General features: G+C 45.3%; 50 protein-coding genes and 1 tRNA gene (1 of these 51 only partly in view). 28 read left to right on the forward strand and 23 right to left on the reverse strand.

Annotation, left to right across the window (positions count from 1 at the left end):
• Together WC882_03520 and WC882_03525 are read right to left on the reverse strand one after the other, a co-directional pair.
• Window positions 1–998, reverse strand: partial view of a hypothetical protein gene (locus tag WC882_03520; GenBank protein MFA5842711.1) — the 5' portion only. It extends 631 nt beyond the left edge of the window; only the first 998 of its 1629 coding nucleotides appear in the window; its start codon is at window positions 996–998; its stop codon lies beyond the left edge, outside the window.
• 65 nt (window positions 999–1063) lie between these two features.
• Window positions 1064–1822, reverse strand: coding sequence for an ion channel (locus WC882_03525; protein ID MFA5842712.1), 759 nt, complete (start codon window positions 1820–1822; stop codon window positions 1064–1066).
• 96 nt (window positions 1823–1918) lie between these two features.
• On the opposite strand from WC882_03525, the gene murI reads away from it, so the two are divergent.
• Both murI and WC882_03535 read left to right on the forward strand, forming a co-directional pair.
• Complete coding sequence (gene murI / locus WC882_03530) at window positions 1919–2740, forward strand: glutamate racemase (protein ID MFA5842713.1); 822 nt, start codon at window positions 1919–1921, stop codon at window positions 2738–2740.
• A 120-nt stretch (window positions 2741–2860) separates the two neighbouring features.
• On the forward strand, window positions 2861–4015 hold the full coding sequence (locus tag WC882_03535; protein MFA5842714.1) for a phosphatase PAP2 family protein: 1155 nt from the start codon (window positions 2861–2863) through the stop codon (window positions 4013–4015).
• Here WC882_03535 and WC882_03540 read toward each other — a convergent pair.
• The 7 genes from WC882_03540 to dnaB form a co-directional block, all read right to left on the reverse strand.
• Complete coding sequence (locus WC882_03540) at window positions 3996–5723, reverse strand: hypothetical protein (GenBank protein MFA5842715.1); 1728 nt, start codon at window positions 5721–5723, stop codon at window positions 3996–3998. The two genes, WC882_03535 and WC882_03540, sit on opposite strands and share 20 nt — an antisense overlap.
• A gap of 165 nt (window positions 5724–5888) precedes the next feature.
• On the reverse strand, window positions 5889–6659 hold the full coding sequence (locus tag WC882_03545; GenBank protein MFA5842716.1) for a helix-turn-helix domain-containing protein: 771 nt from the start codon (window positions 6657–6659) through the stop codon (window positions 5889–5891).
• Window positions 6660–6718: 59 nt separating this feature from the next.
• Window positions 6719–8524 carry a glutamine-hydrolyzing GMP synthase gene (guaA, locus tag WC882_03550; GenBank protein MFA5842717.1) on the reverse strand — a complete coding sequence of 602 codons (1806 nt, stop codon included), beginning with the start codon at window positions 8522–8524 and terminating at the stop codon, window positions 6719–6721.
• A gap of 44 nt (window positions 8525–8568) precedes the next feature.
• Window positions 8569–10323 (reverse strand): DUF4012 domain-containing protein, encoded by a 1755-nt coding sequence (locus tag WC882_03555; protein ID MFA5842718.1) that lies wholly within the window; start codon window positions 10321–10323, stop codon window positions 8569–8571.
• A gap of 145 nt (window positions 10324–10468) precedes the next feature.
• Entirely contained in the window at window positions 10469–11809 is a 1341-nt protein-coding gene (locus tag WC882_03560) for an O-antigen ligase family protein (protein MFA5842719.1), read from the reverse strand.
• Window positions 11810–11999: 190 nt separating this feature from the next.
• Window positions 12000–14345, reverse strand: coding sequence for a lysine--tRNA ligase (gene lysS / locus WC882_03565; protein ID MFA5842720.1), 2346 nt, complete (start codon window positions 14343–14345; stop codon window positions 12000–12002).
• Window positions 14346–14457: 112 nt separating this feature from the next.
• Window positions 14458–15837 (reverse strand): replicative DNA helicase, encoded by a 1380-nt coding sequence (gene dnaB, locus WC882_03570; GenBank protein ID MFA5842721.1) that lies wholly within the window; start codon window positions 15835–15837, stop codon window positions 14458–14460.
• A 131-nt stretch (window positions 15838–15968) separates the two neighbouring features.
• On the opposite strand from dnaB, the gene WC882_03575 reads away from it, so the two are divergent.
• The 6 genes from WC882_03575 to WC882_03600 all read left to right on the forward strand — a co-directional run bounded on the left by WC882_03575 (window position 15969) and on the right by WC882_03600 (window position 23814).
• The gene (locus tag WC882_03575) at window positions 15969–16385 is read left to right on the forward strand and encodes a YraN family protein (GenBank protein ID MFA5842722.1); all 417 of its coding nucleotides are present in this window, start codon (window positions 15969–15971) and stop codon (window positions 16383–16385) included.
• Window positions 16386–16398: 13 nt separating this feature from the next.
• Window positions 16399–17496: a hypothetical protein gene (locus WC882_03580; protein ID MFA5842723.1), complete on the forward strand. Its 1098-nt coding sequence runs from the start codon at window positions 16399–16401 to the stop codon at window positions 17494–17496.
• A 139-nt stretch (window positions 17497–17635) separates the two neighbouring features.
• Window positions 17636–19165, forward strand: a complete 1530-nt coding sequence (locus WC882_03585) for a YifB family Mg chelatase-like AAA ATPase (protein ID MFA5842724.1) — start codon at window positions 17636–17638, stop codon at window positions 19163–19165.
• Window positions 19166–19200: 35 nt separating this feature from the next.
• A complete protein-coding gene (carB, locus tag WC882_03590; GenBank protein ID MFA5842725.1) occupies window positions 19201–22407 on the forward strand; it encodes a carbamoyl-phosphate synthase (glutamine-hydrolyzing) large subunit in 3207 nt (1068 codons plus the stop codon).
• A gap of 72 nt (window positions 22408–22479) precedes the next feature.
• On the forward strand, window positions 22480–23373 hold the full coding sequence (pdxS, locus tag WC882_03595; protein ID MFA5842726.1) for a pyridoxal 5'-phosphate synthase lyase subunit PdxS: 894 nt from the start codon (window positions 22480–22482) through the stop codon (window positions 23371–23373).
• A 30-nt stretch (window positions 23374–23403) separates the two neighbouring features.
• The gene (locus WC882_03600) at window positions 23404–23814 is read left to right on the forward strand and encodes a DUF333 domain-containing protein (protein MFA5842727.1); all 411 of its coding nucleotides are present in this window, start codon (window positions 23404–23406) and stop codon (window positions 23812–23814) included.
• Between the two features lie 2 nt (window positions 23815–23816).
• Here WC882_03600 and typA read toward each other — a convergent pair whose 3' ends face one another.
• Complete coding sequence (typA, locus tag WC882_03605; GenBank protein MFA5842728.1) at window positions 23817–25619, reverse strand: translational GTPase TypA; 1803 nt, start codon at window positions 25617–25619, stop codon at window positions 23817–23819.
• Between the two features lie 156 nt (window positions 25620–25775).
• Between typA and pdxT the strand changes: the two genes are divergently transcribed.
• From pdxT to recR, 3 genes are read left to right on the forward strand one after another with little or no spacing between them, the layout of a single operon-like run.
• Window positions 25776–26375 carry a pyridoxal 5'-phosphate synthase glutaminase subunit PdxT gene (gene pdxT / locus WC882_03610; protein ID MFA5842729.1) on the forward strand — a complete coding sequence of 200 codons (600 nt, stop codon included), beginning with the start codon at window positions 25776–25778 and terminating at the stop codon, window positions 26373–26375.
• Entirely contained in the window at window positions 26376–26933 is a 558-nt protein-coding gene (gene folE, locus WC882_03615; GenBank protein ID MFA5842730.1) for a GTP cyclohydrolase I FolE, read from the forward strand.
• 4 nt (window positions 26934–26937) lie between these two features.
• Window positions 26938–27558 carry a recombination mediator RecR gene (gene recR, locus WC882_03620; protein ID MFA5842731.1) on the forward strand — a complete coding sequence of 207 codons (621 nt, stop codon included), beginning with the start codon at window positions 26938–26940 and terminating at the stop codon, window positions 27556–27558.
• A 211-nt stretch (window positions 27559–27769) separates the two neighbouring features.
• Here the strand turns inward: recR and WC882_03625 are convergent, their stop codons facing one another.
• Entirely contained in the window at window positions 27770–28918 is a 1149-nt protein-coding gene (locus tag WC882_03625; protein ID MFA5842732.1) for a PrsW family intramembrane metalloprotease, read from the reverse strand.
• A 127-nt stretch (window positions 28919–29045) separates the two neighbouring features.
• Here WC882_03625 and WC882_03630 point away from each other — a divergent pair, with 127 nt between their 5' ends.
• Window positions 29046–30572, forward strand: a complete 1527-nt coding sequence (locus WC882_03630) for a thrombospondin type 3 repeat-containing protein (GenBank protein MFA5842733.1) — start codon at window positions 29046–29048, stop codon at window positions 30570–30572.
• A 53-nt stretch (window positions 30573–30625) separates the two neighbouring features.
• Here the strand turns inward: WC882_03630 and ispE are convergent, their stop codons facing one another.
• The gene (gene ispE, locus WC882_03635; protein ID MFA5842734.1) at window positions 30626–31414 is read right to left on the reverse strand and encodes a 4-(cytidine 5'-diphospho)-2-C-methyl-D-erythritol kinase; all 789 of its coding nucleotides are present in this window, start codon (window positions 31412–31414) and stop codon (window positions 30626–30628) included.
• A gap of 6 nt (window positions 31415–31420) precedes the next feature.
• On the reverse strand, window positions 31421–32593 hold the full coding sequence (gene ispF / locus WC882_03640; GenBank protein MFA5842735.1) for a 2-C-methyl-D-erythritol 2,4-cyclodiphosphate synthase: 1173 nt from the start codon (window positions 32591–32593) through the stop codon (window positions 31421–31423).
• 65 nt (window positions 32594–32658) lie between these two features.
• Here ispF and WC882_03645 point away from each other — a divergent pair, with 65 nt between their 5' ends.
• Window positions 32659–33198 (forward strand): hypothetical protein, encoded by a 540-nt coding sequence (locus tag WC882_03645; GenBank protein MFA5842736.1) that lies wholly within the window; start codon window positions 32659–32661, stop codon window positions 33196–33198.
• A gap of 5 nt (window positions 33199–33203) precedes the next feature.
• Here the strand turns inward: WC882_03645 and WC882_03650 are convergent, their stop codons facing one another.
• Window positions 33204–34868: a hypothetical protein gene (locus tag WC882_03650; GenBank protein MFA5842737.1), complete on the reverse strand. Its 1665-nt coding sequence runs from the start codon at window positions 34866–34868 to the stop codon at window positions 33204–33206.
• A 128-nt stretch (window positions 34869–34996) separates the two neighbouring features.
• On the opposite strand from WC882_03650, the gene WC882_03655 reads away from it, so the two are divergent.
• Together WC882_03655 and WC882_03660 are read left to right on the forward strand one after the other, a co-directional pair.
• A complete protein-coding gene (locus WC882_03655) occupies window positions 34997–35773 on the forward strand; it encodes a helix-turn-helix domain-containing protein (GenBank protein ID MFA5842738.1) in 777 nt (258 codons plus the stop codon).
• Between the two features lie 9 nt (window positions 35774–35782).
• Window positions 35783–36484, forward strand: coding sequence for a class I SAM-dependent methyltransferase (locus tag WC882_03660; GenBank protein ID MFA5842739.1), 702 nt, complete (start codon window positions 35783–35785; stop codon window positions 36482–36484).
• Here the strand turns inward: WC882_03660 and WC882_03665 are convergent.
• Both WC882_03665 and ispG read right to left on the reverse strand, forming a co-directional pair.
• On the reverse strand, window positions 36468–37499 hold the full coding sequence (locus WC882_03665; protein MFA5842740.1) for a 1-deoxy-D-xylulose-5-phosphate reductoisomerase: 1032 nt from the start codon (window positions 37497–37499) through the stop codon (window positions 36468–36470). The genes WC882_03660 and WC882_03665 overlap by 17 nt on opposite strands.
• 27 nt (window positions 37500–37526) lie before the next feature.
• Window positions 37527–38669, reverse strand: a complete 1143-nt coding sequence (ispG, locus tag WC882_03670; GenBank protein MFA5842741.1) for a flavodoxin-dependent (E)-4-hydroxy-3-methylbut-2-enyl-diphosphate synthase — start codon at window positions 38667–38669, stop codon at window positions 37527–37529.
• A gap of 142 nt (window positions 38670–38811) precedes the next feature.
• On the opposite strand from ispG, the gene infC reads away from it, so the two are divergent.
• The 6 genes from infC (at window position 38812) to WC882_03700 (ending at window position 43266) form a co-directional block, all read left to right on the forward strand.
• Window positions 38812–39471, forward strand: a complete 660-nt coding sequence (gene infC / locus WC882_03675) for a translation initiation factor IF-3 (GenBank protein ID MFA5842742.1) — start codon at window positions 38812–38814, stop codon at window positions 39469–39471.
• A gap of 5 nt (window positions 39472–39476) precedes the next feature.
• Window positions 39477–39668 (forward strand): bL35 family ribosomal protein, encoded by a 192-nt coding sequence (locus WC882_03680; protein ID MFA5842743.1) that lies wholly within the window; start codon window positions 39477–39479, stop codon window positions 39666–39668.
• An 85-nt stretch (window positions 39669–39753) separates the two neighbouring features.
• On the forward strand, window positions 39754–40098 hold the full coding sequence (gene rplT, locus WC882_03685) for a 50S ribosomal protein L20 (protein ID MFA5842744.1): 345 nt from the start codon (window positions 39754–39756) through the stop codon (window positions 40096–40098).
• Window positions 40099–40150: 52 nt separating this feature from the next.
• Window positions 40151–41428 (forward strand): UDP-N-acetylmuramoyl-tripeptide--D-alanyl-D-alanine ligase, encoded by a 1278-nt coding sequence (gene murF / locus WC882_03690; GenBank protein MFA5842745.1) that lies wholly within the window; start codon window positions 40151–40153, stop codon window positions 41426–41428.
• Between the two features lie 18 nt (window positions 41429–41446).
• Window positions 41447–42397, forward strand: a complete 951-nt coding sequence (locus tag WC882_03695) for an AAA family ATPase (GenBank protein ID MFA5842746.1) — start codon at window positions 41447–41449, stop codon at window positions 42395–42397.
• A 56-nt stretch (window positions 42398–42453) separates the two neighbouring features.
• On the forward strand, window positions 42454–43266 hold the full coding sequence (locus tag WC882_03700; GenBank protein MFA5842747.1) for a tetratricopeptide repeat protein: 813 nt from the start codon (window positions 42454–42456) through the stop codon (window positions 43264–43266).
• 33 nt (window positions 43267–43299) lie between these two features.
• On the opposite strand, the gene WC882_03705 is transcribed toward WC882_03700, so the two are convergent.
• Window positions 43300–43386 (reverse strand) — tRNA-Leu (locus WC882_03705).
• A 34-nt stretch (window positions 43387–43420) separates the two neighbouring features.
• Between WC882_03705 and WC882_03710 the strand changes: the two genes are divergently transcribed.
• The 6 genes from WC882_03710 to WC882_03735 all read left to right on the forward strand — a co-directional run bounded on the left by WC882_03710 (window position 43421) and on the right by WC882_03735 (window position 48419).
• Entirely contained in the window at window positions 43421–43915 is a 495-nt protein-coding gene (locus WC882_03710) for a hypothetical protein (GenBank protein ID MFA5842748.1), read from the forward strand.
• Between the two features lie 205 nt (window positions 43916–44120).
• Window positions 44121–44318, forward strand: coding sequence for a hypothetical protein (locus WC882_03715; GenBank protein MFA5842749.1), 198 nt, complete (start codon window positions 44121–44123; stop codon window positions 44316–44318).
• 248 nt (window positions 44319–44566) lie between these two features.
• Window positions 44567–44752 (forward strand): hypothetical protein, encoded by a 186-nt coding sequence (locus tag WC882_03720; protein MFA5842750.1) that lies wholly within the window; start codon window positions 44567–44569, stop codon window positions 44750–44752.
• Window positions 44753–44857: 105 nt separating this feature from the next.
• A complete protein-coding gene (locus tag WC882_03725; GenBank protein ID MFA5842751.1) occupies window positions 44858–45340 on the forward strand; it encodes a hypothetical protein in 483 nt (160 codons plus the stop codon).
• A 231-nt stretch (window positions 45341–45571) separates the two neighbouring features.
• The gene (locus WC882_03730; GenBank protein MFA5842752.1) at window positions 45572–45994 is read left to right on the forward strand and encodes a hypothetical protein; all 423 of its coding nucleotides are present in this window, start codon (window positions 45572–45574) and stop codon (window positions 45992–45994) included.
• Between the two features lie 70 nt (window positions 45995–46064).
• A complete protein-coding gene (locus WC882_03735) occupies window positions 46065–48419 on the forward strand; it encodes a hypothetical protein (GenBank protein MFA5842753.1) in 2355 nt (784 codons plus the stop codon).
• 224 nt (window positions 48420–48643) lie between these two features.
• On the opposite strand, the gene WC882_03740 is transcribed toward WC882_03735, so the two are convergent.
• Window positions 48644–49090 carry a hypothetical protein gene (locus WC882_03740; protein MFA5842754.1) on the reverse strand — a complete coding sequence of 149 codons (447 nt, stop codon included), beginning with the start codon at window positions 49088–49090 and terminating at the stop codon, window positions 48644–48646.
• A 231-nt stretch (window positions 49091–49321) separates the two neighbouring features.
• On the opposite strand from WC882_03740, the gene WC882_03745 reads away from it, so the two are divergent.
• Entirely contained in the window at window positions 49322–49465 is a 144-nt protein-coding gene (locus WC882_03745) for a hypothetical protein (protein ID MFA5842755.1), read from the forward strand.
• Window positions 49466–49647: 182 nt separating this feature from the next.
• Here WC882_03745 and WC882_03750 read toward each other — a convergent pair whose 3' ends face one another.
• The 5 genes from WC882_03750 to WC882_03770 all read right to left on the reverse strand — a co-directional run bounded on the left by WC882_03750 (window position 49648) and on the right by WC882_03770 (window position 57615).
• Window positions 49648–51873 carry a hypothetical protein gene (locus WC882_03750; GenBank protein ID MFA5842756.1) on the reverse strand — a complete coding sequence of 742 codons (2226 nt, stop codon included), beginning with the start codon at window positions 51871–51873 and terminating at the stop codon, window positions 49648–49650.
• An 859-nt stretch (window positions 51874–52732) separates the two neighbouring features.
• A complete protein-coding gene (locus WC882_03755; protein ID MFA5842757.1) occupies window positions 52733–53614 on the reverse strand; it encodes a tetratricopeptide repeat protein in 882 nt (293 codons plus the stop codon).
• Between the two features lie 75 nt (window positions 53615–53689).
• The gene (locus tag WC882_03760; protein MFA5842758.1) at window positions 53690–55588 is read right to left on the reverse strand and encodes a VanW family protein; all 1899 of its coding nucleotides are present in this window, start codon (window positions 55586–55588) and stop codon (window positions 53690–53692) included.
• 5 nt (window positions 55589–55593) lie between these two features.
• A complete protein-coding gene (locus tag WC882_03765) occupies window positions 55594–56025 on the reverse strand; it encodes a YtxH domain-containing protein (GenBank protein MFA5842759.1) in 432 nt (143 codons plus the stop codon).
• Between the two features lie 45 nt (window positions 56026–56070).
• Window positions 56071–57615: an HD domain-containing protein gene (locus WC882_03770; protein ID MFA5842760.1), complete on the reverse strand. Its 1545-nt coding sequence runs from the start codon at window positions 57613–57615 to the stop codon at window positions 56071–56073.
• Window positions 57616–57671: the final 56 nt, after the last annotated feature.

Genomic DNA, 57671 nt, shown 5'->3' on the forward strand with positions numbered 1-57671 from the left:
CTTTGAGCAAAGTCAAACTCGGCTTTTACTGCTTCGAAAAAGGGGCCCCAGTCTTTCCTGGCCCCAACAGGAATTGCAGTCGTAATTTCCCAACACTCAGGATTTTTTTGGGTTTTTTGAATACTTGCACACGTGGTTTCCAGGTACGAGGAGTTCTTTGATCCCCATCTAAGAGCTAATATTAGGTTACCCGATCTATTTTCATTCAAAATATCGTACCCGTCCGTCTCATATTTTTCGAAAAATTGGAGTCTAAAAACCTTAAAAGCGGCCCCTAGATAACGCTTCAAATCATCAATTTCTAATTCGTGCGGATTTACTCCATCCGGGAAAATACATGTATCTGCGACAACGGGATTTTCTGCCAATGGAGATCGCGTATAGTCTGGCCTGAAACGCTCTCTTTCTTTATCTTTTACATCTTCTCCTGGAGCGTCCCTTCTCTTAGATTCTTCCACTAAAAATGTTTCAATGGCTTGGCACACCGGCCTTAATTGTGCCCGGATTTCTTCGTCAGCTGCAAGCCAAGAAGCTCGATGGTTTGTCCGGTAACGCCCTTGCAGATTTTGACCCAATTCAAAAATATAATACGAATGATTGATGGTTGTGGGGATGCAGGCGCAGTGCCAATTGACTCCTTGCCCACTAGGTTCTCTGTAATTTATGTATAAACAAGCCATCCCATCAAACTGCCCAGGTTCAACAAAAAATCCAGGATGGACCCGACTCCATTGGGTCACAACGGATTCGACAAGAGTTTTTATTTCGTCCATCCATTGTGCTGGGGATGAATCAGTGTGTGAAGGATTATGGATGTTGGGCTCAGCCTCTTCCCTAGGGGCAAGAATAGTCGCTATCTTTTCCCCCGCTTCAGCTTCCCTGTTTGGACATTCGACGGCACTATCGTGATCGTCTCCTCGCACACTGACAGCAGGCAATATTCTTCTAAAAGAACCATTCCCCACGGGACCGAATCCTCCTCCGTCCGTCAGTACCATTTTTGGCTTTCGTTAAACGTTTTAGGCTATTTTTATAGCCCCGGATTTTAACTCTGTCAAATTTCCTAGATCCTCTTCTGAATCAGATTCACAAAAACTCCCAACATAGTGAAGCCGAAAAAGACTTCCACGGAAACACAAACTTTCCCCATAACGGTTTGCGGCACAATGTCTCCCAAGCCGAGCGTGGTTGCGGTCACAATTGAAAAATAAATGTAATCGTACCAGTGCGCGTTTTCCTGGATGAGGCGCATGGACGGATCCGTGATCCTATGATCGAGAAGCCAATACATCGTGGACATGAACAAAGCGAACCCCGCGGCCGTGAATCCCCATCGCACAAAACTGTGTCCATACATCGAGGTGGTTTCCAAAATTGAATATCCAAGCCATTGAAAAATTTCTTTTTTAAACCAATAACGGTGCTTTCGATACTTCATTTTACATTCACTTACGGTCCATTCTTCTTCATAAAAATTCTTATTTCTAAAAATCACTTCCAACGAAGAATAACTCCGTTCCATCAGTCTAAAAAAATCTTCCATTTCATCCTTGGCAAATTTTTTATCATTTTTTTTGTATTCCTTGAGTTGGGCCTTAAACGCTTCATCCATTTTTCCCAAATACTCGCGGCACTCATCCGTGTCGTACATAAGACTCGGGTTCAACACGATGCGGAGTAAATAATAATAACAAATTCCGCGTTCCACGTAGTCGGTTTTTTCCACCTCTTTCAACCGTTTTTTGAACACGTTTTTGATCTTATCAAAACGGTCGTAAGCCGAGTGTCCTTCAATGAATTTGACCGCATCTTGGAATTCCATAACAATAAGCGTAAATTTACTCTTGTTATTTTACCATATTTTTAAGATTAAAACAACCTTCTGGTACGGACCTTTCAGATTAGGTATAATCCAATCATGATTGGTGTTTTTGATTCCGGCTTCGGCGGGTTGACGGTACTCAAGGAACTTTTAAAAAAGTTGCCGCAATATGAGTATCTTTATCTGGGGGACAATGCGCGAGCGCCGTATGGCGAGCATTCGCCTGAGGCGATTTTGCAATTTTCTCGAGAGGCGGTTGATTTTTTATTTGGGAAAGGGTGCCGGCTCATTCTAGTGGCGTGCAATACCGTTTCTGCGGTGGCGCTTCGAACCTTGCAAGAAGATTATTTGAGAGCCCCTGAAGTTACGGATAAAAAAATACTGGGCGTAATTTTTCCGTTGGCGGAAAAAGTGGCTGAAATTTCAAAAACCGGGCGCGTGGGAGTGGTGGGAACACGGGCAACCGTGGATTCCGAAGCGTATGTGCATGAATTCAAAAAACTTCGACCCAATCTTAAAATTCACCAAAAAGCATGCCCATTGTTGGTGCCGCTGATTGAAGAAGGATGGCAGGATAAACCTGAAGCGCGCATGATTTTAAAAAAATATTTGATTTCGTTAAAAACGTGCAATTTAGACACGCTCATTTTGGGGTGTACGCATTATCCGCTTATGCAACGCGATTTTGCTCGTATTATGGGAAAAAATGTAAATGTCCTTAACACCGGTGCCACGGTGGCGGAGAGCTTAATGGATTATCTTGCGCGTCATCCCGAGATTGAAAAGCTTCTTAAAAAGAGCGTAAAAGGCAAAGAAAAACGACTCTATTTTACGACCGGAGAATCCGAGCGATTTCAAGAATTTGGGGCGCGATTTTTGGGTCAGGCGATGCAAAAAGTGGATAAAATTGTTTTATAAGGAAGGGCAGGGCACCTTTCCGAGGAACATTTAGGAGAATTTTTAAGCCTCCGAAGGAGTGCGAAAAAATTCGACATGTGACGAGGAGGGGTGTCCTGCCCTCCATAAAATTCCTTCCCCATGAAATTCCGCACTTGGCTCATTGTTCTCTCTTGGCTTTCCCTCATTTTTGGGGCGTTTTTTTATGATCACGACCTTTTGTTTTGGGTTCAAGAACATCGGCTTGTTTGGCTTGATCCTTTCATGATTTTCCTGAGTGATTTTGGACTCTTGTTTGGGATTATTTTATTCATGGTCGCGTTGTTTGAAAAACATTTACGCAAACAATTCATCCTGATTTCACTGGCATTCGCAACTGCGCTTGAGGCAAGTTTTTTATTAAAAATGATTTTCATGACTCCTCGGCCGTACGAAACTTGGGCCACTTCGCCGCTCGAAATTTCTACGGTTTTTTCTTTCCCGAGCATGCATGCCACTTTTATTTTTGCCGCTTTGCCGTTTTTTCAAAAAGGAAATTTGCGACCTTATCGATTTTTATGGATCATTTTTGCCACCTTGGTGGCCTTCTCCCGCGTGTACATTGGCGTGCATTATGTGAGCGATGTGCTGGCCGGCGCAGGGCTTGGGTATGCGATCGGGCAAGGGCTTTTCTATCTGGAAGATCGGTTTTCATTTGCTGAATGGGTGAGCAAACATTTCGTAGATCGGTTTGAAGTAAGGAGGCAATGGATTCATGCTTTATCCGGATTGACGCTCGCATTTTTGATTTATATTGATTTATTGAATGTGAATTTAATGTTGTTGGGGTGCGGAATTGGCGCGGTGTTATGTCTCGTCCAACGCTTTATTTCATTACCGTTCGTGACTCCGATTTTAAATTATTTTGAGCGACCGCATCATATGAAAGCGTTTCCGGGGAGAGGATTGTTTTTTATGGTCGTGGGCTCCTTTTTAGCGGTTTATTTTTTTGAGAAAAACATTGCCGTGGCCGCGGTTGTTATTTTGGCATTAGGAGATTCGATTACGAATATTTTTGGACGGTATTTTGGAGAAGTAAAGCTCCCGTACAATCGCAAAAAAACCATTGATGGCGTTTTGGTTGGGGTTGCGGCCGCAACATTGGGATCTTTCTTTTTTGTGCCCCTTCACGTGGCTTTGATCGCGAGTCTTGGCGCCATGTTTGTGGAAACATTGGATCTTAGAATCTTCATCGAAATTGACGACAATTTACTTATCCCGGTGGTGGCGGGAGGGATTATGACGATGATCATGTAAGGGCGCTCGGGAGAGGAAAATTTTTGTAAACATTTTCAAGGAAGAGGACACGAGAATCATGATCCGAGTGTCCGACTCCCATGTGAACAAAAATTCTTCCTTCCCGAGCACCTCAATAGACTTTTCCCAGATAACATTTTTCGCAAACAATTTTTGCGCCTAAATTCGACGGGTAAACAGTTTTAATCGAGTTGTGGCACACGGTACATTTCGCATCCAATAGCTGTTTTGGAGGTTGTAAGGCGGCGCGTTTTGCATAACGCTCATCCGGAGAAATTTGTGGAATCGGCAATCTGAATTTTTTATAAAACTCCAATTCTTGCGGAATAATTTTAAATTTTTTGCCTGTCATTTCTTCTTCGTCATGCCACCTATACCCTTGTTTCAAAGCCGCTTCTTTTGTTAAAGGATGGTCGAATTGCGCCACGCTAACGTTGTAAGGATACGAAGATAAAGTCCTTGGAAATGGCTTCCCATAGTCTCCGGTTTTTCGCATATATTCATTGATTTTCGGCAATAATTTTTCGTACTCTTCTTTGGAATATTGCTTATTCAAAATCACATATTGTTTTTGTTTAAGCCCGACGGAGCCAAAACAATTTTTGACTTGAATGCATTGATCCAAATACGCCACATCTCGAGCCGTCACGGTGTAGGAACAAAATTTGGCGTTGTACAATTCGTACGCGGTGTCGCATTCGAGAGCCAATTCGGACTTTTCATTCGCCATGTTGTCACAGCAATCTTTATCCTTATGGCAGTCGTAAACATGGGTGCAATCTTCGCATTCGGTCACGTAAAATCCATTCACTATATTTTTGGAATCATTGATGAAATCACCGGTTGAATTTTCCGTATTTCTGAGCCGCAAATTTTTATAAAAAACATTTTGCTTGAGCGCCTCAAAAGATTGAACAAAACGTTCTTGATCTCGCCCCAGTTTTTCAAGAAAAAAGGCTTTGGATTTTTCGTATTCCTCTTTGGTGTATTGCTTGTTTAAAATCATGTAACTTTTATTTCGAAGTTGCGCGGACAACAAACAATGGTGGCAATTTTTGCAATCGTATAAATAAAAACTTTCACTGCAGTCTTCGCACATCTGAGAAAAATGGAGATTATAGCCGTTTTTACATTCCACGCATTCCGAACAAAATTCGCTGTTTCGCACATTCAAACAATCCACGCAATGGTGAGAAGACATGACTCTCATGCAGTAATAAAGATGCTCGCTGTTGTACGATGAAAAGGTTAAATAACAGTTTTTCAAACCCACACTGTTGTTGGTGTAATCGCTGTTCTCGCAATTCACAAACATGCGCGCCCAGCGGGGAACGTCGCGCTGCAAAGCCTTGAATTGCTCAAAAAAGGGCTTATTGAAGTCAAAATCTCGACCATAGGTTGTGGCATCAAAAGCATCGGACCACCATTCGTCTTGGTCGATAATTTTAAAAGGGCTGGATTTTGGATACGTGGAAATGAGGGGTTTGCCGGAGAGGCAACTCACGTTATTGAAAAGTTTTCGTTCGTTTCGAAAGATCAAATGCCGTTGATGTCGGCACTCCGAACACGTGTTTGGGGCGGGAATATCAAATTTTTTATAAGCCTTTATTTCCGCTTCGCAGAGCGCAAAAGGCGAACCGCATAAATGGCAAGAAATAGATGAAATCATGGCTTCATCTTTGCATAAAAATAAATCTCGTCGATTCATAACGCCCCTGTTTTTAGGCCAAAATAAAAAACGCTAATCTTAAAATAGCGACAAAAACATTCCCAAGGTTTGGGAAAAGATAAGGCTGAATTCAGCGAATTACTAAAAATTCAACAGTGATTAAAATTCAATCGCTACTCAAAGTCACTTCGCTACGCTTCGTGACTAAACCAACAATGAAAAAATATAATCTTTATAAAAATCCGCCACGGTTTTTGAGTCGATCAATGTGCCTTCGGTTTGTCGGCGGTCTTCGGTTTTCCTCCAGAGATACACCAAATTATTTCCCTCAAAAGCATTGATCCATATGGGTTGATAATCTCGATGATTGGCGGTCTTCGAAATTCGATTTTCAAATTTGTCGTAGTCCGTTATTTCGCAAGTACAAGGCCCTCCTTTCATGATATATGAATAGGCGTTGCCTCCGTTTTTAAGTCTATTTTTGATGAATTTCTTTTCCACGGGGATCAAATTTCCGTCTTGGTTTAAGTCTTCCCAATTCCCAAACGAAAAATTTGATTGCCAGTCCATGCCCGAAAGATCCAGATATTTTTCAAAGGCTTTTTCGCCCTTAAATACTTCGATTTGAGGCACAGACAAAGGGTCTTTTGAGATGGTTTTTACAGAATTCAAAACTTTTAATTCATGGATGAGACGACGTGTGTTTTTCTGATCGTTTTCTAGTTTTTTTATTAAATTTTCGAGTGATAAGGCTTGAAGATTATTTTTCCATGACGTTGTATTCGATTGAATGAGACTCTTGTTTTTCAAAGATTCAAACGCGCGATAAGTCGTGGTTTTTGGGATACCGCAGGCCTTTATTGCATCCATAATCGAACACCCCTTATGCTCGAGGATGTAGGAATACAACAAAACTTCTTCGGTTTTTAATCCGGCTTTTGCGAGTAAACGGTGGAGATGAAGGTTAATATCCATGAAAAATTCCTGGGAAATAAAAGGATATTAATTTACAATATATCTTATTTTAAGTCAAGCTATTCCCATTCGATGGTTCCTGGCGGTTTGTTTGTAATGTCGTATAAAACCGCGGAAATGCCGGGTAAGGCTTGAATTTTTTGAGTTAAATCGTGGAGGAGAGTCTTGTCCATGGGATAAAAATTCGCAGTCATGGCCTCAGTGGAAGACACGGGGCGGAGCACAATCGTCTCGCCGGGGCGTTCGTTGATTTCGAGGGGAAGCAGGACGACCGGAAATTGCCAAATGTCGCGCAAAAGATTTTTTTCAAAAAGCATTTGATTTACGATTGCGTCGGCTTCTTGCAATACCGCAAGGCGCTCTTTGGTGATGAAATTAGGAAGTGACCGGACAGTGTCTACTCGACCTTGACCCAAAAACAAAAGCACGCGATTCAGATCCAGGAAGCGGTTGGTGAGCATCGGAGAAATGGCTTCCAGCTGCGACCATTCCGCTTGTCCGGACAACACGACCGGATGACGGTAGGACCGGACATCGCCCTGGACCCCCACGCTTTTTACCGGCAAAATTTTGGCTAGAAGAGGGGTGCTATTTTTCACTAAAAATGCATCGATTTCCTGCTCCAATTTTTCGGCATTTGCGAGCGGAGAGGGCTCTTTCACACACAAACATCGCACCCCCAACCCCGGGCCCGGGAACGGATGACGCCACACCATGTCCGGACTCAACCCGAGTTTTTCACCGACTTCACGCACTTCATCTTTGTATAAATCCTTAACCGGTTCGATCACGCGGCCTTGGCGAATGAGTTCTTCAATTTCCGGAACGCGATTGTGATGGGTTTTTATTTTGTCCGCGTGTTTGGTGCCTCCGCTTTCGATGGTGTCCGGGTAAATTGTGCCTTGGCCCAAAAGCCATTCGTCGGGATTTAAACCCAATTCTTTGGTCACATGGCGTTGCACTTCAAGAAATTTATCGCCAATGATGCGGCGTTTAACTTCGGGATCGTAAGCTTCCTTCAACGCCCCAATAAACTCGTTAGCGCCCTCATAAACGCGTAAATTTTTCACTCCGATTTTCTCCAATAATTGCTTCACACTCGCGCCCTCGTCCTTGCGCATGAGGCCGTGATCCACAAATAAACCGTACACGCGATCGTTGCCCAGGGCTTTTTCTAATAACAAAAACGTGACGGTCGAATCCACTCCGCCACTGATCAACAAAAACACTTTTTTGCCACGCGCTTGCGCTTGAATTTCCTTGATTTTTAACTCTAAAAATCGATCCATGCTCCACTCGCGCTTGGCTTCGCAAATATTCAAAAAATTATCGAGGATTTTCATGCCGTGCGGCGTGTGCGTCACCTCGGCGTGAAACTGAATACTCCATCGATTCTTTCCGAAATCCACCATCGGATATTGGCCATCGTCGGTCGAGGCGAGCGCTTTTGCGGTCTCGGGAATGGCAACCACTTCATCAAAATGACTCATCCAAACCGGCTCCTCGGCGTCGAGACCTTGGGTAAGCGGATTGTTTAAATCGTGCACGTGAAGGGTGGCTTTCCCATATTCTCCGACTTTTCCCGTTTGAACGCGTCCCCCTAAAAGGTGATTCATGACTTGATGGCCATAACAAATCCCGAGCACCGGAATGTTGAGGTCAAAAATCGCAGGATCACACTTGAGCCCACCCTCGGCATGAACGCTTTGCGGACCACCGGAAAGAATGATTCCCTTCATGGATTTGAGCTTTTCCGGGGGTACATCCGCAGGGAAAATCTCGGAATGCACCTTGAGCCGACGGATGCGGTCTGCAATGAGGTGCGCGTATTGACTGCCGAAATCGAGGATAGCGAGGGTGTCCATGCCTCTACTTTAAAGGAAAATTCGGAGAGTTTGAAGGGGGAAAATTACTGCACCACCGTCACGGTCCTCGGATTAGGCGTGATGTAATTGCCGTTCAAATCCTGAATGTTGCGCATTAAAACCTGATAATATTCGCCGACTTGCACTGTCACGCCCTTTAAATACAAACGCACATTTCCACCTTCCACAGTCACAAAATCAATCTCGGGAGAATCGGTCACGCTGAGCATAACCAGATTCAAATCTCGTACTTCGTAATTGGCCGGGTCTTGCGCGCTTTCCACGTCCACGGGCTCGGCAAAAATCAATTCAATGCTCGTACCGCCACTCATTTCATGCCAAAACAAACGCGGCCCGGATTCATCCGGCAACAACATGAGTTCGAGGGTTTTGTCTTCCGATAAATTTCCTTCAAAAAATGCCACATTTTCATGCGCCTCAAAATCAATCCCCTCAAGGCTTTGCCCCATGGGAGCCTTAAACGTCACACGATAGGGATCTTTGTCCGTGCCGGGCTGCTTGATGAGAAGCAATGACAATGGATTTTGCGCCAACCATTTCGGATTAAGTTGAAATGAATAGGTAAAAATCTGACTCTTTCTGGGTATTAACTCGATGGTATCTCTTAAACGAACGTAATTTACTTCGTCAAAAAGCTCAACCGATGAGGCGGGAGGCTCCAAGGTTGCATCGAGGACTGTCTCTACTTCTTCGACTGTCACACTCGGTGTTTCGTTCTGATCAAGCGTGACCCCCTTTGGCACATACACATCCAGAAAACCCTTGTACGATCCTGAAAGCGGGGGATTGTAGTCGCCGTAATGCGTGAGCGTAACTTCCAGCGCAGCTTCGTTTTTTTCAAGATCGATCGTGTATTCAACTTCACGCGTGATGTAACGATCGGATTTCATGCCGTCGTCGTTGGTGATTCGAATGGCTAAAAAATTCCCGATAAACTCAGGGGAAACAGGCTGAAAATTTCCATCCCAATTGAGACCGCGCACTTTTTCTGCCAAAGACTCATTTTCAAACGTTGCTAAAATTTCTTTTTGATTCAAATTGCGCGTCATAACTTCACTCAAACTGCGCCAACGCCAAAATTGTAAAACCATTTTTTTGGTCATCACTCGAGCGAATTCGTTGATCACGTCTTTTCGTTTTGCCAACGCTTCTTCATTGTGCCGATCAATGTCAGACACCGCATTTTCAAGAGTTTCGAATAAATTATCGTGCGTAAGGGTGTAACGATCCACGCGAATGGGTTCATACAATTTCACAATATCTTCCAACACGGAAAAGTTGATCGCGATCACGCCGTCGACTGTGGTGTCTGGATATTTTTCATAAAATCGATTTAAAATTTGAGTGGTGAGCTCGGGAAAATCCGGAGTGGCAGTGAGATCAAAATAAACACCCGGAGCTGCATTTTCAGATGGAAGACCGGTGAGGGGAGTGGAGGCTTCGGATAAAGGATCATAAGCATCCTCAAAGGTAATTTCCGAAGGGAATCCATTCTTAAATTCAATCAACGCATACGCTTTAATGCGACCGCCGGTGGGTTGGAGTTCGGCATTATTTTGAAAAAGCACAAGATAGGTTCGGTCCGTCCCGGGCCAACCCATGAGTTGAAACATATTGGGCATAAAAGTTCGCAAGGCGCCCAAGGCAGACACAAACCACAACAGGACAAATAAAACCGTGGCTGCAAAAATATGCAAAATCACTTTCCATTTGGACCAATGGGAGACGGGCCAAAAAGTGTGTTTGGCTTGGCGGAAAAGATAACGAGCGGAGAACATTGGAAAATTCTTAGGGTGATTTCATAAAGAAGCTTAATCTTGAATGTGTGGTTCGACAAGCTCACCACGACCAGACACCACGCACGGAGCGCAGCGAAGTGCGCTCCCCGCATTTCATCTCCACGAAGTGAGTGTCATAGTCCCCTTATGACAAGCGCTGACGATGGGTCTCTAAAATCACCAACCCAATGATCATCCAAAACAGCAAAGATATCTCCTCCAAACCGTACGGTGTATCCAACAACCCATGACCAAGAGGATAGGCAAGAATTAAGAAATATGGATTTCTTAAATGTTCGATAAAAATGCCCCACAGGGTTCGGAGATAGATAAAAAATAAGGCTAAAAATCCAAAAATTCCGAGTTCGCTCCAAAAATAAATCAACAAATTGTGAGGGTGCGGAGGGAGCTCCGCCTCCGGGATTGAGGTGCCAATGAACTCGAGCATGTGACGGCGGAAATAGCTCTGATAATTGCCGGGCCCAATTCCTTCCACGAGTCGTTCGGTGATGGCATTTGCGTTGAATTCGTAAATTTGCAAACGTCTTTCCAGTGAATTTTCTATCTTATAATGGCCGAGAAGAATTTGGAATTTAGGGGTTTTGTATTGTGTGGCAACGCCTACGGCACCCAAAAGAACCAATAAAATTAGGGCGATGATTTTTTTGCGGCGCGGCAAATTTATAAATACAAAATAGGCGAGTAAGGCAAACGCAATACCCATCCCTGTGTAGGATTTGGTAAGGAAAAGAATGGTTCCGCAAATTATAAAAGACAAAATATAAGGAATATTTTTAATCTTAAATTTCAAGCCATCGGCCTTGAATTGAGCATGAAATTCAATGGCCGAGAGCAACATCATGGGAGTAAAAAGATACGCCAGCCAATTCGCACTTTCAGCTTTTAGATCAAAGAAGGGATCGATGTAGGGCCATTCGAAACTTCCCAGGAAATTCACATTGTCTCCGGGAAAAATATCGGTGAAATATTCAAATAAACACACCATTCCAAAAATGGAAAAAGTGAGGAGTAAATATTTTTTAAAAGCTTGGATGGATTTTTCGGTACGCAAAGATGTGATCAGGATGCCAAAAAACGCAATCGGAGCAAAATAATTGATCGCAATTTGCCACCAAAACGTTTTGATTTGAGGTTCAACGGGCGCGAAAAAATGCGCAGCCACTGCCACCCCGGCAAAAACTAAAATGATCGGCAGAAAAATCCATTCTCGCTTTTTAGTGAAGCCAACGGTGCGTAAAAACAGGGCATTGATGCCATAAAGTACCACGAGCGCGACGTAATAAAAATCGAGCGCACTCCAAAAATCAAACATGTGAATCGGCTGAATCGGTCGCAAAACATTTAACGCGCCCCAAAAATAATTATGGAAACGGTAATCGATGAGCCCCGCGAGCAACGCGAGCGGGCCCAAATAAATCATCCATTTTAGGAGTACGTAGCCGTTTCTTTGGAGGAATTTCCACATAGAGAAGTCTTTAAGCTGGCTGGTTACAGGCGGGGAGTACTTCCCATCGAGGTACCGGAGGTTCGTTCGTCTGAAATGACGAACGCCCTCCTATACTCTCGCCCTTTTCCCTCGTTTTACGAGGGGCCCAAGGGCTGCGAGAATTACCTCGACGGAAAATCTCCCCGCCCTTAAAGCTTCCTTAATAATATTACGAATTGACCTTAGCTTCCACAATAACCCTCTCGCTCATCGTGCCGCCACAATATTTTTTGAGCAGGGTTTCGAGCTCGACGAGACAAGCTTCGACCTCTTCCATGGAGCTTGCGTCGTTTCCATCGACATCCAAGAAAAGGTTTACCGTTTTTTCAGTAACTTTTGTTTTTTCGCAGTCGCGATAATTCCAGTCGCGAGTCACGGTGTAGTCCGTGGCGTCGAACCAACACAATTCACCAGGCATGATCGGGGCGCTACGTTCATCGCCAATGCCTTGGAATTTTTCTCCGCCTTTTGCGAAATCGAGCGAAAGGGGAAGAGTGCATTGATCGACGTTTAACAGCGCGGTAGCGAGCTGATATTTGACGGAAATCATGTTCGCGATGTCCACGGCCACGTTGATGTTGGGCAAAACCTTTCCCGCTGCCAAACGGCTCATTAAAGCCACTGGGGCAGGTTTGTTGTTTGAAGGTTTTACGCCAAAACCGCGATAAATATCATTGAAGGCTTGGAGTTTTGGGGACTTGTTTTTGAGGGTTTTAAAATCGAGTCCTTTCCATAATTCCTCTCTTAATTTTTCCAAATCCGGATGATTTTTAGCGATTTTTACGCCTTTTAAAATCCCACAACCGACTTTGATTTCCGGAAATCGTTCACGCACTTCTTTGGTCAAAATAATATATTGGGTTTTTAAATCCATAACTTCCACTTTGACGCGCGGTGGGAGTGCAGCGGCATTTTCAAAACGCTGAATCACAAAAGATCGATCCAGGGCCTCCAAAAACCAACCCGCCTGCGGGCCGGATTCTTTTCCGAGCAAGGTTTTGTAAATCGCCCCAAATGCGTCACGTGCCTCGAGCGTTGAAGCTTTTCGGAGTTCGTGAATGGCGGTGTGAAGGGCTTCTCCTTTAAGGACGGCATTGCCACGCAAAACCGCCACAATTTCCTTTAAAAATTGTTTTTGATCCTCACTCAAATCGTGCGCCAAGTCCGGCATGGCTTGTTGGATTTCAAATCGAGCACTATCTCCGGCGAATTCCTTAAGCCACATTTTTGCGTATTCACTGCGCTCCAAGGCCTCTTCACGATCTGCCTCGTGCAAGGGATTCCCTTTCAATTGTTCCACTTCTTTCATCACATCCAAATGCGGAATTTGCACAATAAAAGCCAGGCGCGAAAACCGCGGCAAGAATCGTTTCTCAACTTTTTTTGAATCGAGTTGTGCGAAATGAAACGCTCGACCCAGGTCTGAATTTCCTTCTTTCCCCCCAAAATAAATTTCCGCACATTCGTCGTGATTGTCGTATAACCGTGCGATGGTGTCGCCATCCATATTGAAATCAATGGGCTGATTGGGTCGTGATCGCACCATCAAAAAGCGCAATAACTCGGGGGGAATCATGGCTGAAACCGCTTTTGCTGTGGCGCCCAAACCCTTGGAGGCGCTCATTTTGGCACCGCCAAATAAAATGAATTCATAGGGGACATTGAAGGGGACTTTAGCTCCAAGCACTTCTTGGCAAATCGCTTCAGCCACATCATGGGATCCGCCTGCGGCATTGTGGTCTTTGCCTGCGGCTTCGACATCTACGGGCATGCTGGCCCATTTGACCGCCCATTCCACTTTCCATGGAAGCTTTCCTCGACCATCCCATGGCGCCACTTTGCCTTCGTACCCACATCCTTGAGCCCATTTTACTTTATCTTTTTCGCATCGATATGTGGCTTCCTTCCCATCAAAACCAACGACCGTGGTGCACCCGACTTTTCCGCATTTTTCACACACAATTTGGAGAGGGAACCATTCTTCGGCCTTTTCCGAACCGCTGATGCGTTTGTAAATTTCACGTATTTTGTCCGGGTGCGCGCAGACTTTTTCAATCCATTCGTTGTAGCGACCGGATTTGTAGATTTCACTTGCCGACACCAATTTCGTATAATTTTTCTCATTGAATCCGAGATTGTGAATCACTCCAATAAATTCATCGCCCCAAGTTTGTGCAAAATTGTGCTCCGGGGTTGCTTCACCTGTTGGCCGTCCGAGTTCATCCGGAGCCGGGACATCCTTGAGGGGTTTGCCCATATAGGGACGGTAGGCGTCCTGATCCAGATAAACCGGAAGCCCATCCATGGGATCTGCGTCATTGATTTCATAAAAAAACGTGGCTTTTCTCCCCATTTGATTCAGCGCTTCGGCAAGTACGCCATGTAAAACCACGCCGCGAAGCGAGCCCACATGCACGCGTCCGGAAGCGGTTTTTTCATCTCGAATCAGGATTTCTTTTTTATCCGGAAAGGCTTGAGCGATTTGTTCAGCAATCTCGTCGACCCAAAAAGACATGAAGGAAATTTTAAATGATGAATTTTAAATTTTAAATTGAAATGCGTAAAAAAGACTCAGTAAAACACAAAGCGAATTCTAGAGCAGAATGAGCTGAATATGAAGTGAATTGTTATCGTTCCATGGGCACTCCTTCCATCATTTCTTCGGATTCATGGGCGCGATCGATGTCATAAAAACGCATTTGTTCCTTTTTGAACATAAGTTCCACGCGGCCGGTCGGGCCGTTGCGGTGTTTGCGAATGAACACATCCGTGAGGCCGGCGCGCTCGGTGTCTTCTTCATAATAATCTTCGCGATAAAGCATGAGAACCACATCGGAATCTTGTTCGATGCTTCCGGATTCTCTCAAATCCGACAATTGCGGGATCTTGCTGGGACGATTTTCCACAGCACGAGACAACTGCGACAAGGCGATGATCGGGACATTCAATTCGCGAGCCAGGGTTTTGAGAGAACGTGAAATTTCCGAAATTTCCTGAACACGATTGGTGATGCTCCCTCCCACACCGGAAATACTCATGAGTTGGAGGTAGTCGATGATGAGCAAATCGAGGCCGTGTTCCATTTGAAGGCGGCGGGCTTTGGCTCTGAGCTCCATGATGGATCCGCTCACCGAGTCGTCGATGAAAATTTTGGCGGAATTGAGTTCATCCATGATGGAACCGATGCGTGCGAAATCTTCCTCGTCGAGTTTGCCGGTGCGAAGCTTCCATGAATCCACGGAAAGCAACGAGCAGAAAAGGCGTTCCACCAGTTGTTCTTTGGACATTTCAAGAGAAATTACGCCCACACTTTTGCCGGCCTTGGCCACGTTTTGTGCAATATTCAAGGCAAAACTGGTTTTACCCATGGCCGGACGAGCCGCCACGATCACAAGATCCGAGCGTTGCAACCCGGACAACAAATTATCCAAACTGCGAAAACCGCATGGGATCCCACGGTATTTTTCTTTACCTTTGGCGTCGTGAAGATCGGCGATGCGCTCGTAAGTTACGGCGAGAACATCTTTGATATGAACAAATTTATCTTTGAGAAAATTTTGAGAAATATTGAAAAGAGATTTTTCCGCTTCTTCCAGGAGGGAATCAATCTCTTGAGTTTCTTCAAACCCGAGGCCCGCAATGGTGTGTCCGGCCTTGATGAGTTTTCGTAAAATTGATTTTTGCTGAACAATGGTCGCGTATTGGATGACGTGCGTGGAAGTGATGACCGTGTGCGTGAGTTCGGCGAGATAAGAACGACCGCCAATTTTTTCCAATTCCTCTTTTTCTTCAAGATGATTTGCGAGAGTGATAAGATCGATAGGGCTACGTTTGTGGAAAAGCTCAAGAACCGCACGATAAATCATCGCGTTTTGCTCATAATAAAAATCCTCATGGCGAAGCATGTCGGCGATGCGAATGATGGCATCCTTGTCGATCAAAAGAGATCCGAGAACGGATTTTTCAGCTTCAAGGCTGTGAGGGGGAACGGTTGCGAGGGGGTCCATGTGGAAAATTCTAAATTGGGGATGCGGGATTAGGGGTTCTCAGTTTTGCACAAGTCAGACGAATTGAGAAGGGCATTTTTGTTCATCTTTTTTTAATAAAAAGGTCATCTTGTGGCGCGTAATATGAGGGCATGGAAAACACCATCCAAAAGAATGATTTTCGCCAACGCTTTGGTGATTTGGGGGAAAATTTAGCGGCCCATTATCTGGTTGCCTGCGGGTATCGCATCTTAAAATTGCACTTTCGTGTGCGAATCGGAGAAGTTGATTTGATCGCGCAAAAAGGACGAACTCTGGTTTTCGTGGAAGTGAAAGCGCGCGCGTCTCCCCTGTTTGGAGATGCGGTGGAGGCCGTGAATTTTCAAAAAATTCATCGATTGATTGCAGTGGCGGAAGCGTACCTATCTCGCTATAATTGGAAAGGTGAATTTCGCTTGGATGTGATTGGGTTGGAATTTTCTTCATCTCGTTTCGGAGATGAAAGGAGATTGATTTCCTTGGAACATCTTTGCGATGTTACTCACTGAGCACAGCGAAGCGAGCTTTAACTCCCCCCCTCCCATGAATTTCAATTTGAATTTTCATCAAAAATCCTTACTTATCGGTACGGTTACGGTTGCATTGTGTGTGGCTGTGTTTCTTTGGATTGTGATCTTTAATAAAGGCACGGTCGTATTTTCCGGAGAACCATCCTACACGATTACGATCACAGGAAATCCGATCAAAGGATTGAAAACGATTGAATGTTCCACGAACTCTTGTGCCGTTTCTTTGCCCTCCGGGCTTTACTCCGCAACGCTTAAAAAAGACGGTTATTTTGAAATGACTGCGGATTTTAATGTCATACGAGGCGGGACAACTCCCTTAACCGCAACTTTTGAATTTATCCCGACGGTAACAGAAATGACTGCGAATGAAACGGGAATGATTTCTCTCCCCGAGATTGAGAATTTAAGTGCCCGTTTTTCTCTGGCTATGGATGAAACTTACAAAAAACAACGTCTCGATTATACGGACCCAGCCACTCAGGAAACCGTGACGTGGGCGTATTTTGATCGTCCGCTTGAGAATGCGCTCATTGCAGCTCCTGCATCGTTGGATCGTGCTTTGGTGGTGGATCGTGCTCAAGCCGAGAATATGCTTTATCTTGTGGATCATTTCACCTCTCAACGGACGTATGTGGGAGCACTCCAAAATGTAGAAAATGCTTTATGGAGCTTTTTGCCCAATTTAGTGTTGGTACGAACGGTGTCAACCAATGGAGAAGTGGGTCTTTGGCTGGTGGATACGGATAAGCCTTCGCTCTCCGAACTGCCTCTTTCATTGAGTTTTGAAAAAGTGATTTGGGATGATTCCAATCGAATTATTTTTGCCACGCAACAAAACGTTGAGGCCCTCGAAAGCGCGGCATACGACACTCCGCTTGATGCTCTAAAAGCGCTCTTGAATGGCGACTTGACCGAGGACCAAAATGCGGTGTTTTTTATCGGAGAATACGACCCAAACACCACTATTTATCGCACGCTTTACAAAGCTCCCGAATCCTTAGGGTTGAATTATGACAATATACGGATGGTCTATGTTTCGGATGCTTCGAACGCAACGACTGCAAAAATTTATTTTACGGATGGGGTGAAGGCATATGAGGTGGTGAGGTAATAAGATGCTCAGAGGGGGGGGATAAGGTGTTTCGCGTTCGCGAAACTTTTTATTTATATGGTGACAGATTGCGTTGAAACCTGTCATTGTTCATCTTTTTTTAATAAAACGTTCATGGGCCGCATGGTAGCGTTGGGCCATGCCTTCTCGAATTTATTCCTGCGCCCTGTCGGGCATCGAAGCGTATGAAGTGGAAATTGAAGTCGACATTCTTCAAGGATTGTCGCTGTTCACCGTCGTGGGCTTGGGAGATACGGCCGTACAAGAAGCCAAAGAACGCGTGCGATCCGCGCTTATGAACAGCGGAGCCGAGTTCCCGCGACAACGAAAAGTGGTGAATTTGGCACCTGCGGACACAAAAAAGTGTGGGCCCGCCTTTGATCTCCCGATTGCCGTGGGTTTATTGGTTGAATCCGAGCAAATCCCGCGAGAATCCTCGTGCGACGCATTATTCATGGGCGAATTAGCGCTTGATGGCACGGTGCGACATACAAATGGAATTTTGGCAGCGGCGCTGTTTGCCAAAGAACGCGGTTTTAAGGCTTTATTTGTCCCGGAAATCGATGCCAAAGAAGCCCATTTGGTTTCCGATCTTATGATTTTCCCGGTTCAAAATTTGGCGCAGCTCATCTCACATTTAAGAAAAGAAGCCCTCATTGAGCCGCTCCTAATGTCTCAGGAATTACTCACAAAAAAGAACGGAGATTTACCGCTCGGTCTTTCGTTATTTTCTCATATTCGCGGGAGTGATTTAGCCTTACGCAGTTTGGCGATCAGTGCGAGCGGAGGGCATCATTTACTAATGTCCGGGCCTCCGGGTGCCGGGAAAACGTTGCTCGCGCGTCATTTGCCGCTTCTTCTTCCGCCGCTTTCCGAAGAAGAATGTATTGAGCTCACTAAAATTTATTCAGCTGCGGGATTGCTGTCCCCCAAACGCCCCATTATTACGGATCGCCCGTTTCGGTCCGTGCATCATACCGCGTCCGTGGTGTCACTGGTGGGCGGGGGCTCTATCATTCGTCCCGGGGAAATTTCTTTGGCACATCGAGGCGTGCTTTTCCTCGATGAGATCCCGGAATTCCAGCGCTCGGTTCTTGAAACTTTGCGCCAACCGCTTGAAGAAAAACAAGTGACCATTTCCCGTTCCTCCGGCACCGCGACTTTCCCTTCCAATTTTATTTTTATCGCAGCTATGAATCCGTGTCCGTGTGGTTTTTGGGGAGACGACCAACGCAAATGTCGATGTTCAACGAGTGATCGCAAACATTATTCGCAACGCTTGTCCGGCCCATTGCTCGATCGAATCGATTTGTTTGTAGAAATGCGGCGACTCACGTTTGAAGAGATGCAATCCAAGCAACCACTGGATGGTCGAACACTTTATCTCCAAATTCTTCAAGCGCGAAAAATCCAACGTAAACGTTTTCAAGATCCGCTCATGCTGAACAGCCTTATGACTCCGGCGCAACTTCGAAAGTTTTGTGAAGTCGACGACTCGTGTTTGGAACTTTTAAAAGACGCGGTGGATCATCATTTTCTTTCTGCGCGCGGGTATTCGCGCGTGTTGAAAGTGGCCCGCACCTTGGCGGACATGGAGAAAAGTGAACTCATCCAGCAACCGCATCTTTTGGAGGCGCTGGGGTATCGAAAAAGAGAGGAAAATCCGTAGCATTTCTCCGCGATTTGTTTATAATCGCTTAAGATATGAAAAAACTTCCCAAAAAAGTACTTATTCTTGGCTCCGGTGCGCTTAAAATCGGGGAAGCCGGGGAGTTCGATTATTCCGGGTCGCAAGCCATTAAAGCGATGAAGGAAGAGGGGATTCGGACCGTGCTCATCAACCCCAATATTGCCACAAATCAAACCTCAAAAGGCCTTGCGGATACGGTTTATTTTTTGCCCGTGGATCCGACGTTTGTGGAAAAAGTGATTCAAAAAGAGCGGCCCGATGGGTTGCTTCTCGGTTTTGGAGGGCAAACCGCACTCAATTGTGGACTGGAACTTGAGCGACTCGGACTTTTAAAAAAATATAAAATTCAGGTTTTAGGCACGCCGGTTTCGGCGATTGAAAAAACCGAAGACCGTGAATTATTCAAACAAGAATTAAAAAAAATCGACGTAAAAGTGGCACCGAGTTTTTCGTGCATGTCGATCGAACAATCGTTGAAAGCAGCCCAAAAAATCGGTTATCCCGTGATCATTCGCGCCGCGTTTGCGCTCGGAGGAAAAGGGTCCGGGTTTGCGCTTAATGAAGAAGACCTCAAGCCCTTGCTCGAGTCTGCGTTTGCGTTCAGTCCGCAAGTTTTGGTGGAAAAAAATCTGCGCGGGTGGAAAGAAATCGAATACGAAGTGGTTCGCGACGCCTACGACAATTGCATCACGGTTTGCAACATGGAAAACATCGACCCCATGGGTATTCACACCGGCGAAAGCATTGTGGTGGCGCCGTCTCAAACGCTTTCCAATCACGATTATCATATGCTTCGCGAAATCGCGATTAAGACCATTCGTCATCTCGGGATTGTGGGGGAATGCAACATTCAATACGCGCTTGATCCGCATTCGGATGACTATTCCGTGATTGAAGTGAATGCACGTTTATCGCGTTCTTCCGCGCTTGCTTCCAAAGCCACTGGTTATCCGCTGGCACATGTGGCCGCAAAATTGGCATTGGGTTATTCGCTCATTGAGCTAAAAAATTCCGTGACCGGGACGACTACCGCGTGTTTTGAACCTGCTCTCGACTATCTCGCACTTAAAATTCCGCGCTGGGATTTGGATAAATTCCGTAAAGTGTCGAAAGAAATTACAACAGAAATGAAGTCGGTTGGAGAAATTATGGCCTTAGGACGGAGCTTTGAGGAAGTCATACAAAAGGGCTTACGCATGCTGCAAATTGGGCTTCATGGATTTGTAGCGAATGAAGGACTCGACTTTAAAGACAAAGACATTGAGGGCGCGATTCGTGTACCCACACCGCGTCGCATGTTGGCCATTGCCGAAGCATTACGACAAGGCTGGTCCACTCAAAAAATCAGCACGTTGTCCGGCATTGATTTTTGGTTTTTAGAAAAACTAGCCACGATCGTGAAGGTTTCCAAAGAGGTTGAAAAAACGCCAAAACTCTCACGAGAACTTTTATTAACTGCGAAAAAATCAGGTTTTTCCGACCACCAACTCGGAACGCTTTGCCAAAAAACCGAGATGGAGATGCGCGCTTTACGAACCGGATTTAATATTCGCCCTTGCGTCCGCCAAATCGACACACTTGCCGCGGAATATCCAGCCAAAACCAACTATCTTTACTGCACGTATCACGGCGAAAAAGACGACATCGATTTTCATTCCAAAAAGAAAAAAGCTTTGGTGTTGGGCTCCGGGGCATACTGCATCGGGTCATCGGTCGAATTCGATTGGTGTTGTGTGAATGCGATTCGCACTTGTGCCAAGGAGGGCTACGAAACGCTCATGCTCAACTACAATCCGGAAACCGTTTCCACGGATTACGACATTTGCGACAAACTTTATTTTGATGAACTTTCACTCGAACGCGTGTTGGATATTGTTGAAAAAGAAAAACCCAAGGGCGTGATGATTTCCATGGGCGGCCAAATCCCGAGCAATCTTGCGATGAAATTGTATCGGGTCAAAGTGCCGGTTTTTGGGACTTCGCCGATCGATATTGACCGTGCCGAAAGTCGCGATAAATTTTCAAAAATGCTCGACACGTTGGCGATCGACCAACCCAAGTGGCGCGCTTTTGCCGATGTGCAAGCCGCGTATGAGTTTGCGGATGACGTGGGTTATCCGGTACTGGTGCGTCCTTCGTACGTGCTTTCCGGGGCTGCCATGCGCGTGGCGCCCAACCGCGAAACACTCGAGCACTATCTTGTACAAGCCGCACGTATTTCCACCGAAGCGCCGGTGGTGATCAGTAAATTTGAGCTTGGCGCCAAGGAAATTGAAATCGATGCCGTGGCACATAAAGGTGAGCTCGTGATTTGGGCCATTGCGGAACATATTGAAAATGCGGGAGTTCATTCCGGAGATGCGACTATTGTTTTGCCTCCTCAAAAACTATACCTCGAGACCATCAAACGCATCCGACAAATCACTAAAGACATTGCAAAAAACCTCAACATCACCGGACCGTTTAATATCCAATTTTTAGCGAAAAATAATGCGATTAAAGTGATTGAATGCAATCTTCGCGCGAGTCGCAGTTTTCCTTTTTCTTCTAAAGTTACGGGACACAATTTTATTGAAATCGCGACGCGCGCCATGTTTGGAAAAGTAAAAACCCTCAAAGAACGTCTCAAAACTTATCACACGCTCGACATGGATCATGTGGGGGTAAAAGTGCCTCAATTTTCATTCTCTCGTTTAAAAGGCGCAGACCCGGTTTTGAGTGTTGAAATGGCGTCCACCGGAGAGGTGGCCTGTTTTGGAAAAGATCTCCATGAAGCATTTTTAAAAGCCATGATTTCCGTGGGATTTCGTCTTCCGCAAAAAAATATTTTGGTGAGTATTGGCCGCATTGAAGACAAAGCGGATTTATTGGCGTCACTCCAATCGTTGCATGATCAAGGATTTAAAATTTTTGCCACACACGGCACAAGCCAACTCCTGAATGACAACCAAATCCCCAACACCAAAGTGTATAAAATTGGAGAAAAAGAATCCCCCGGAATTTTAGAAATTCTTTCCAAACGAAAGGTCGATTTTGTGATCAATATCCCCAAAAAATACAGCCACGAAGAAACCTCAGCCGGGTATCATATGCGCCGATGCAGTATTGACCTCAATATTCCGCTTGTGACCAATGTCCAAATCGCCAAACTCGTGGTGGAATGCCTGGAACGCAAGACCCTCGATGATCTTGCGATTGAGCCGTGGGGGAGTTATGTATAACCCATTTACCGACCTCCCCTTTTCCTCTACAATCCCGGTGGATTTGATTCTATTTTTTGTTTTTAAAATTTTATGAAAAAACCTGTAAAAAAGACCTCCAATACTCCTTTACTCAAGCGCGGATTGGCTCAAATGCTCAAAGGTGGAGTGATTATGGATGTGGTGAATGCCGAACAAGCTAAAATCGCAGAAGATGCAGGTGCGGTGGCAGTGATGGCACTTGAACGCGTGCCTTCGGACATCCGAAAAGATGGTGGTGTGGCACGCATGTCAGACCCTAAAATGATCAAGGGAATTCTTGCTGCAGTCTCTATTCCCGTGATGGCCAAGGTGCGCATCGGGCATTTTGTGGAAGCTCAAATTCTCGAGGCATTGGGCGTGGATTACGTGGATGAAAGCGAAGTTCTCACTCCGGCGGATGAGGAATTCCATGTTGAAAAAAATCAATTTAAAATCCCGTTTGTGTGTGGCGCGACCAACCTCGGAGAAGCGCTTCGTCGCATCAATGAAGGAGCTGCTATGATTCGAACTAAAGGAGAGGCCGGAACCGGGAATGTGGTGGAAGCGGTTCGCCATTGGAGAACCATTGATCGTCAAATCAAAGCGCTCAAAGGCGCGAATGAAGCCGCATTAAAAAAGGCGGCTAAAGAAATGCGCGTTCCCGTGGAACTCGTGAAAGAAGTGGCTAAATTAGGAAAACTCCCGGTGGTCAATTTTGCGGCCGGAGGCATTGCCACTCCTGCAGATGCGGCCCTTATGATGCAATTGGGGTGCGATGGTGTTTTTGTGGGTTCCGGAATTTTTAAATCCTCAGATCCTGCCAAACGCGCCAAAGCCATCGTGGAAGCCACCACTCATTTTAATGACCCAAAAGTGGTTGCTAAAGTTTCTGAAAATTTAGGAAATGCGATGGAGAGCCAAGAAATTTCGAAATTAGAAAGTCGATACGCGGAAAGAGGTTGGTAAAAAAATATTAATAATTTTAACCCCTTCCCTATGAATTCTTTTCGTTTTCGTCCTGCATTTTTGAGTGGAATATTTTTTATTCTTTTATCCACTTTTATTTTAAGTGGATGCGCAAAAAATACGGATACGACGGCGGACAATACCGGGATAGCGAATCCCGCTTCAACCTACTGCGAAGACCAAGGGGGGACGCTGTCCATCCAAGAAAAATCGAATGGACAATATGGGGTTTGTTTTTTTGAAGAAAACCGTCAATGTGAAGAATGGGCTTTATTTCAAGGGGAATGCCCTGTGGGTGGAGTGAAAGTCACGGGCTGGATCACAGATCAACAAATTTACTGTGCTATCACGGGAGGCACCGTTGACATGAAAATCAATACCTGCAAAAAAGGAGAGACCGTGTGCGATTTAACGGATTATTATAATAACGCTTGTCTTTAAAGTTATTCTTTTTTCTCCGATTTTTTCCTTTGGTCCATTTTTAAAATCTTTTTGCGTAAGCGCACTCGAGTGGGTGTGATTTCCGCGTATTCATCCGGCCCAATATATTCAATGGCTTTTTCCAAAGTCATGGGCACGATGGGAACGAGATACAGCGCCTCATCGGTCCCGGAAGCGCGAACATTGGTGAGGTGCTTGTTTTTAATCGGATTCACGGTGAGATCCGTACCGTGGTTGTATTCGCCAATGATCATGCCCTCGTACACCTCGGTGGCGGCCACAATGAACAAAGGCCCGCGTTCTTGCAATTTCCACAATGAATACGCCATGGCGGTCCCGGTTTCTCCCGAGATCATCGATCCCACAGTGCGTTTCACGATTTTCCCCATATAAGGTTTGAACCGATCGAAGGAATGATACAACGTCCCTTCTCCTCGAGTTTGAACCAAAAATTGCGATCGAAAACCCAATAATCCGCGTGTTGGAATTTCGAATTCCATTTGCGTATTTCCATTTTCGGATTGCATATTCAACATGATCCCTTTTCGTTTGGATAATTTTTCAATCACCATCCCGGCCATTTCGTCCGGGACATTCACGATGGCCAATTCAAGAGGTTCCATTTGGACGCCATTTTCCTCATGCATAATCACTTCGGGTTGAGAAATTTGCAATTCAAAACCTTCCCTGCGCATGGTTTCAATCAAGACCGCGATGTGCATTTCTCCTCTGCCGTACACACGGATGGCATCGCTATCGCTTCGGAATTCAATGCGCAATCCCACGTTGGTTTGCAATTCTTTTTCCAATCGTTCGCGAATATGGCGACCCGTGACATAGGTGCCTTCCGTTCCGGCAAACGGTGAATCATTCACCCGAAATTCAACCGCCAAAGTCGGGGGATCCACTCGAATGGCGGGCAAGGGCTCTACACTGGGATCGTTGGTGATGGTTTCGCCCACATACACGTCCGGAATTCCGGCCAAAGCCACAATATCTCCGGCACTCACTTCCGGCACTTCTTTTCGTTCCATGCCTTCGAACGTGAATAATTTTGAGATTCTGCCTGTACGTTTTTCCCCCTTTGGAGTCATTACGGTGACAGGATCATTCAAACGCAAAACGCCTTCGTACACACGTCCCACCGCCAAGCGTCCCAAGAAATTATCATAAGCCAATGTGGCGGGTTGCATTCGGAAAGGCGCGTCTGTTTTTTGCTCCGCGGGTTTTACGTGCTCCAAAATAAAATCTAGAAGCGGATGAATATTCACTTTTTCATCCGTTAATTTACGGATGGCGACTCCTTGTTTTGCGTTCGTGTAAATGGAAGGAAAATCGAGTTGTTCATTGGATGCCCCCAGCTTGCCAAATAAATCAAAAGTCAAATCAATCACTTTGTCGGGACGGGCGGTGGGTTTGTCGATTTTGTTGATGATGACTAAAACTTTATGGCCCAATTCCAGAGATTTTCGTAGTACAAATTTGGTTTGCGGCATGGGGCCCTCATAGGCATCCACCACCAATAAAACCGCATCCACGGTTCTTAAAATACGTTCCACTTCCGACCCGAAATCCGCGTGCCCCGGGGTATCCACAATATTGATTTTTACGCCTTTATAGATGATAGAAGCGTTTTTGGCATAAATCGTAATCCCTCGTTCTCGCTCCTGATCATTGCTGTCCATGGCACATACTTCAATGCCTTTTCGAGCGTCAAAATGTTCGCTGGCCTTGAGAAGAGCGTCCACCAAAGTGGTTTTTCCATGATCGACGTGTGCGACAATGGCGATGTTGTAAATTTCCATAAAAATAAACTTATAAGATTCTCTGAAAGATATCCTTACTCTAAACGGAGATCTTTTACAACAAAAAGAAACTGTTTTCAACTAGGGGGCGCGAAGCTTTTTTTGAATCTTGTTGGTTTTCATGATAAAAAGGGGCCGCACTCTTTATTTTTCTTTATGAAATCTCATCCGCCCATTGTCGGGATTCTTGATCTGCAAGGCGATGTTATTGAACACCGCCGAGCTTTGGTTCAATGCGGAGCCACCGTTGTTTCCGTGAAAACCGCAAATGATTTGGCAAAAGTCCAAGCTCTGGTTCTTCCCGGAGGGGAGAGTACCGCCATCGGAAAATTACTCCATTGGAATGGATTGGCCGAACCCCTCAAACAACGTGTGCGAGCCGGCATGCCGGTGTACGCCACCTGCGCAGGATCTATTTTGCTTGCAAAAACAATCACCGGACGAGAAACCGCGGCCAATTTGAAGCTTATGGATATTACGGTGGAGCGTAATTTCTACGGGAGACAAATGGATAGCTTTGAAACCTTGATTGATGTTCGGTTGGGGAAAATTTCAAAAAAAATTCCTGCGATTTTTATTCGCGCTCCGCGTATCAAAAGTATTGGTAAGACGTGTAAAATCTTGGCATACTGCGATCGTGATATCGTTTTGGTTCAAGAGAAAAAAATGCTGGTTTCGACTTTTCATCCCGAACTCACCGATGATCGCACTATCCACCGTTATTTTTTAAGCCTTATCCCGTTACAAGCCCTTTAAATGGATACCAAACAACTCGAAAAACACATTCTGGCGATCTTAAAACTCATCGGAGAAAACCCCAAACGTGAGGGCCTTCTCGACACCCCAAAACGGGTGGCAAAAGCGTATGAAAAACTTTTTTCCGGATATGAAAAAAAACCAAAAGATATGGTAACGGTTTTTGAAAATGAAGGTTATGACGAGATGGTGATCGTGAAAGATATTGAATTTTATTCCACGTGTGAACATCATGTTTTGCCCTTCTTTGGAAAAGTGCATATCGGGTATATTCCGGATAAAAAAATCATCGGACTTTCCAAAATGCCGCGTTTGGTGGAAATGTTTTCGCGCCGACTTCAAAATCAAGAACGGCTTACCTCTCAAATTGCGGAAGGGCTTATGGACATCCTTCACCCCAAAGGAGTTGGCGTAGTGGTTGAAGCCAAGCATTTTTGTATGATGGCGCGCGGTGTTGAAAAACAAAATTCCATGATTTTAACGTCTGCGGTGCGAGGACTTTTTAAGAAAAATCTCAACACACGAACGGAGTTTTTAAGACTTATTGGCAAAGTGTAAAATTATGAATTCCATCCCCAAACCCATTCAAGACTTGATCCAAGCCTTTTCTCGACTGCCGGGCATTGGCCCCAAGACCGCGCAACGATTGGCAATGCATCTTTTAACCGCATCGGATGCGGTGGCCCGAGATCTTTCAAATGCATTAAAAGATTTAAAAACGTCCACCACGTTTTGTTCCACGTGTTTTCATTTGACTACGGAAAATCCGTGCTCCATTTGTTCGGATTCGTATCGCGACACATCGCTGTTGTGTGTGGTTGAAGAGCCGGTGGATCTTATTTCGATCGAAAAAGCCGGGAGTTACAAAGGGCTTTATCACGTGCTCCACGGGCATCTTTCTCCTATCGATGGCATTGGCCCGCAAAATCTAAAAATTCATGAACTTCTTTCACGACTCCAACCTTCAAATGGTTCGCAAAAAGCCACAATGATTCGTGAAGTGATTTTGGCCACCAACCCCACGATGGAAGGCGAATCCACGGCGCATTATTTACTGAGTCAAATTAAGCCGCTCGGGATCAAAGTTACTCGAATTGCGCGGGGACTTCCGTCCGGAGCGAACATTGAATATGCGGATGACGTTACTCTGACTCAGGCGATGGAGGGGAGAAAAGAATTCTAAAAACAAGCGGTCAGGAAGAATTTTTGTTCGCCAGACACGAACGAAGTGAGTGTCCTTAAGAAAAATGCTCCATTTTCAGCTATATATTGAATTTTCAATAATTCGCTGATATTCAATGATCTTCTCAAGCGCATTCCGCTGTGCTCCATGCGTATCCTTAAAAATGCTTACAAAAATTTCCCTTTCCCGCTTGTTTTAAAATATTTTAACTTTAAGCAATCATTGATGTTTTTAAAATCGCCGCCTTTGCTTCTTGATTTTTTTTGAGGCGCTCAAAAACGCTCATTTCCTCTTTTTCAACATCGTATTCTTCATCGGTAAAAAGTAAATGAATAGCCTTTTTCACGCGTTGAATTTTTTTATTATCCATGGCTTTTGCTCGAAATAGTTTCACCACATTATTGTCCGGATCTCGTTTCGCCAACCGATCGCAAATTTCAATCACTTCTTTATATTTTCCTTCATTCATCCACATGCCCATAAGTTCAACTACCACGTTTTCTTCGGCTTTTCCAATCGTGGAAGGACGCGCATTTTCTTCATCCGTGAAGACCAAATAAGTGGTGCGTTTTTTACTTAAATAAATCACCAAAATAAACCCGAAAATCACGATCATGGCCGCGTCAGCCATCTTATTCATTTGTAAAGAAAAATTGAATAAAGCATGTAGCCCCATTCCCAAAAACAACCCTTGAAATATTTTTTGTAAATTAAACATGTTTTTATTTTGCAAATTAAAATGACGTTGGGCCCATCCTAAAACCGGATGCTTTTTCCCGGACCAATGGTCCAACTCTAAAACCGGATTTCCAAATTTCCCAATCGCGTAATAATAACCGACAATCCCGGAAAACAGCATGTGCCCGGCCGTCGTGTACGTGGAACGAAAAATCACGGCCGCAAAAAGATCCTTCAATTGCCCCATGTGCGCAACGCTGTAAAAATACAAAATATTTTCGGTAAAAGCGAACCCTAGCGCAATGACAAAAATATAACGCATGGCATCATTCACGGATTTAATTTCCACTTTGGCCCAATGCAAATGGCGTAACATATTGAACTTGGTAACTTCTTCAAAGGCTCCGATCGCGACGTACGTGAAAAGAAAACCCAGATTGACGCTGGTCACACTTTGCTGCGCCAGGGCGTACACATCGAATTGGGGATAAAGGATCCAGAGGTATTGAATGGCAAGAATCGGTATTACGGAAAAAACGCCAAAGAAAAATACTTTTACAAGATTTTTCTGAGTGGCTCTATTTTTCCCGAACATTAATTTCATCCAGATGAGTACCGGGAGAAACGCCAACAAAATGGCGACGACAAGTTGTGGGATGGATAAAGCGCTGAAATCCGGCATGGGAGTTTATTTTTGTTTTTGAAACTAACACATTGACAAACTGTCGTAATTTATTGTATCATATCCTAATGCGATTTGCAATTTGTTCATTCTGACACTTTTCATTTTCATCCTTTAACCAAATAAAATGAAAAATAAAAAAGTTTGGATTGCTGTGGGCGTGCTTTCCCTCGCGCTCGGGGTTGGGTTGTATTCCTCGGGAACTATTTTCCAAGGCGCGTTTAAGCCCCTCCCTGCTTCTGATCGTGACGGCGATGGAATTCGTGGTTCTGCGGATCTTTGCCCTCTCCAAAACGCCACGGGGTATGATCTCAATCTCGATGGTTGCATCGATGACACGGATGGAGATTCCATTAAAGACAACGTTGACCTCTGCCCCACCGTTGCGGCTGTATCAGGTTATGACTTAGATAGTGATGGCTGCACCGATGATACCGATGGCGACACCATTACTGATGATCTTGATGCTTGCCCCACCGAAGATGCCACCGGGCATGACGCGGATAGTGATGGGTGTATTGACACTGACACTACTGCGCCTCTTGGCACCATCACGGTATCCCTTTCCGATGATCCTATTTTGGATGGAGTGGCTATTGCCGGAGACGATTCTTCTTCCGGTCCGCTTCTTGTCGCCCGATACAAAGTGTATGCCTCAGGCGAAGATTTTACGGTAACGGGGATGCAATTTGAAAATGATTCCGACGACACCAACTCTTATGAAGATGATGACGCCATCAATACGGTTATTTTGACGTATCCAACCTCACTGGATGCACCTACGGTTTTGGATGGACGCGCTTCGACAATTTTGATCGCAGGGAAAGCCACTTTTACCGGATTGAATATGGCGGTTCCCGAATCTATGAGTGGAGATGAAAATGCCATTGAGGTGGAAGTGTATGTCACAACCAATGAAATCACGACAGGTGGCGCTTTTTCATCCGGGACTCAAATTGAAATGGACTTCGATGCAAGGGATGAGTTTTATGCTATTGGATTAACCTCCGGAGCCACAGTTACGGAATCTTCTTCTTATTTTGGAACCACAAGAGACGTGGATGCCAATGAAATTGCGCTTTATAAGGCATTGCCCAGTTTTGCCATTGATGATTCGACCACTTCTCCATGCTCTGGAACTTTAATCGAAAGCTCCACAACGAATGTTTATTGTTTCGGGGTTACCGCCAACGGCGGAGCAATTGCTCTTTATGAACTCAACTTCACGGCTGTCCCTAATCTTTTGAATACCGGAATGTCTGTTGGTCAACTCGCCTACATGAATGGTTGGACGATCACGGAATACGATTCTTCCGGTTTGATTGGTTCGTCACTCGGGAATGGAACATGGAATTCCCTTGATCATGGAGTAACCATCACTTTCACCAGTGAAGAAGTGATAGCTGAAGGCACCACCTCTTACTATGTTGTACAAGCTCCAATAACCTATACGGATAGCACCGACACTTCCAGCTTAAGTGTGTATCTCAATCAAGACATCATTTATTACGGCAGTACCTCCGCGACTAGGGTCTATGAAAACATTGTTTGGTCTGATCGCTCAGCTTCAGGCCACTCCACGTCCACCTCAGACTGGACCAATGGGTATAAACTTGATGGATTGCCTACAGCTACATTGATATCCGAAGAATAATTAAAAAATCATTTTAATTTTAAAAGGGGCCCCAACAACCACAGGGCCTCTTTTTAATTCCCTTTAATCTCAAATAAACACCCTCCCGACCCGCTCAAATGTGCGTTGGGGTATTGTTTTTTGATTTCGGGATTTTGAGTGAAAAACTGAGATTCAAAGTCGTTATGAAGGAGAGAATTTAAAATTTTTGAATCTAGCGGTGAAGATTTATTTTTTAAAATTTCTAAAAGTATTTCTGTGTCTGATGTGCGTTTTCCACATTCGTTTAAATCGAGAAATTCGTACGCGTCTTTTGTGAGAACCGGAATGTGGGTTTGGATGATTTCGATGGTAAAATTTTTGAGTACTGGAAGGGGAGTGATTTGTTCGCCGTAATGTGAACCCAGGGCAAGACCGCCATGAATGAAAAAAGGGACATCCATGCCGATTTGGGCTGCGATTTCTAAAAGCTCTTTCGTAGATAATTGCAAATCCCATAATTTATTTAAGGCTTTGAGGGTGGTCGCGGCATTGGAAGAGGCGCCGCCGAGGCCGCCGCCGGGGGGAATATTTTTAATGAGTTTTATGGTGAAACCCTGAAAATTTTCTGCGTCTTTTTTTACATGCGCGAGCAAGGCTTCGATGGCGCTCATGATTAAATTTTCCGATCCGATTGGAACTTCTTTTTTATCACATTGAATGGTTATTCCCGGTTCTTTTGACTTCTCGAAAATTAGCTCATCCGCCAAAGATGGCACTTCCGCAAAAATCGTTTGAATGCGATGATAGCCCGAAGGATCCCGCCCTAAAACATCAAGGGTAAGGTTTACTTTAGCCGGGGATTTTAGCGTGAATGGGAGCATGAAATTTTAAATGATGAATTTTAAAGTCACCACTGCAAAGCATTGCAATCCTTCGCCTCGTCCAAAGGGCGTCAAATCCTCTCCGCTGGTTGCCGTGATGCCGATTTGGCCCTCGGTAAGCCCTAATATCGTTGCCATACTTTTTTTAAGCCGCGGGGTCAGTAGGTCGATCTTTGGCCTTTTCCCTTCCAACTGAAAGCCGACATGATGAATTTTAAATCCTTTTTCATTCATTTTCTTTAAAATTTTATCCAAATATTTTCGACTGTTTTTCACTCCTTTTTTAAGGCACATTGGATCTGCAATTTTCCCCAGAGAATAGCCCTCACCGAGCGCTTGTAATAACGCATTGCACAAGGCGTGGATCATCACGTCTCCGTCCGAATTTGCGATCATTTTGGGTTCTTTTTTCAAGAAAACTCCACCCAATGTCAGCCCCTTTTTTGTTAAAGAAAATCGATGACTGTCTTGCCCAATTCCGGTGCGTTGAGTTCCTCCTTCGATTAAAAATCGCGCTAAATCCAAATCTCGTTGCGTTGTGATTTTAAAATTATACGGGCTCGCAAGAATCCACTTTGGCTGAAGCCTCAATTGCTCCACCAAACTCATTTCATCCGTGCCTTTTAGGCGTTTTTTAAGCGCTTTTTTATACAAATCGACAGTCATGGCTTGAGGCGTTTCCGCTTGCCCCATGGTCTCGCGATTCACGGTTTTTTCAATAAAACCGTTGTGAAGTTTTTTCAATGTTGCGGTGGCCGGATGGCCCACGCATGCGGCTCCATATTTTTGACTCGCGCGGAGGACTTCCGTGATTTCTTTTTGTGTGACCAATGGATTCGCGGCGTTGTGAAAAAGGACAATATCGTTGGGTTGTAAATTTTTTAATTTTTTAAATCCTTGAATTGCACTTTCTTGCCGAGTCCCACCTCCCATCGCCACAATAACCTTGCCTATTTTATGATCCTTGAGCCATTTTTTAGCCTTATCATTATCTTCTCGACGCACCACCAACACCACTTGCTCGACCTGCGGATGACTTAAGAAAACATTCAATGAATACGCGAAAACCGGTTGGCCCCCTATCTTTTCCCACTGTTTTGAAACACCAGCGGTTCGCACACTTTTTCCGGCCGCCAACAGAACAACTCTACCTATTGACTTTTTTATATTTTCATTCATAATTCCAATTTCTTAAGAAAGAGCCCCGTTATTATAGATCGATCTTACTTTTTAAAGAAATTTTTATGGCAGAAACCGCTGAAGAACTTCACTTGTTCGCGGTTGATGATGAAACTCCAAATCGTATAATGGCTTCTCGCGTTGCAACAAGCGCTCAGTTTATCCCTCATATTTGCCCGGACGGAACCGAATTCATGGCAGCCATTCAAGCCCATTTATCTCAGTCTCAACAACCTCCCCGCGGAATTGCATTGCTGGATGGGATGGTTGCTCCCGGCTCACACGGGGTAGAGCTGGTGCAAACATTAGATGAAGCCGGATACCTTGTGCGAAGAAACCAAATCTTAGAGAGAGGCCAGGTTGATCGTGCTTTCCTTCTTGCCTTTCTTTACTCCGGAGGGATTGATTCTACCATGACATCCCTTCTCCAAAAGCAACTCAATGGTAGATTATGGACTGGGCTTATGCTGAAACCGACTATGCTTAATAAAGTGTTTCCTTATCTTAAAGTCCTTGTTTTAAACAATGACCCGGCTGCGGTGCAGGCTGCATTGGAGTATTTCGACACAAAAACACAAGCATTTTTAGACACCATTGATCAGTAGTCTTTTTAATACACGCTCTTTAAATAACATTTTTCGCAATAGACTTTTGCCGGAGACTCGGGCGGATAAGAAGTTAAAATAGCCTCATGGCAAGCGTCGCACAATCGGCTCCACAAGCGTCGCGGGTTGCGTTGCGCAATGCGCTCGAGGTGCCGTTGATCCGGATGTTTGCGCGGGATCGGGAGATTTATGCGACGATAAAAGTCCAATTCCTGCGGGATGATTCGATAATTACGCCCTGTTTTTTTACACGCCAAAATTTCGTAACAAATGCTGTCCGGCACGTCTTTTATATTTTGTGGAAGGGTCACGGATTGAGGTTGAAATTCCTTTTGATCCTCTTCTTTCCAACACCATTGTTTTTCTTTTACTTGTTCGCGAGTGAGTGGAAAATATTCCTGGGCCACGGTCTCGTTGTACGCAAATGGGCTGATGGAAATGGGAAAAAACTCACCCCATTCTTTTGTCTTTTGCATGTGCGCAATCAGGAGTGGCACTAACTCTTCATATTCCACTTTTGTGTATTGTTTATTAAAAATACAATACTTGCGATTCCTCAAATTCGTACACCCGAAAAGCGATTCGCAATTCACACAATAATCGGAATAAAAAGTCTCATTGGTATGACGGCAAAACAATGAAAAAAAGGTCCGCTTGGTGCTGTACATTCCCAGGTATTCGTAACACAACTCGTTTTCTTCCGTATAATTGTTGTCGTAACAATCCTTGAGGTCCACCACTTGAGCACAGTAGGCACAATCCTCGCATCGGTCTGCGAAAAACGACTCGTGCGTGTTTTTGGAATTAAACACATGACTGCCGCTCACATTTTCCGAATGCGTGGCCAATAGGGCGCGATGAGGCATTATTTTTTTGAGTTTTTCAAGTCCCTCTTTCATTTTTTTATGGTGGTCGGGGTTGCATAAATCGATGGCCTTTTTTCGCTTAAAATATTCTCCTTTAGTCAATTGTTTATTGAACAAACAATATTCTTTTTTTCGAAGCCCCATGCACCCAATGCACTCCGAACATCCCTGTAAATCAAAGCAATACAAAAGATCGTGGCTGTTGTTGCAGTCCTGACAATACATGCCTTGATACAATTTTCGGCAATCCATGCATTCGTAACATAATTCACAGTCGCGCAGAACCAAAGTGTCTACGCAATTTTTGGAATAATACGGCGATCCATAATAACAATCCTCCGAGTAAACTGACCCAAAAATAAGGTAACTATTTTTTGTGTCTCCGGTGAAATTGCAATAATCACTGTTCACATTATTCACGTTGAGCAATGCAATCCGTGGCACGACCCGAATCAAGTCACTCAACTGATCGAAAAAAGGGCGATTCCAATCGATGGACCGACCATAATCAATGCCATCCCAGTTGCTTTGCCACCACACATCCTGCGCATAAATTTTATAAGGACTTCCCGGGGGATACATGGAAATAATTTCTTTACCGCTGCCATTGCATTTGTTTTTATACAAATGGCGTTCGTTGCGAAAAGCGAACCGGCGTTGCTGGCGACAGAGTGGGCAATGAGTGGGCTCCGGGATTGAAAAAGATTGCTTTCCGATTTTAAAAGCGATTTTTTCATAAAATTCCCGGTCTTGGTTCGAGACCTCAAACGGCTGTCGGCATTGGATACATTGTTTTTGACGCATGATTGCAAAATTCTAAAAAGATGCCTCAAACGTAATTTATTGTTACATTATTGTAAACATAAAAATCTTTTGTCTTGATTTTTTACCTTAAAAAGGCCTAAAATTACTGTGCATTATCTTGCACAACAATGCTCCAACAAACTCCTATTACCGAATTTCTGGAAAAATTAGGCTTTGACGAAAAAGAAAGTCGAGTGCTTTTAAGCGTGATTCGTCTTGGCGCGCAACCTGCTTCCGTGATCGCCAAACACTCCAAACAAGATCGCACCACCACGTATCGTATTTTAAAAATGCTTTGCCAAAAAAAGATCCTGGCGCAATCCAATCATCACGGAGTCACGGTTTTTTATCTTGAAAAATTGTCCGATATTTCCCGCTACATTGAACAGCAAAAACAAAAACTCGAAACCCTTCGTAAGGAATTTGAGGTGCTTTCTCCCGACCTTTCAGCCTTACGTTCCAGTGTTCAAGAACTCCCCCGAATCCAAATTTACGAAGGGTATGATCGACTTGAAGCGTTTTATCGCGACATCATTGATCGCACCTTGGAACAGGGACTCCTGTTGATCCGCATTTTGGGTTCCAACACCTTCAGTCAACAGCTTGAACGCAAAGATTTGGGAGACATCATCAAAACGTTTGAAAAAGACATGAAACAACACGCGATCGAGTCCGATATTTTAATCGCGCAAGGAAATCTCACTCGGGAATGGCTCACTCAATTGCCGTCGTTTAAAGCCATGGCGGATTTACCTGCGGCCGGAGGTGCAACGAATGTGATTTTAGTGGGAGAGAGTGTTTTCATGGTTTCGTTCCGTGATTTTCCGGTGGGAATCCGCATCGATCATCCGGACATTGCGCAGACCATGCACTTTTTGTTTGATATGGGACGGAAAAAAATTTAAAAACCATCTATGAAACCCTATGAAAAACTAGCTTCTTTGTATCAGCAAAATTGGGGTACGTTCAGCCTAGGATATTTAAAATTACTCGATCACATTTCCCGGAAATTTAAATTTTATCCTTCTACGATTTTAGATATTGCTTGTGGAACCGGGAATTTACTTTCCAAGCTTCATAAGCAAGGCTTTAAGGTCGTAGGTTCTGATATTTCTCCTGAAATGATAAGCGTAGCCAAAATAAAAAATCCTTCAATTGAGTGGAAAATAATTGATATGTCTAAGCTAAATTTAAAAAGGACTTTCGATTTAATTCTCTGCCCATTTGATTCACTAAATTATCTTTTAAATGATAAACAAGTTGACTCCACTTTTTCTAAAGTCTACAAACATCTAAATAAAAATGGATTTTTCATTTTTGACATAAATACTCCGAATCTTTATGAGGCAAAACATCACGGCATTATTAAAAGAGAGGTTAATGGTGTGAAATTTAAACAGATATTGAAGTACGATTGCGTCAAACAACTGGCTTCCACTACTTTTGAATTCGGAACTGATGAAAACGAAAAGCATATTCAAAAAGCCTATCCCAAAGATGGGATTACGAAAAAACTAATTTTCCATAAATTTAAAATATTAGACACCTACGCAGATTTAAAATTCAATAAAGTAAAAAAACTTTCCGAAAGAATCTTTTTTATTGCTCAAAAATAAAAAGTGCCTTTTTAATTTCTTCATAAATCCCTAAAAACCCAATTTCCCCATTTAAAAATTCCTGAACGGCTTTTTCGTTGGCCGTCACCAAACGAGCTGGAGCATCGCCCCTGAGTTGTACTGCTTTTTTTGCCAACCTTATTCCCTCCAATACGGTTTGATCCGCCGGGAAAAACTCAAGTTTTTGATTTTTTAATATATTCTCCGAAAATTTAAACGCTTTAAAATCCATGGGACTGCGATCCGGATAATGCAGGGCAAAATGAATCGGAATTTTCATGTCCGGGCACGACGCATGCATCAATAAATTGCCGTCTTTTAACTGCACCATTCCGTGCACTAGTCCTTGCGGATGGATCAAAATCTCAATTTGATCATAATCGAATCCGAATAAATGATGCGCTTCGATGATTTCAAATCCTTTATTCATGAGGGTTGCGGAATCGATGCTGATTTTATTCCCCATTTTCCACACCGGATGCTTTAGCGCTTGTTGAGTAGTGACTTTTTTTAATTCTTGCTTGGATTTTCGCCAAAAGGGACCGCCCGAGCATGTGAGAATAATTTTGGCCACGTCCTCTTTTTTCACGTTTTGCAAACATTGAAAAATAGCCGCATGCTCGGAATCTACTGGGATGATTTGGGCTCCGGTTTTTCGGGCGAGTTTCATTAATTTTTCACCTTCCATCACAAGGGCTTCTTTATTCGCCAAGGCAATGGTTCGACCCTGCTCGATCGCGCTACGTAAAGGGAAAATTCCGGCTTGTCCGGACACGGCAATCAACACTAAATCCGCCTTTATTTTTCGCACAAAATCCGACAAGCGCCGGGGTTCATCTTGTGTGAGTAAAACATTATCCGTTTGAAATTGTTGAGCTTGTTTTTTTAATAACGCGGCGTTTTTATTTGCGCTCAATCCCACTACTTCGAACGCGTCTTTTTCTTTACGAATCACCTCGAGCGCTTGCGTGCCGATGGAGCCGGTGGAGCCGAGGATGAGAATGCGACGAGGCAAAGGGAAAGAAATTAAAAATTATAAATTTTAGACTTTAAATTGAGAATCCGTTTTGGAACGGATCAGCGTCAAAAATTCTTTAAGAAGGTCTTTTTCCGGAATACCGCTTTTATAAAGCTTGCCTTTGTAATAAATATTGCCCTGTTTTCGGCCTCCGGCAATGGCGAAATCCGCTTCCCGCGCTTCCCCCAAAGCATTTACGGTACATCCCAGGACTGAAATATTGAGAGCTCCTTTGATTTTTTCATCACGAATCATGGCTTTAACGGAATCCACTAAAGCCAAAAGGTTGATTTCGGTTCGACCGCACGTGGGACAAGAAATAATATTGGGTTCTTTTTTATAAAAATTTAAGGATTTTAAAATTTCTTTGGCTGCCCGCACTTCCTCGCATTTGTCATGCGTAGTGAGAGAAACGCGTAACGTATCGCCAATGCCCTGACGTAAAAGCACACCCATACCGACTGCGTTTTTAATACATCCTTCAAAGGTCGGGCCGGCTTCGGTGACCCCCAAGTGAAAGGGAACATCACCCATTTTAGCCGCCAATTCATAGGCCCGAATCATGTCCGGTACATGACTGCTCTTGATCGACAATACGAGATTTTTAAAATTTCGATCTTGGAAAAACCGAACCCACCGTTTGGCCGATGCCACCAACGCTTCGGGTGTGGGGTGGCCATATTTTTCCAATAAATCTTTTTCCAAGGACCCGCTGTTCACGCCGATTCGAATGCAGGCTTTGTGTTTTTTCGCTTTTCGAATAAGTTCTTCCAGCGATTTAATCCCGATTGCATTCAATACAGACAACTTTCCTTGTGGAGCGATCATATTCCCCGGATTGATTCGAATTTTGTGCGCACCTTTTTCGAGTGCCAAGGAAGCAAGCCGTGGGTCGTAATGGATGTCTGCGATCAAAGGAATGTGAATTTTTCGTAAAATGTCAGGAAGAGCATCAACGGCTTTTTGGTGAGGCACGGCCACACGAATCAAGTCACACCCTTCCTTTTCGAGCTCCAAAATTTGCTGAATCGTGGCTTTTGTGTCTTCTGTTTTCGTGGAACACATCGACTGAATCGCGATCGGATGATTGGCGCCTATTTTAACATCCCCGATCGTGGCGAGGGCGGTTTTCCGGCGAGAAATAAAATTTCGAGATTTGATTTTCATAAGACTTTTAAAAAATGCCATTCACGGGATGAAATTGCAAGAGACGCTCCTGTTATAAGGGGAGGAGAGAAGAATTTTTATTCACATGGGAGCGAAATGTCTCGGATCATGAGTCGCTGACATTTCTTCCTTAAAAATGTTCATGAAAATTTTCTCCTCCTCCCCTATTCAAAAGTTCTCAAATCCCTTTGAGGTATTTTCTCCTTGACTTCAGAAGCATCTTTTCCCTACAATTCCCAGGCGAATCGGGCGTTTTGCCCTTGCTCTTGTTTCTTTAACGTCTTTTTGTATCACCAAAAAAAATCGAGTCAATGAGGGAATTCGGGTTCCCACCGTACGCCTCATTGGAGCCAATGATGAACAGATCGGAATTCGTGGCATTGAAGAAGCCCGCCGTATGGCGCTTGAAGCGGGACTGGATCTCGTTGAAGTTGCCCCTAATGTCAATCCTCCCGTCTGTAAAATCATGGATTTCGGAAAATTTGTCTACAAATTGAACAAATTGGCGCAAAAACAACGCGCGAGACAAAAAAAACATGAGATCAAAGGAATTCGATTGAGCGTTCGCACCGACAAGCACGACCTTGAAACCAAGATCAAAAAAGCTCGTGAATTTCTCGGGGATGGTCACAGCCTTAAGGTCACTTTGATTTTTAAGGGCCGTGAAATCGCTCATTCCGACTTTGCCCTTGAAAAAATGATCACCATGCGCGACGCGTTGGTGGATGTGGCCAAAGTGGATCAAGAGCCCAAGAAACAAGGTTACAATCTTTTTATGGTTTTATCTCCTATTAATCACTAAATTGTATGAAGCAAAAAATTCATCGCGGAGTCAAGAAACGCTTTAAATTAAGTGGCGGGAAAGACCCAAAAGTCATTGGTCGCAAAGCCGCGGCTCGCCATCGCTTGACCAGTAAAAACAAACGCCAAAAACGCCAACAACAAGGGGCTTTCTTGATGTCTGCTCCCAGCGCAAAGACGATCCGCAAAATGATGTAACAGACACGAGTGTAACGAGTGTCCGCATCCCGTATTTTTCTTCCCTGCATTTCAATCCAATATTTAAATTCTAAAATTCTCATCTATGACTCGCGTAAAACGTGGCGTAACTCAAACTCGAAGACACAAAAAATTTCTTAAACTGGCCAAAGGATCCCGTTTGGGACGCAGTAAGTTGTACGCGGAAGCCCGCCGTTGCGTCATGAAAGGCGGAACGTATGCGTACACCCATCGCCGTCAAAACCGCCGCTTTTATCGTGGACTTTGGATCACCCGCATCAATTCCGCCCTCAAGGAATATGGTATGAACTACAGCCGTTTTATCAATGCGCTTTTTATGAAACAAGTGGATTTGGATCGCAAAATCTTAGCGTATCTTGCGGCTGAAAAACCTGCAACATTTGCGGAAGTGGTGAAGGCGGTCAAATAAAAAATACGAAGAGCGCACTGCGCTTCGCTTCGTGCGTGGTATAATCACCGCAATGAAACAATGGATTAAGAAACTGGTTCTTTTTTATATTGAGCGCGTGGCAACGTGGCGGCTTAAAAAAATCCAACCTAAAATCATTGCCATCACGGGGTCTGTGGGGAAAACGAGCACTAAAGAGGCTATTTTTACCGTGACGAATGCGGCAACAACCGCTCATCGAAGCCGGGGGAACCTCAATACGGAATTTGGCGTGCCGCTCACGATTTTAGAGCAACCTTCGGGGTATTCTTCGTTGTTTCGATGGTTGAAAATCTTTTGGAATGGATTTTGGGGCACGCTTTTTTTGAAAAAAAATCCTTACACCACGCTCGTGTTAGAAATGGGGGCGGACAAACCCGGGGATATTGCTTATTTCATGAAACGGTTAACTCCTCAAGTTGGAGTTATAACTACGATCCAACCGTCGCATCTCGGACCCGAACAATTTGGGTCAATTGAAGAAATTTTTGAGGAGAAATCGCGTTTAGTGAAGGCTTTACTCAAAGAGGGGCTCGCAATTCTCAACGCCGATGATGCTCGGGTGGCTTCGCTTAAATCGGAATTGAAATGCCGGGTGGCGCTTTTTGGCGCAAAAAAAGAAGCGGATTTTCGCGCCGAGGACATAAAAAGCGATGAAAAAGGACTGAGGTGCCGTGTGGTTTATGAAAAAATCTCCGAGTCCTTTCATTTTCCATATCTTTTAGGGAATCATCAAATTTATACCGTGCTCCCGGCGATTGCGGTTGGCGTCCTCCTATTTAAGCTTTCGCTTCCCAAACTTGCGTCTATTTTAAAGGATTTTCAACTTCCGCCCGGCAGAATGAACCCGATTCCCGGGATTCACGACACCCTCCTCATCGACAGCTCTTACAATGCCTCTCCCGAGTCCATGCGGGCCGCATTGGAGGTGCTTAAGCCCATGCCCGGACGACGCATTGCCGTGTTGGGCTCCATGAATGAATTGGGGGAGGCCTCACATAAAGCTCATGTGGAGGTAGGACAATGGGTTGCGTCTTCGTCCGATGTTTTGGTGACGGTCGGGGAAAAAGCCCATGACATTGCCAAGTCCGCTCTTCGACACAATTTCCTTCAAGATCAAATTCACGAATTCGATACCGCGTTGCAAGCCGCGAATTTTCTTCTTTCTTTTATTAAAAAAGGTGATGTTATACTGGTGAAGGGTTCGCAAAACCAAATTCGCTTGGAACGGCTTGTGAAAGCCCTAATGAAGGAGCCGGAAAAGGCGAAAGAAATGTTGGTGAGGCAGGATGAATATTGGGAAAAAATGTAGGGAAAATTAATCCATTCTATGAGCCAAGATCGCAATTTACTTCAAACCCTCAAATACAAATGGCCTGTGATGGGCCACGGGAAACAATTGACCGAACTCGAGGCGGACATTGAGCAAAATCGACTCAGTCACGCCTATCTTTTTATTGGGCCAAATAAGATTGGAAAAGCGTTGATTGCCCGTACGTTTGCCGGCATTTTGCAATGCCCGAATCATTTTTGTCGAGAGTGTTCGGTTTGCCATCAAATCGAGAATAAACAACACATTGATACCCTGGAAATCCAGGATGTTGGCGAATCGCTCAAAATCGAAGAAATGCGCGAACTTCTTTCGCATCTTTCCACCACGTCCTCAAGCCATCATAAAATTGTCATTTTCCAAAACATTGATCGCGCCACTCCGGATGCGGCCAATGCCTTTTTAAAACACCTTGAAGAGCCGGTCCCGGGTGTGATTTTTATCCTCACCACCACAGAAAGGCGTTCATTATTGGATACCATCCTTTCTCGCAGTCGGATTATTCATTTTCATCCATTGGCCGAATCCACCATTTTAGAATATTTAAAAGTGGAACACCCTCATTTTGACCCTAAAATACTCGAGATGATGGCCGGGTTTTCCATGGGCAAATCCGGGCGGGCGATTGAATTTTTTAATGACCCGGATCTTTTTCGTTCCTATCAAGAAATGCATCAACAAGTGTTGCGCTTTTTCGAAGGACTGCCGTTGGTGGACCGCATGTTATACGTCGAGAATTTGATTAAAAACCCTGAATCCATCCCCATTTTCCTCGAATTGTGCGCCACCGTGGCTCGCCGCATACTCTTAAAAAAGGTAGAGGGAAGCCAAATTCCCTATTCTTTCGAGCAACTTTTTGATATCCTGACTCTCCTGAACCGAGCGGAAGCGGACCTTGAACACAATGTAAACACGCGTTTGGTTCTCGAAAATCTCGTTATCCACTTTTAGCTTTCTTTAGCCCTTTTCTCACTTTTATGTTTTATTGGTTTTTATTTCTGGCCAGTTTGATTTCTCTTCTTTTGATTTTTTGGCGACGATGGAGGTTGACGATTAAAAGTCTCGATTTTGAGGATAAATTAAAAAAAGATGATGAATTGGCGCGCCAAGCCGCGGAACAAGAAGAAATTATCCCCCAAGAAGAACCGAGTGAATTAGAGCTCAAACGTTTAGGGGAACAACGCGATCGCGATGAAAAAATGAAACAAATGCGAGCCATTAAAAGAGCGTTTAAGCAAGCGGAGCTCCATTTTGCAAAAAACAATTACGGATTGGCGGAAAAACACCTGATGGAAGTGCTTTCCATGGACAATGATCACCTCGATGCAAACCTTAAGTTGGGATTGATTTATCTTCAACAAGAAAACCTCCCGCGTGCGGAATTTTTCTTTCAAAAATTAATCGATCTTAAAGAAAATCCGGTTTATTTTAGCAATTTGGCGTTGGTTTTATACCAACAAAAACGACTTGATGAATCCGCGAAACTTTATGAAAAAGCCATCGCCATGGACAATAAAAGAGCGGCTCGTTTTGTGAGTCTTGCGTATGTGTATCACGAGTTGGGCGAGCTTGAAAAAGCCTTAATCAACTTTGAAGAAGCGTATCGATTGGATCCTCGCAATCTCGATTATTTATGGACCTTGGTGAATTATTATGAAAAATTTGCGCGTGCCGAGGACATGCTTCGTTCGCTTCGTAAAATCCTGGAAATCGATCCGTATAACGACAAGGCCAAAGCCAAATTATTGCTCTTGGAAGAGGACCAAGCGCAACAAAAAACCGAAACAGAAAATTCTTCCGAGGATGGAGGAAATCTATAGATACATTTTATTATTACGCCGTTCAATCTGTTATGGTGCCGAAGGTGGGACTTGAACCCACACTCCCGTAAAGGAACACGATTTTGAGTCGTGCGCGTCTGCCAGTTCCGCCACTTCGGCTCATTTCACTGGGGCATTTTAATCGAAATTCCACTTGGGCTCAATATCAAACAATCGGCACGGCAAATTCCTCGTCTGCGCCGGAGTCCGGACCATTGTTTTCACTGGAATTTTTCCCTTTGCTATCCAGGGATTCCGCGCTGGAAGCGCCCTCATCCCATGCTTTGAGGATTTGTTCCACTTCGGCAAGGGGGCGGGCGTAGGTTTTGCGTGAAAAATCGATGATTTCTTGAGTGAAATCTTTGGGTGGTTTTGGGGTATCAATGGTTTTTCCGGAAAAAGCGTCTTTGATTTCACCATCAATGGACATCTTGATGTACATTTCGCGAACCCCGAGGTTGATGATGTCACGCACTTGGAATTTGGGAGTGTATTCTTTCTCGAGAATCACGGCGTCTTCGGCCCCCACACGGAAGTTGATGATGGAACCCACGTTCCCAAAAACGGTCGTTTTCACCAATCCGGACAACTGGCCCATGTACTGGTGAGCCATGGTGAGGTTGAGACGGTATTTGCGAGCCTCGGATAAAATTTCCGCGAACGTTTCGGTGGCAAAGTACTGAAACTCATCGCAATAAAGGGAAAAATCCTTCCGTTTTTCTTCGAGGATGTCGGAACGCGCCATGGCGGCTTGTTGAATTTTTGTCACCATCATGGCGCCGATGAGACCGCAATTTTCTTCTCCAAGTTTTCCTTTTGAAATCTTCATGAGCAAGATTTTTTCATTGTCCATGATGTCACGAATATTCAGCTTGTTTTCGGGCTGTCCAACGATGTTTCGAATGAGTTTGGTGGACACGAATTGCCCCACTTTATTGAGGAGTGGCATGATGGCTTCGTTGTCGAATTTTTCACTCCATCCCGCGAACTCGTTGACCCAAAAATTTTTAATCACCGAATCTTGAATGTTGGCCACCACTTTTTGGCGATAATTTTTGTCGGAAAGCATCTTTAAAATCGACAGCACCGTGGTGTTGGGGGAATCGAGCAAAGCGAGGGTGGTGTAGCGAAGCACGTGCTCAAGACGAGGGGTCCAGTTGGCGCCGAATAATTTTTTGAAAATCTCCACAAATCCGATGGTGACACGGATGCGATATTCGGGAGCCACTTCTTCGAGGGGATTGAAGGCGATGGGGAAATTCATATCTCCGGGATCAAAAAGAATCACATCTTTTTTACGATGCTCGGGCACGTAACGAAGCACGTTGTCGACCAGATCGCCGTGAGGGTCGAGCACGCCCACGCCTTTTCCGGCTTGAATGTCAGCGGTGATGAGCAATTCAAGCAATTTACTTTTTCCGGTGCCGCTTTTTCCGACAACATACAGATGGCGGCGGCGGTCTACGCGCTTGATCCCAAAGCGTAAATTTTCGTTGTGATAATTGGTGGTGCCGAACACGGAAATTTCATTCGGGGGCACCGCGCCTTCCTTGGGCAAACTTTCGGGCGGTTCTTTTTTGCGAGAAACCACATGCACGATGTGCGGGGTCACGTCCGGATCCGGGTAGTGATAAATCGTTGAAAATTCCTCGAGATTCAGGAAAAAACCTTTATAAAATTCGCCTTCGTTGTAACGTTTGAGGAATTTTTCTTTATCCACGGAACTTGCCTTAAAGCGGTTGTAATCCACGGTATTGAATTGGGCGAATGCGCGCTCCACACTCTCGAGTTTGTGCTTGGCTGTGGTGGGATCCGGGGCCACGTAAGCGAGGCGAATTGAAATGCGATACGCGTGTTTTTCCGCTTTCTTTTTGAATTCCGCTTTTTCGCTTTCACGAAGCGCGGCTTTCCCTTTCAACTTAAAATAATCTTTGAGCCGAAAAATGTTTTTAATGCCCATGGTGCGCATTTTGTAGCGACGATTGAGGTCCAATTTCCAGCCTTCTTCTTCCGGGGCGCTGACCACTTGGTACCAAATTTCTTCGCCTTCCGAGGCTTTTGAAAATACGGATAAAAATCCGGATAAGGAATCGCCCTCAAAATGATGGAAGGTTTTGATGGGGTAAATGTCGCTGCGTTCGAGGAGCATTTCGGAACAGGCAAAGCCTTTGCCACGGGTGAAAACGCTTTGAGTGGCGTAATCTTTGACTTCGACCACTTCCGCGTCCGGGTATTTGGCATAAATTTGGCCCTCGATTAAGGAGCGGACATTGGGTTTGACGCGAATGTAAAAATAAATGTGCTGATGAAGCGATGCGATCTCAAAACAAACGGAGGCGTGTTCCATGACTTCGTGAAGATTTTCGAGAAGTTGCTCGAAGGTGGTGGCTTCGTTTTTGCCGGGTTGAATTTTGACAAGAAGGACTGCGGTTTTGAGTTTGGGGGTGGGGGGCGGGGTCGTCGAAGCGACCGTGGCGGTCGTAGCGCGGGGTGAATTGTTGCGAGTATTCGAGGTTTGAGTCATTGGATGAGGAAATTATTTCAGAGAGAAGGGAGAAATGCGGGGAGGGGGAGCTCACTTCGCTTCGCTCCGTGAGTGCGCTACGCTCAGGTCTTTTTGGCTTTTTTTAGAGCTTTGTGGGCCGGGGAGTATTATACAGAAAAAGACCTTGGGATCAAAATGCATAAAAAGAGTAAGATGGCGCTTGCATTAAATTCCTGAAAGTAGTATTATTATACGATACGTTGGCGAAAAACCGCCATACAAAATCAAAAATAAATCTTTAAAAACAAAAACCATGGCCAGCACCCTTTTGTTCTCACTCGTTCGCCCTAACCGATTGGCGTATTTTGCCGCACCGGCCCCGATTGAAGGGAAAAATTGGACCAAAGAAGTGAAGACATGGAGAGATGAAACCCTCCCTGGAAAACTCAATAAATTCACTCCGAATAAAGAACGTTTGGATTTTTATTCCAAATTTGCTCAAAATCGACTGAAATTGGGGATTTCGATCTGGAGTGAAGATGAAAAAGTGGCGGCTGCGTTTAAGGGCAAAAACTTGCGCGTTCTTGGAGATTTGAAAGGGGCGAATGTTGCCGAGAAACCGATCAAATCCGGAGACACGTTGTATGCGCTTATGGAGGATTATTTTAGAAATGTGGTAGGAGAAAAAGATGCGGCCAAACTTCGCAATGAAGTGGTTTCAACGTTGCCGTACATGATGAGCCAGGGTCTCAATGTGGATCATCTTGAAAAAGGCGGAAAAATCGCAATCACGGATGGGCTTTTGACTTTGACGGATGCGAAAGGCGTTGTGTATGCGAAAAATGTGAGAATTAAGCCGGGGGAGGAGGGTGAAACCGATGCTGGTACAGGACACTCTGGCGAAACTGATGCTGGTACAGGACACTCTGGTGAAACTGATGCTGGCACGGGACACTCCGGTGAAACTGATGCCGGTACAGGACACTCTGGTGAAACTGATGCTGGTACAGGACACTCCGGTGAAACTGATGCTGGTACAGGACACTCCGGTGAAACTGATGCTGGTACAGGACACTCTGGTGAAACTGATGCTGGCACAGGCAAGACCGAGGATGCTGATGCCGGTACAGGCAAAGAGGGTGAAGCTGATGCTGGCACAGGCAAGACCGAGGATGCTGATGCCGGTACGGGCAAGGATGGTGAAGCTGATGCTGGCACGGGCAAGACCGAGGATGCTGATGCCGGCACAGGTAAAGATGGTGAAGCTGATGCCGGTACAGGCAAGACCGAGGATGCTGATGCCGGTACAGGCAAAGAGGGTGAAGCTGATGCTGGCACAGGTAAAGATGGTGAAGCTGATGCTGGTACAGGCAAGACCGAGGATGCTGATGCCGGTACAGGCAAAGAGGGTGAAGCTGATGCCGGTACAGGCAAGACCGAGGATGCTGATGCCGGTACAGGCAAAGAGGGTGAAGCTGATGCCGGCACGGGCAAGACCGAGGATGCTGACGCCGGTACAGGCAAGGAGGGTGAAGCTGATGCTGGCACGGGCAAGACCGAGGATGCTGATGCCGGTACAGGCAAGGAGGGTGAAGCTGATGCTGGCACGGGCAAGACCGAGGATGCTGATGCCGGTACAGGCAAGACCGAGGATGCTGACGCCGGTACAGGCAAGACCGAGGATGCTGACGCCGGTACAGGCAAGGAGGGTGAAGCTGATGCTGGTACAGGTAAAGATGGTGAAGCTGATGCTGGTACAGGCAAGACCGAGGATGCTGATGCCGGTACAGGCAAGACCGAGGATGCTGACGCCGGTACAGGCAAGACCGAGGATGCTGACGCCGGTACGGGCAAGACCGAGGATGCTGATGCCCTCCTACAAGCCGAAACCCCTGAAGAAATCAAACAAAATTGGGTAAACGATCAAGTTAAGGTTGCAATATGGAAAACTCCTAACCTCAAAGATCACCCCCTAGATCTTGTTAACGGAAAGGGTCCCTTTTATATAGATAACGATGGCGTTTTGCGATTTTCAGAAACTCTCCCTCTCACGCAGATATGGAACGAAAAAAGGGTTACTGACACTCAAATCACTGCCCTCCCTCCCGGAATGGGAAAGGCTGATGATTCCTTATTGAAACAACTGAATACCACATGGGATAAAGAATGGGGTGAAAAAATGAAGAGGGATGAGGAAGGAATTATTGCCCCAGATATGTCTACTCTTAATTTCATATTACTTCTCCCTGACCTTGTGGAGGTTAATTTCGAAAAAATGCGAGATAGTGGATTGATTATCTTAGACCCCAAAGATCCTAAACAAGAAACTTGGATTCCTTTTGATCCCAAATACGAATTTGTGAACGGAGGTAGTCCCAAAAACTATAGGATTCGCTTGAAAAAAGATGTGGAGAAGGTCGAATCTTTAAAAACCCTCGCTGAATTATCCCCTGAAGAAAAAGCCGGCCTTAAAAATGTCCTTCCTACAACCGCCACTAAGCCGGAAATGATTGCCCTACAACAAAAACTTAAGGTCCAACTTCTTACACAGGTTGAGTTTGATTACAATAATAATAATGCGATCTATGAACCTGCTCCGGGATTTGTATGGGCCGACGATAATGAAAATTCCGATAATGTAGCAGTGAAATTTGAAGTAGAGAAATAATTGTGGCGAATTACCATGACAACATGAAAAACATTCTTATCGAAAGGTAAGGATGTTTTTTTATAACAAAAAAAGCCTTTTCGGCTTGGGGGTGGAAATGGTGATGAAAAAGTCTGTGCACCTGGAGGAAAAAAGAAAAAAGGCAAACAGATGCCAGGGGCCCCTTTGAAGTGATCTAGGGGGCCCCTGAGCGAGGGGTCGGGGTGGGCGGGGGGACACGGTGGCTACCGGGGGGTGAGGGGAACCTCGACCTCTCCGGTGGTGGGAGTCCCGACCGCCGTGTAGCTGTAGGGCTGCCCGTCGATCGTGATGGTGCCCGTGTTTTCGTCGTTTTCGCTGACCGTGTGCTTTCCCATGACGATATAGTGGTCATTCGCCCTCTTCACCATGCGGGGCACGCGAACGGCGGGGGTCGGGATCGTGGTGGCGATGGGCTCGGGCTCGTTGAGGTTGGAGACCTGCTCGGTGGTGGTCGTATCGCGATCGATGGCGTACTTGATCACCTCCCAGATCCCCCACACGACAACCGCGCCAAAGCCGATGATGAGTCCCCACTTGATGATCTTCTTGGTCCCCCAAACCGTAACCCTCCAGGTCGCCCAGATGAGGACGAGACCGAAGCCGAGAACGATGAGGGCGAAGGTGACGAGAACGATGAGGACGATGAGCATCCACTTGAGATAAGGATGCTTTTCGCCGAAGGTGGGATTTTCAGTAGACATGACAGAAACCTCGAGTTGTGACGTTGGTGGGAATCCCCTGCGAGAACAATTGACTGAAATAGTCGTTCGTTTCCGGGGCGCCTAGACTCATCGAGTGATGAGACCAAACGTCCCGGAAACGTGACTTAAAAAAAACCTTAATAATACTGTAATTACCTAATGATTCTAATTTTCCTCCAAGTGCGTAATACCTGTAGCCAGGAAGATGAGGCGCTCAACCCCGAAGGGGAGACCTGTTCTTACCATGCCACAGGACTACTCACTTGGATGCCGAATTTTCAAGGGACAGGAAAAATGCAGGAGAATAAAGACTGGAATAGTTAGATTAATTTGCGATGTGTTGTGCTTCGATATTGAGCATTATTGTTGGAGGTTTTTACATATCAATCCACACAAAGGAGAGCAATATTACAACATGATTCATTTTTTGTCAATACCAATTCCATAAAATATTCTTTAACAGGTTATTTTATTCAACAAATGGTGCCTATATTAGACTGATCGAATTATTTGCTTAGGGCGTCTGCCATGATGACGCCCATGGGGACTGCTAAATCTATACTGAGAGTCCTCTCTTTTTTGCCACCAAGATTAATGGATTTCGTGGGTTTATCTGCGGCTTCGCAGGCGATAAAAGTGGCATCGCCCTTGACTGCAACGACACAGGCGGCATTATTTTTGTTGCCCTTCAAACATGTTTGATCTCTACTGTGAGAATCGGTCACGCAGGCGGTTCCTGTTTTTGCCCCATCCACTTTCCCCTGTAATGCTATTGCTGTTCCCGGTTTTGGCTTTTCCCCTAATTCTGACTTTGCCATCTCGAGCGGCCATTTTAACATAGGCGCGGTTTTCCCTCCTTGTCCCATTTTTTGAGCGCATTCAATGGCTTTTGCAGATGGGTTTTTAGGTTGAATTTTATGAACCTTCCCGTCCCGAGTTGTATAAGAATCAAGGGTGTGAGATTCACCCAAGGCTTGCCCTGTGTAGGCGGCATGCATCAAATCCAACATACTTTCCGGGGAAACATTCCAATTCCCCAAAGCTGCAAAATCAAGCTCATTAACATTTTCCTTATTCAAATATGCTGGCGGAGGCGTGCCATAACAACTCATTAGTTCACGTATAAACTTATGATCTACCCCCAAGTTCCGTGCATCATCGATGATTTCTCGTTGAGACAACGTGAGATGCCTACGAAAAGAATCCAAAAAAGCGACCCTAGGGTCTACCAAAAGAGTTTCTCCGGTTATGAGGGTCAATGGTGATGTAACTGCTTCATTCTCGAGCTTGGCAACTCCGGCTGCGAGCAAAGGTTTTCCCATGGATCCCGGATTTCGTAATGTTTTTTTTCTCTGAATAAATTCATCGTCCGTATAATCCGCCCACACGCTCCCGTCAGGCCCTTCCACCACAATAATGGGGTGGGATTGGGGCCCCACTTTCCCTACCATGGAATCAGCCGCTTTTTTTGCCGCTCTTTGTAACTTCTCGCGTACGGTGAGCACCATTTCTACGACATCGCCCCTAAAATCTTCCCCTTCTATTGCCACAAGTTCTTTGACTGCTTGTAAAAGAGGGCCCCTAAATTCGGAGGAAAGACTGACGGAAGATTTGTTTTGTTGTTGTTTTGGTAAAGGCTTGGCATTCTTAATTTGACCTAAGACGGATGCATAGTCTTTCTTACCAATAACGTCTTGTCTGTAGAGATTTGTGTCGGGGATTGAGGCTCTTTCTTCAATTTCGCTCCATCGAGTTTCCGTGGAATCCCATGGAAGATTATGAAGGGCGGCCAATACCATTTGATGCCCGGTATCCAGTCTGGGGTCGTTGATTCCACTGAAACCCCAGTACAGACGCACAAAGCGTTCCACGCCTTCTGCGTCGGGAGCCAAATAAGCATAGGTGGCGTTGAGGGCCATGATTTGAGGGGCTGTCAGCTTTTTGTTGGAATTGTCCGTTTTTTTTGCAAGGCCTATCCCACATGCAAAATCTTCCATTTTATAAACCAATGCGTTTTCGCTGGTTTTTAATGCTTTTCCTGATTTTATTGAATAAAGTTTTGCTCCCCGTTTCATCCAATCTTTAGCCAACCAAAATTTTCTGGCTTCGGGCAATTTTTGTTCTTTAAATCCGGCCCTCATAGCTCCACAGGTTTGATCTCCGCCGCCGGACCCGCCCTTGCCTTCCAACCATCGTTTCCATGCTTGTGAATTGACCCCCCTTCTGGCGCTTTGCGGATCACAGTTGGGAGCTTTGCAATAAAGCGGATCCAATTCTCTATCTTCCAATTCAATATAAGCGCGATAGTACCAATATAAAGGTCCCTGTTTTCCGTTTATTTTTTCGAACGCTTCCGGAGGAACCGGGATGGAGCCGTCGATTCCACGAAGGGTGGGATTCGTCCTTGCGTCGGCTCCGGATAAAAGGCCCAAGTCTACTCCGTCTGCGGTTTTCACTCGAATTCCTCTTTTTTGAGGGGCCTCTTGGATGGCTTGATTCGCGACAACGACTCCTCTTTTTTCTATCCCTTCTTGTTCTATAAAATTTTGTATGGCGTCATTCACTGCTCTATCGCATCCCGGGGCTGCGGATAGCAATCCTAGGGCCAATGCCAGCCGGCGGGCTTTTTTTGTTATTCCTTCGAGGGGAGAGGGCCGGTTTATGGAATGCGGTGCCGCGGCAGGGGCTCCAAGAGCTTGTGGGGCGAGCATTGGGTCAGATTCAAGAGGCATTTATTTTCTTATTTAAATGAAGGGGAAAATTTGAATTGGGTCGTGGGCACTTTGTTTTAAACTAAAATTTTTGTTTTTTCAAGGTGAAAATTCTGCGATTTTTTATGTGAAGAGAGGGATGTGTTTGGAGAGAAAAAGTAGTGGCGCGCGTGTAAAGGCGGCAAAAGAGGGCGGGCCGCGATGCGCGGCCCGCCCTGTGAAATTAATCCCGGGAGAAGCGGTCTTCCTCGGGTTCGTCGGGGGCGGGAAGGGCCCGATAGGGAATGGGAGGCGCGAACGCCTTCCATTTCCTTCCCGAGAGCTCCCACACGACGTGGGTGATGCCCGCGCCCACAAAAATAGACAGGGGAAGAGCCAGGACAGTTGCGACTGTCCAACCGATCACGACCCCGATTGCCGTCCAGAGGACGGCAAATGCGGGCGCCCCGGCACCGTACGCCCACCAAAAGAGGAGGCCGAAACCTCCTCCGACGGTGGCCCCGACCACACTTAAGACCGCCCCTAACACCAAAAACACAAAAAAACTCAAAAGAAGTCGCGGAACCACGGTTCACCTCCAGAGGTTGTAGGTCACTAAGACCGCGGATGCAGTGCGCACTGTCATCCGGGCCCGTACGATTTGATCTCCTACGATCAAGCCGCGCGGCCACGGGTGACATTTTTAACTTTTTCTCTCCAAACGAACAAAAACTGTGAAGAGGAAGAATCGGCGCATGGTTTTACCCAAGACCCATTCCTACCATTTCACAGTCTTATCCGCTTGGACTTGCCAATTTTTCAAAGAACAGAGGGTTTAGCCTATCCCCTTTTTTACTGTTCTGTCAATTTTTGCTTAATCGCAGAGAATCCTTTTTCTCAATTATTTATTTTTTTGCCTCTCCCTAAGTACTTCCGGGCTTTTTTTACTACTAGCTCCTTTCGAAGGAGATGGCTTCACTACGGGTTGTTTTTCGGGGGACGTTTCGGAAGTTGCTTCTTCTTCTCGCGAGCGAAATTTGAGCTTTTCTAATAATTGGCTAAAACTTTCCGACCATGATCCTCCCTCTGTTTGTGATGAAGGCTCCGAAATAACGGGAGGGTTGTTGGTAGGTTCGGAGACGGGTTCACTAATCGATGTTTCTTGTGTGGGATTACTATCTCTATCCTCTCCCCTATATAGTTCTACTCCTTTTGCTAAGGAAACTGCGGTTAGCCCTCCGGCAAAGAAAAACCATAACTTAAGGCGACGTCTAAGGATGGTTCTTTCTCCTTTTATTTCTTCGAGATTGGAACGTAGCTCTCGCACATTACTTCGTAGACTAGCCAGCTCGACATTCTCTCGCGCAGCGATTGACTTCTGGAGTTGAGATCCTGCTTCCGTGGTGTGCTGATTGGCGAGGTTGGTCTCCACCTCGGTTTGCAATCTAGTTGGGAACTCTACATTGGCTCTACGAGTCTTATCGAGTTGATCTAAGGCTTGGCTCCATTCTTGTTGCGCAATGTATACCTTGGCCAGCAATAAATGCGCGTCGCCGTCGTCCGGGTTAAGACAGAGGAGCATTCTAAGGCGATCGCGGGCCGCGCCCAATAAACCTTGGCGGGCGAGGGATAAACCTTCTTCGAAAAGTTCTAAAGGGGCATCAAATTGGGTTACTTCGAAGAGCTGATTCATTCTGTCCAATGCGCCTTTGGGGCCAGTGTCATCTGTGAGAAAACGAACATCAACCGAGGTAGGATCGAAGGCCTCATTTTTTTCACCCATAAAGAAAAATTATAAATTTAAAAAAGAGGGTTTAAAGTACATCCTCCTTGCTTTTTTGTCAAGATTATTCTTTAACTACTCCGCCACAGTCGTTGCCGCGTCTTCGCTCGGCGTATCGCCGTACCCGGGTGTGCCTTCGCCCACCATATATTTGGCGGCCCAGGGATGGTAGGGGCTCACGATTTGATTGGTGACAGAAGTCCCGTCCGCATACAAAATCGTTTGAATCCATGTGGCGGTGAAACCCGCGTGCGCGGTGTCGACTTGTTCGATTTCTCCGGGGGCGAGATCCGGCGTGACGGTGTATTGAGGGGCCGGAGCGCCCGCCTGATTGGTGATATAGGGTCCGTCCATGGTTACGCTTCTCCCATCTTTTGTTCCGTAAAATTTAAAATAAGCCTCACCCCAGTCCACATACGATTGAATTAAAATCGGGGTGGCCATGTCATTTTTAAAAACCAAATCCACGGTGGGCGGATAAACCGTTGCGTCCAAGCCCCACCCGAGCGGGTACGCATAATACTTGACCGCGTAGGCATGCGCGTGACGTTCGATGACCGGCAATCCGGTGAATAAAACCGCACGATACAACGTTGAGGAAACCTGGCAAATTCCTCCTCCATATTCGGGCACGGTTTTGCCTTCTTTGATTACGAGTTCTTTGAGATACCCGGTGCTCCCGTCCACAGGCCCCAGCTGATCGCCAAATGTAAATTCTTCGCCCGGCTGAATGAGCACACCATTGAATCGTTCAATTCCCACGCCAATATTGTGAATACGATTGGTTGGCGAACCATTATACGCGGAATATCCGGTGGCCACCAATTCCGTGATTCCTTGAGCCCGCAATTCTTCCGGGGCGTTGACTTTTCCTTTTGTGACTTGGATCGGGAGTTCCACACTGCTCAATCCTTGATCCAGCGCGAGGTTTAAAAAATCGTTTAAATTTTCATATTGAATCGCGAGGCCATCCACTGCCGTGCCTTCAAACGTGATGGCTCCATTTTCATCCATTAAAATCGTGACGTCTTGCGATGCGGTTTCGACGTCCGGGGCGATGGTGTCGCGAACATACGTTTCAATGGCTGCGGGGTCGACCTGAACCTGAATTTCGGGAGCTGAAATCAGCGTTTGCCCATCGGGAGTATCGGTTGCATCTACTGCTTTTGGCGCCGTGCTTTTCACTTTCTCTTTTGGTGTGAAGGAGAGCCAATCCAAATGATCGAGCCAATAAATATCCCAGGAATTCGTGGTGGTGTAGAGGGTCACGGTTTGGTTCAACGTATTTTTAAGTAAATCTTTTTGCGACTCAAGTTCTGCGGCCGTGATGTTGGGAAAAAGCTCCACGGTTGCGATTTCGACGGGGGAGGAATCCAAATTTTTGATGAGAGAATCCATATTTTCGTAAAATTGCCCCATGTCTGCGGTCCATCCGTTCGATTCGAGTGAAATATCGAAGGAATCCGTGTAAGGATTGTAGCTGACGCGCGGTTCCTGCGCGGCCACGGTGAGATTGATGATGCGAGCATTGAGGGCGTTGCGTAAAATTTCATCATCGTATTCATATACAACAGCGACTTCTTTTTGCCCCAATAAGCCTCCTTCAAATGAAGTAAACGAGGTGAACCAATTCATCACCGGGATGGATTCGACACTTGCGGTTTTATTGAGCGTGATGCCCAATTCTGCAAGAGTAAAGGTGTACGAAGTGCCTTCGAAAATCAAATTAATGGGGGCTTGTTCGTAGGCGTCGAGTTTTTCACTTAAGGTTTGTTGAACGTCCTCGGCTTGAGCCAAGCTGATGTCTTGTCCAAACATGGATGTGTGAGGCGCAACTTTCCCGTTGAGCGCGACTTGCACGCCAATAACGGTTGCGATCACTCCCACCAGCAATCCGCCGAGCAAAAAAAGCCCTTTCTTGGAAGAAGGGGTTTTGGGATGCGCAATTTTAGATTTTTCGGATTTTTTTCCCATGGATTTTATTTGGGTTCTTCGGAGTTAATGTCTAAAGTGGATGCCCGAATTTCGCTCGGGGTTTCTTTGGGCACTTCCTTGAGTCCGGCCCGGTGTTCTTGGGTGGGGGCTTGAGTTGTTTTTTTTCGTAAAACCAAATGTTTTAAAAGTCGGCCAATACCAAATACGGTTTCCTTGGTGAGTTTTCCCACTTCTTCCAATTCGGCTTTGTTTTCCTCGAATTCTTCCATTCCTTTTTCGATGAGTTTTTTACCTTCTTCACGGCCTTCCTTAAGTTGTTCTTTTAAAAATTCTCGAGTGTCTTTGCCTTTTTTCGGGGCCACGGCCAAGCCGATCACGGACCCGACTGCAGTGCCAATGATGGCACCCATGATGATTTTATCAAGCATGCTTTTTTTCTCGGGCTTTTCTTCTTTTTTAGGGTCGAACCAGGACATGGGGGAAAGTTAGGGAATTAGGGGAGACATTCGCTTCGCTCATGTCTATTCGCTGCGGGTCTGTTTTTCTCTGGCAACGGAAGTCCAATCGCGGTGGCGAATCAAGCTGACTTTCACATTCCCGGGATACGTGAGCTCTGTTTCGATTTTAGTGGCAATGCCATGCGCCAATTCCATCATCATTTCATCTGTGATTTTTATCGGATCCACAAGTACGCGAACCTCACGTCCCGCGGAAATCGCAAAAGTTTTCTTAACGCCATCAAATGAAGCGGCCACGCCCTCCAATCCACGAATGCGTTCAAGGTAACGCTCCAAAGACTCAAGGCGAGCCCCGGGGCGACTGGCGGACAACGCGTCCGCAGCCATGATGAGTTTAGCTTCAATACTTTGCAACGGCTCTCCTTCGTGATGAGCCCATGCGGCATGCACCACCTCGGGCGGATAGCCATGTTTTTCCAAAATTTCTTTGGTAAGAATATCGTGTCCTTTATCGCTTTCTTCGGAAATGGCCTTACCGATATCATGCAAAAATCCGGCCACTCGAGCCAAGGCTACATTGCCTCCGATTTCAGAAGCCAAAATCCCGGCAAACATCCCGACCTCCAAACTATGGTTGAGCGCGTTTTGTCCGTAGCTGGTACGGAAATAAAGTTTTCCAAGGTACGCCAAAATTTCATCCGGGACATTTTTTAGCCCCATTTTTTGACACGCTTTTAAGGCTTGGGATTGCATCATCTTTTCAACGGTTTTTTCTCCGCGAGACAAGGCGTCGTCAATTTTTTTAAATGTGATGGGCCCTTTTTCTCTTTGTAAAATTTCCAACGCCTCTTTCGCGATGTGGCGTTTTAAAACGCTGTAACTCCCCACGGTGATGATTTTGGGGTAATCGTTAAAAATCACTTCCACGTCTATTTTTTCTTCGAAGTAAGCAATGTTTTCCCCTTTTTCTCCAATCACGGCCGGCTTGAATTGTTCGGCCCGCACTTCGACCGTGGTTTCGGCGTGATCCACGGAACTTTTTTCACCGTATTTTTGAATAGCACCCAATAATAAATTCTTGGCGAGCTTGCCAACGTCTTCTTCTTTTTCCGCCAAGCGATTTTTGATGAATTTTTCTTTATGTTCAAGGATTTCATTGGAAGTGGACTGAATCGCTTCTTGAATGGCTTCTTCCTTGGTCCGATTTGTCTTTTTGAGTAAAATATCGACCATTTTTTGCCCGCCGTTTTGAATCTCGTCACGAGCGGTCTTAATCTCTTCTTTCAGTCCGTTGACTTGGTCGGTGATGATTTTATTTTTATCCAATAATGTCTGCGCTTGTTTCTCCTTAAAAGTAACGAATTCTTGCGCACGCTTGAGATGAGCTTCGATGCGTTTATTTTCTTCTTGAGCAAGATGCTTGATTTCTCCGGAACGAGAATGCGCTTCTTTTTTGATGCGTTCGGCATCGGTTTTTGTTTCCGCAATCAGGGTATGAATTTTTTTTTGAACTTCCTGCTCTCGCTCTTGAGTGTGTGAATGCTTAAGCAGGTAGGCGGCACCGCCACCCACCAAGGCGCTGATGATAAAAGAAAGAATAAGGGGCATGGGGAAATATTATTATGACATGCGTCAGTTTAGAAGGATTCCTCAAAAAAGCCAAC

This window comes from Candidatus Gracilibacteria bacterium (assembly GCA_041658685.1).
Taxonomy (GTDB): Bacteria; Patescibacteriota; Gracilibacteria; order UBA1369; family UBA12473; genus JBAZZS01.